The sequence below is a fragment of the Curtobacterium sp. BRB10 genome, assembly GCF_031844325.1.
GTDB classification, from domain to species: domain Bacteria; phylum Actinomycetota; class Actinomycetes; order Actinomycetales; family Microbacteriaceae; genus Curtobacterium; species Curtobacterium poinsettiae_A.
The window spans coordinates 55,471-111,712 of sequence record NZ_JAUZVA010000008.1; the positions used below are offsets into that span (position 1 = coordinate 55,471).

58 protein-coding genes and 1 tRNA gene (2 of these 59 running past the window's edge) are annotated in these 56,242 nt (G+C 69.6%); 30 read left to right on the forward strand and 29 right to left on the reverse strand.

Going from position 1 to position 56,242, the window contains the following annotated elements:
* The 12 genes from folP to Q9R26_RS16335 form a co-directional block, all read left to right on the forward strand.
* A protein-coding gene (gene folP, locus Q9R26_RS16280) for a dihydropteroate synthase (RefSeq protein WP_311227902.1) crosses the window boundary here: on the forward strand, window positions 1–13 show its 3' end. The gene continues 956 nt to the left of window position 1, outside the view; 13 of the gene's 969 nt are visible here — the last part of the coding sequence; its start codon lies beyond the left edge, outside the window; the stop codon is at window positions 11–13.
* Window positions 10–399, forward strand: coding sequence for a dihydroneopterin aldolase (gene folB, locus Q9R26_RS16285; protein WP_311227903.1), 390 nt, complete (start codon window positions 10–12; stop codon window positions 397–399). Before folP ends, folB begins: the two co-directional genes overlap by 4 nt.
* Complete coding sequence (gene folK / locus Q9R26_RS16290; RefSeq protein ID WP_311227904.1) at window positions 396–950, forward strand: 2-amino-4-hydroxy-6-hydroxymethyldihydropteridine diphosphokinase; 555 nt, start codon at window positions 396–398, stop codon at window positions 948–950. Before folB ends, folK begins: the two co-directional genes overlap by 4 nt.
* On the forward strand, window positions 947–1,438 hold the full coding sequence (locus Q9R26_RS16295; RefSeq protein WP_182064267.1) for a DUF3180 domain-containing protein: 492 nt from the start codon (window positions 947–949) through the stop codon (window positions 1,436–1,438). Before folK ends, Q9R26_RS16295 begins: the two co-directional genes overlap by 4 nt.
* 24 nt (window positions 1,439–1,462) lie before the next feature.
* On the forward strand, window positions 1,463–1,984 hold the full coding sequence (locus Q9R26_RS16300; protein WP_311227905.1) for a PH domain-containing protein: 522 nt from the start codon (window positions 1,463–1,465) through the stop codon (window positions 1,982–1,984).
* A gap of 9 nt (window positions 1,985–1,993) precedes the next feature.
* Complete coding sequence (locus tag Q9R26_RS16305; protein ID WP_311227906.1) at window positions 1,994–3,754, forward strand: PH domain-containing protein; 1,761 nt, start codon at window positions 1,994–1,996, stop codon at window positions 3,752–3,754.
* A complete protein-coding gene (locus Q9R26_RS16310) occupies window positions 3,751–4,443 on the forward strand; it encodes a Rossmann-like and DUF2520 domain-containing protein (protein ID WP_182064270.1) in 693 nt (230 codons plus the stop codon). The genes Q9R26_RS16305 and Q9R26_RS16310 overlap by 4 nt, the downstream gene beginning before the upstream one ends.
* Before the next feature lie 71 nt (window positions 4,444–4,514).
* A complete protein-coding gene (lysS, locus tag Q9R26_RS16315) occupies window positions 4,515–6,041 on the forward strand; it encodes a lysine--tRNA ligase (RefSeq protein WP_110863567.1) in 1,527 nt (508 codons plus the stop codon).
* Window positions 6,042–6,070: 29 nt separating this feature from the next.
* A complete protein-coding gene (locus Q9R26_RS16320; protein ID WP_071245264.1) occupies window positions 6,071–6,274 on the forward strand; it encodes a hypothetical protein in 204 nt (67 codons plus the stop codon).
* A gap of 88 nt (window positions 6,275–6,362) precedes the next feature.
* Entirely contained in the window at window positions 6,363–6,536 is a 174-nt protein-coding gene (locus Q9R26_RS16325) for a hypothetical protein (RefSeq protein WP_182064271.1), read from the forward strand.
* A 63-nt stretch (window positions 6,537–6,599) separates the two neighbouring features.
* A complete protein-coding gene (locus Q9R26_RS16330; RefSeq protein ID WP_258320880.1) occupies window positions 6,600–6,734 on the forward strand; it encodes a hypothetical protein in 135 nt (44 codons plus the stop codon).
* Between the two features lie 351 nt (window positions 6,735–7,085).
* A complete protein-coding gene (locus Q9R26_RS16335; protein ID WP_035809350.1) occupies window positions 7,086–8,144 on the forward strand; it encodes a sigma-70 family RNA polymerase sigma factor in 1,059 nt (352 codons plus the stop codon).
* Window positions 8,145–8,348: 204 nt separating this feature from the next.
* Here the strand turns inward: Q9R26_RS16335 and Q9R26_RS16340 are convergent, their stop codons facing one another.
* A complete protein-coding gene (locus tag Q9R26_RS16340; protein WP_027467066.1) occupies window positions 8,349–9,281 on the reverse strand; it encodes an NAD(+)/NADH kinase in 933 nt (310 codons plus the stop codon).
* A gap of 206 nt (window positions 9,282–9,487) precedes the next feature.
* Between Q9R26_RS16340 and Q9R26_RS16345 the strand changes: the two genes are divergently transcribed.
* Window positions 9,488–12,007 (forward strand): ATP-dependent Clp protease ATP-binding subunit, encoded by a 2,520-nt coding sequence (locus Q9R26_RS16345; protein ID WP_027467068.1) that lies wholly within the window; start codon window positions 9,488–9,490, stop codon window positions 12,005–12,007.
* A 302-nt stretch (window positions 12,008–12,309) separates the two neighbouring features.
* Here Q9R26_RS16345 and Q9R26_RS16350 read toward each other — a convergent pair whose 3' ends face one another.
* The 5 genes from Q9R26_RS16350 to Q9R26_RS16370 form a co-directional block, all read right to left on the reverse strand.
* Entirely contained in the window at window positions 12,310–13,332 is a 1,023-nt protein-coding gene (locus Q9R26_RS16350) for a hypothetical protein (RefSeq protein WP_311227907.1), read from the reverse strand.
* Window positions 13,329–14,279, reverse strand: coding sequence for a hypothetical protein (locus tag Q9R26_RS16355; protein ID WP_311227908.1), 951 nt, complete (start codon window positions 14,277–14,279; stop codon window positions 13,329–13,331). Before Q9R26_RS16355 ends, Q9R26_RS16350 begins: the two co-directional genes overlap by 4 nt.
* A 4-nt stretch (window positions 14,280–14,283) precedes the next feature.
* Window positions 14,284–14,739 (reverse strand): hypothetical protein, encoded by a 456-nt coding sequence (locus Q9R26_RS16360; protein ID WP_262139774.1) that lies wholly within the window; start codon window positions 14,737–14,739, stop codon window positions 14,284–14,286.
* Entirely contained in the window at window positions 14,736–15,179 is a 444-nt protein-coding gene (locus Q9R26_RS16365) for a hypothetical protein (RefSeq protein WP_182064275.1), read from the reverse strand. Before Q9R26_RS16365 ends, Q9R26_RS16360 begins: the two co-directional genes overlap by 4 nt.
* A gap of 193 nt (window positions 15,180–15,372) precedes the next feature.
* Window positions 15,373–15,825: an SRPBCC family protein gene (locus Q9R26_RS16370; protein ID WP_182064276.1), complete on the reverse strand. Its 453-nt coding sequence runs from the start codon at window positions 15,823–15,825 to the stop codon at window positions 15,373–15,375.
* Between the two features lie 120 nt (window positions 15,826–15,945).
* On the opposite strand from Q9R26_RS16370, the gene Q9R26_RS16375 reads away from it, so the two are divergent.
* Both Q9R26_RS16375 and Q9R26_RS16380 read left to right on the forward strand, forming a co-directional pair.
* Window positions 15,946–16,488, forward strand: coding sequence for an amino-acid N-acetyltransferase (locus Q9R26_RS16375; protein WP_311227909.1), 543 nt, complete (start codon window positions 15,946–15,948; stop codon window positions 16,486–16,488).
* 64 nt (window positions 16,489–16,552) lie between these two features.
* A complete protein-coding gene (locus Q9R26_RS16380; protein ID WP_311227910.1) occupies window positions 16,553–17,248 on the forward strand; it encodes a hypothetical protein in 696 nt (231 codons plus the stop codon).
* 106 nt (window positions 17,249–17,354) lie between these two features.
* Here the strand turns inward: Q9R26_RS16380 and Q9R26_RS16385 are convergent, their stop codons facing one another.
* On the reverse strand, window positions 17,355–17,564 hold the full coding sequence (locus Q9R26_RS16385) for a cold-shock protein (protein WP_017887662.1): 210 nt from the start codon (window positions 17,562–17,564) through the stop codon (window positions 17,355–17,357).
* A gap of 280 nt (window positions 17,565–17,844) precedes the next feature.
* Here Q9R26_RS16385 and Q9R26_RS16390 point away from each other — a divergent pair, with 280 nt between their 5' ends.
* Window positions 17,845–18,228: an SseB family protein gene (locus Q9R26_RS16390; RefSeq protein ID WP_182064278.1), complete on the forward strand. Its 384-nt coding sequence runs from the start codon at window positions 17,845–17,847 to the stop codon at window positions 18,226–18,228.
* 4 nt (window positions 18,229–18,232) lie between these two features.
* Here the strand turns inward: Q9R26_RS16390 and radA are convergent, their stop codons facing one another.
* Window positions 18,233–19,594: a DNA repair protein RadA gene (radA, locus tag Q9R26_RS16395; RefSeq protein ID WP_027467076.1), complete on the reverse strand. Its 1,362-nt coding sequence runs from the start codon at window positions 19,592–19,594 to the stop codon at window positions 18,233–18,235.
* Window positions 19,595–19,604: 10 nt separating this feature from the next.
* Window positions 19,605–20,612 (reverse strand): SGNH/GDSL hydrolase family protein, encoded by a 1,008-nt coding sequence (locus Q9R26_RS16400; RefSeq protein ID WP_182064280.1) that lies wholly within the window; start codon window positions 20,610–20,612, stop codon window positions 19,605–19,607.
* A gap of 143 nt (window positions 20,613–20,755) precedes the next feature.
* On the opposite strand from Q9R26_RS16400, the gene Q9R26_RS16405 reads away from it, so the two are divergent.
* A tRNA-Ser gene (locus Q9R26_RS16405) sits at window positions 20,756–20,845 on the forward strand.
* 1,022 nt (window positions 20,846–21,867) lie between these two features.
* Here Q9R26_RS16405 and Q9R26_RS16410 read toward each other — a convergent pair.
* The gene (locus Q9R26_RS16410) at window positions 21,868–23,013 is read right to left on the reverse strand and encodes a DUF4062 domain-containing protein (RefSeq protein WP_311227911.1); all 1,146 of its coding nucleotides are present in this window, start codon (window positions 23,011–23,013) and stop codon (window positions 21,868–21,870) included.
* Window positions 23,014–23,278: 265 nt separating this feature from the next.
* Between Q9R26_RS16410 and Q9R26_RS16415 the strand changes: the two genes are divergently transcribed.
* Complete coding sequence (locus Q9R26_RS16415) at window positions 23,279–24,115, forward strand: hypothetical protein (protein ID WP_311227912.1); 837 nt, start codon at window positions 23,279–23,281, stop codon at window positions 24,113–24,115.
* Window positions 24,116–24,155: 40 nt separating this feature from the next.
* On the opposite strand, the gene Q9R26_RS16420 is transcribed toward Q9R26_RS16415, so the two are convergent.
* Together Q9R26_RS16420 and Q9R26_RS18655 are read right to left on the reverse strand one after the other, a co-directional pair.
* Window positions 24,156–24,413, reverse strand: a complete 258-nt coding sequence (locus tag Q9R26_RS16420; RefSeq protein ID WP_311227913.1) for a hypothetical protein — start codon at window positions 24,411–24,413, stop codon at window positions 24,156–24,158.
* Entirely contained in the window at window positions 24,410–24,853 is a 444-nt protein-coding gene (locus tag Q9R26_RS18655) for a DUF3892 domain-containing protein (protein WP_396136839.1), read from the reverse strand. Before Q9R26_RS18655 ends, Q9R26_RS16420 begins: the two co-directional genes overlap by 4 nt.
* Window positions 24,854–24,923: 70 nt before the next feature.
* Between Q9R26_RS18655 and Q9R26_RS16425 the strand changes: the two genes are divergently transcribed.
* The 5 genes from Q9R26_RS16425 (at window position 24,924) to Q9R26_RS16445 (ending at window position 30,833) form a co-directional block, all read left to right on the forward strand.
* A complete protein-coding gene (locus Q9R26_RS16425; protein ID WP_311227914.1) occupies window positions 24,924–25,874 on the forward strand; it encodes a hypothetical protein in 951 nt (316 codons plus the stop codon).
* Window positions 25,867–26,538: a hypothetical protein gene (locus tag Q9R26_RS16430; protein WP_311227915.1), complete on the forward strand. Its 672-nt coding sequence runs from the start codon at window positions 25,867–25,869 to the stop codon at window positions 26,536–26,538. The genes Q9R26_RS16425 and Q9R26_RS16430 overlap by 8 nt, the downstream gene beginning before the upstream one ends.
* 135 nt (window positions 26,539–26,673) lie before the next feature.
* Window positions 26,674–28,455 carry a serine/threonine-protein kinase gene (locus tag Q9R26_RS16435; RefSeq protein ID WP_311227916.1) on the forward strand — a complete coding sequence of 594 codons (1,782 nt, stop codon included), beginning with the start codon at window positions 26,674–26,676 and terminating at the stop codon, window positions 28,453–28,455.
* 910 nt (window positions 28,456–29,365) lie between these two features.
* Entirely contained in the window at window positions 29,366–30,151 is a 786-nt protein-coding gene (locus Q9R26_RS16440; protein ID WP_214524432.1) for a hypothetical protein, read from the forward strand.
* On the forward strand, window positions 30,141–30,833 hold the full coding sequence (locus tag Q9R26_RS16445; RefSeq protein ID WP_311227917.1) for a hypothetical protein: 693 nt from the start codon (window positions 30,141–30,143) through the stop codon (window positions 30,831–30,833). Before Q9R26_RS16440 ends, Q9R26_RS16445 begins: the two co-directional genes overlap by 11 nt.
* 50 nt (window positions 30,834–30,883) lie before the next feature.
* Here Q9R26_RS16445 and Q9R26_RS16450 read toward each other — a convergent pair whose 3' ends face one another.
* From Q9R26_RS16450 to Q9R26_RS16525, 16 genes are all read right to left on the reverse strand, one after another.
* A complete protein-coding gene (locus Q9R26_RS16450; protein WP_311227918.1) occupies window positions 30,884–31,570 on the reverse strand; it encodes a hypothetical protein in 687 nt (228 codons plus the stop codon).
* Window positions 31,571–31,843: 273 nt separating this feature from the next.
* The gene (locus tag Q9R26_RS16455; RefSeq protein WP_311227919.1) at window positions 31,844–32,368 is read right to left on the reverse strand and encodes a hypothetical protein; all 525 of its coding nucleotides are present in this window, start codon (window positions 32,366–32,368) and stop codon (window positions 31,844–31,846) included.
* Between the two features lie 144 nt (window positions 32,369–32,512).
* A complete protein-coding gene (locus Q9R26_RS16460) occupies window positions 32,513–33,226 on the reverse strand; it encodes an NAD(P)-binding domain-containing protein (RefSeq protein ID WP_311227920.1) in 714 nt (237 codons plus the stop codon).
* A gap of 26 nt (window positions 33,227–33,252) precedes the next feature.
* Window positions 33,253–33,873: a TetR/AcrR family transcriptional regulator gene (locus Q9R26_RS16465; protein ID WP_259578444.1), complete on the reverse strand. Its 621-nt coding sequence runs from the start codon at window positions 33,871–33,873 to the stop codon at window positions 33,253–33,255.
* 103 nt (window positions 33,874–33,976) lie between these two features.
* On the reverse strand, window positions 33,977–34,318 hold the full coding sequence (locus Q9R26_RS16470) for a hypothetical protein (protein ID WP_182064291.1): 342 nt from the start codon (window positions 34,316–34,318) through the stop codon (window positions 33,977–33,979).
* Window positions 34,319–34,367: 49 nt separating this feature from the next.
* Window positions 34,368–34,898 (reverse strand): DUF6611 family protein, encoded by a 531-nt coding sequence (locus tag Q9R26_RS16475; RefSeq protein WP_182064292.1) that lies wholly within the window; start codon window positions 34,896–34,898, stop codon window positions 34,368–34,370.
* Window positions 34,895–35,455 carry a hypothetical protein gene (locus Q9R26_RS16480; protein ID WP_311227921.1) on the reverse strand — a complete coding sequence of 187 codons (561 nt, stop codon included), beginning with the start codon at window positions 35,453–35,455 and terminating at the stop codon, window positions 34,895–34,897. The genes Q9R26_RS16475 and Q9R26_RS16480 overlap by 4 nt, the downstream gene beginning before the upstream one ends.
* Window positions 35,456–35,540: 85 nt before the next feature.
* Window positions 35,541–36,134, reverse strand: a complete 594-nt coding sequence (locus tag Q9R26_RS16485; RefSeq protein ID WP_311227922.1) for a biotin transporter BioY — start codon at window positions 36,132–36,134, stop codon at window positions 35,541–35,543.
* Window positions 36,135–36,164: 30 nt separating this feature from the next.
* Entirely contained in the window at window positions 36,165–36,857 is a 693-nt protein-coding gene (locus Q9R26_RS16490; RefSeq protein ID WP_111233199.1) for a TetR/AcrR family transcriptional regulator, read from the reverse strand.
* A 26-nt stretch (window positions 36,858–36,883) separates the two neighbouring features.
* Window positions 36,884–38,638 carry an allophanate hydrolase gene (gene atzF, locus Q9R26_RS16495; protein WP_311227923.1) on the reverse strand — a complete coding sequence of 585 codons (1,755 nt, stop codon included), beginning with the start codon at window positions 38,636–38,638 and terminating at the stop codon, window positions 36,884–36,886.
* A 17-nt stretch (window positions 38,639–38,655) separates the two neighbouring features.
* Window positions 38,656–42,375, reverse strand: a complete 3,720-nt coding sequence (gene uca / locus Q9R26_RS16500; RefSeq protein ID WP_311227924.1) for an urea carboxylase — start codon at window positions 42,373–42,375, stop codon at window positions 38,656–38,658.
* Window positions 42,372–43,076, reverse strand: a complete 705-nt coding sequence (locus Q9R26_RS16505; RefSeq protein WP_311227925.1) for an urea amidolyase associated protein UAAP2 — start codon at window positions 43,074–43,076, stop codon at window positions 42,372–42,374. Before Q9R26_RS16505 ends, uca begins: the two co-directional genes overlap by 4 nt.
* Complete coding sequence (locus Q9R26_RS16510; protein WP_311227926.1) at window positions 43,076–43,915, reverse strand: urea amidolyase associated protein UAAP1; 840 nt, start codon at window positions 43,913–43,915, stop codon at window positions 43,076–43,078. The genes Q9R26_RS16505 and Q9R26_RS16510 overlap by 1 nt, the downstream gene beginning before the upstream one ends.
* Before the next feature lie 15 nt (window positions 43,916–43,930).
* Complete coding sequence (locus Q9R26_RS16515; protein WP_209132737.1) at window positions 43,931–45,523, reverse strand: APC family permease; 1,593 nt, start codon at window positions 45,521–45,523, stop codon at window positions 43,931–43,933.
* A 176-nt stretch (window positions 45,524–45,699) separates the two neighbouring features.
* Complete coding sequence (locus tag Q9R26_RS16520) at window positions 45,700–46,470, reverse strand: TetR/AcrR family transcriptional regulator (RefSeq protein ID WP_262139809.1); 771 nt, start codon at window positions 46,468–46,470, stop codon at window positions 45,700–45,702.
* Window positions 46,467–47,723, reverse strand: coding sequence for an amidohydrolase family protein (locus tag Q9R26_RS16525; RefSeq protein WP_311227927.1), 1,257 nt, complete (start codon window positions 47,721–47,723; stop codon window positions 46,467–46,469). The genes Q9R26_RS16520 and Q9R26_RS16525 overlap by 4 nt, the downstream gene beginning before the upstream one ends.
* 137 nt (window positions 47,724–47,860) lie before the next feature.
* On the opposite strand from Q9R26_RS16525, the gene Q9R26_RS16530 reads away from it, so the two are divergent.
* The 6 genes from Q9R26_RS16530 to Q9R26_RS16555 all read left to right on the forward strand — a co-directional run bounded on the left by Q9R26_RS16530 (window position 47,861) and on the right by Q9R26_RS16555 (window position 55,160).
* Entirely contained in the window at window positions 47,861–49,450 is a 1,590-nt protein-coding gene (locus Q9R26_RS16530) for an ABC transporter substrate-binding protein (RefSeq protein ID WP_311227928.1), read from the forward strand.
* Between the two features lie 68 nt (window positions 49,451–49,518).
* The gene (locus Q9R26_RS16535) at window positions 49,519–51,186 is read left to right on the forward strand and encodes an ABC transporter ATP-binding protein (protein ID WP_311227929.1); all 1,668 of its coding nucleotides are present in this window, start codon (window positions 49,519–49,521) and stop codon (window positions 51,184–51,186) included.
* Window positions 51,183–52,049, forward strand: a complete 867-nt coding sequence (locus Q9R26_RS16540) for an ABC transporter permease (protein ID WP_259578417.1) — start codon at window positions 51,183–51,185, stop codon at window positions 52,047–52,049. Before Q9R26_RS16535 ends, Q9R26_RS16540 begins: the two co-directional genes overlap by 4 nt.
* Before the next feature lie 79 nt (window positions 52,050–52,128).
* Window positions 52,129–53,127: an ABC transporter permease gene (locus tag Q9R26_RS16545; RefSeq protein ID WP_311227930.1), complete on the forward strand. Its 999-nt coding sequence runs from the start codon at window positions 52,129–52,131 to the stop codon at window positions 53,125–53,127.
* Window positions 53,128–53,162: 35 nt separating this feature from the next.
* A complete protein-coding gene (locus tag Q9R26_RS16550) occupies window positions 53,163–53,780 on the forward strand; it encodes an isochorismatase family cysteine hydrolase (RefSeq protein WP_311227931.1) in 618 nt (205 codons plus the stop codon).
* Window positions 53,781–53,846: 66 nt separating this feature from the next.
* A complete protein-coding gene (locus Q9R26_RS16555; protein ID WP_311227932.1) occupies window positions 53,847–55,160 on the forward strand; it encodes an MFS transporter in 1,314 nt (437 codons plus the stop codon).
* Here Q9R26_RS16555 and ppk2 read toward each other — a convergent pair.
* On the reverse strand, window positions 55,120–56,028 hold the full coding sequence (gene ppk2, locus Q9R26_RS16560) for a polyphosphate kinase 2 (protein ID WP_311227933.1): 909 nt from the start codon (window positions 56,026–56,028) through the stop codon (window positions 55,120–55,122). The genes Q9R26_RS16555 and ppk2 overlap by 41 nt on opposite strands.
* Before the next feature lie 177 nt (window positions 56,029–56,205).
* Between ppk2 and Q9R26_RS16565 the strand changes: the two genes are divergently transcribed.
* On the forward strand, window positions 56,206–56,242 hold the 5' portion of the coding sequence (locus Q9R26_RS16565; protein WP_311227934.1) for a UBP-type zinc finger domain-containing protein. Its footprint extends 323 nt past the window's final position; only the first 37 of its 360 coding nucleotides appear in the window; it begins with the start codon at window positions 56,206–56,208; its stop codon lies beyond the right edge, outside the window.

Below are 56,242 nucleotides of genomic sequence, written 5' to 3' on the forward strand. Positions count from 1 at the left end.
AGCTCGATCGTGAACGACACCATCCGCCTCACCGGGGTCCGCGCTCGCGGACACCACGGCGTCTTCGACCACGAGCGCGAGGACGGCCAGGACTTCGTCGTCGACGTCGCCGTGGAGCTCGACGCCCGCGCCGCCTCGAGCAGCGACGACCTCGACGCCACCGTGCACTACGGCGTCCTCGCCGAGCAGGTCGTCGCCGAGATCGAACGCGACCCGGTCGACCTGATCGAGACGCTCGCCGAGCGCATCGCCGCGGCCGTGCTCACCCACCGTGCCGCGTCGGCGACGGAGGTCACGGTGCACAAGCCGCAGGCCCCGATCACCGTGCCGTTCACCGACGTCTCGATCACCATCCGGCGCACGCGCGGCGCCACGGTGCCGGACGAGGAAGAAGCATGACGCACCGGGTCGTCGTCGCCCTCGGAGCGAACCTCGGCGACCGGGGGAGCACGCTCCGCGCCGCCGCCACCGCGATCGCCGCCCTGCCCGGAGTCGAGCCGGTGGCCTCGAGCCGCGAGGTCGAGTCCGTCGCCGTCACCCTCGACGGCCTCGACACGTCGAAGCCCCGCTACCGGAACGCCGTCGTGGTCGTCGACACCGACCTCGAGCCGCAGGCCTTCCTCGACGCCCTGCACGGCATCGAGGACGCGCACGGCCGCACGCGCGAGGTCCGGTGGGGTGACCGCACCCTGGACCTCGACATCGTCGCGGTGGACGACCTGCGGATCGCCACGGACACCCTGGTCGTGCCGCACCCCCGGGCAGCGGAGCGCGCGTTCGTGCTCGCCCCGTGGCTCGACGCCGACCCCGAGGCCGTCCTGCCCGGTGCCGGACCGGTGGCCGACCTGCTCACCGCCGTGGGCGACGACACCGAGCGCGTCGACGAGCCGCGCCTGTTCGCGGAGCCGGCACGGGCCTCCTGGCCGGCGGGGAGCGCGACCAGCGCATGAAGCCCACCCGTGCCTCCACGCTGATCAGCATCGCCGTCGTGACGGTGGTCGCCGGTTTCGCGCTCGACGCCGTCCTGGCGTCGCGCCAGCTGCCGACGTTCCTGTTCTCGGTCCCGCTCGGCATCACGCTCGCGTTCATCGGCGTCGCCGTCGTGCTCATGGCGCGCCCGGTGCGCCGACACGCACGCGACGGCGCCGGACGCCAGCGGCCGGTCGACCCGCTCTACGCGACGCGGGTCGTCGTACTCGCGAAGGCGTCCAGCATCTGCGGCACGCTGCTGGGCGGGTTCGCCCTCGGCCTCGTGCTGTACCTGCTGACCCGTTCCGCGACGCCTTCGCTAGGCTCGACCCTGCCGAACGTGATCGCCGTCGGGGGCGGGATCGTCCTGACGGTCTGCGCACTCGTGGCGGAGCGCATGTGCATCGCACCTCCGGGTGACGACGACGACCGTGACGATCCCCGCAACGGCTCGACGACGGTGAACTGACCGAGCAACCCCAGGAGGCCCGCGATGCCGCGTGAACGACTCGACGAGCCCGGCCTCGGCCTCGGTGGGATCGCCTGGCAGCGGGTGTCCGCGAAGCTCGTGTGGACCGAACTCATCACCACGCTCGTGATCGGCGTCGTGCTCACCGCGGGCTGTGTGCTCATCGGGATCGTCACCGGCGGCTTCGGTTCCGGAGCCGGCACCGTGTGGCTCACCATCGGCATCGTGGTCGCGGTCACCACGGCGATCACCGCCGCGCTGACGCCCCGACGGGTCCGTGCCATCGGCTACGCGCTCCGCGACGACGACCTGGTCGTGCGCCGTGGGCTCATGTGGCAGCGCTTCACGGCGGTCCCGTACGGCCGGATGCAGCTGGTCGACGTCGCCCGCGGCCCGCTCGACCGGGCGCTCGGCATGAGCGAGCTGAAGTTCGTGACCGCCGCGGCCGCGACGAACGTCCGGATCCCGGGTGTCCCGGCAGCGGACGCCGACGAGCTGCGCGACCGCCTCGTCGAGCTCGCCGAGTCCCGTCGCGCCGGACTGTAGGGGTCGTCCGTGACCTTCCGACCGGGCACCCCGCCACCCGCTCCGCCCGCCCCGCCCAGCCGGGGCAACGCCGCCGCGGCGGCGCCCCTGACCGACGGCGAGTGGCACCGCCTGCACCCGCTCACCCCGCTGCTCAAGGGCGGGATCTTCCTCATCGTCATCCTCGGCTACGTGCTGAACAGCCTGCGCGACCAGCTCGTCGAGTTCTTCATCCCGGGCGAGCAGCAGGAGGACGGTGACCCGGTCCGGTACGTGTACGAGCACGGTGCCGTCGGCTGGGTCCTGCTCGGCATCGTGGTGCTGCTCCTGGTGCTGATCGGGCTGTTCTACCTGTCCTGGCGCATGCACGAGTTCCGGGTCACCGGCGAGATCGTCGAGGTGCGCTCGGGCGTGCTCTTCCGGAACCACCGCAAGGCCCGGCTCGACCGGATCCAGGGCATCAACATCCAGCGGCCGCTCGTGCCCCGGGTGTTCGGCACCGCCAAGCTCGAGATCGCACAGGCCGGCAACGACGCCAACGTGCAGCTCGCCTACCTCGGGGCCCGCGCCGCCGACGACCTGCGGCAGCGGATCCTGGTGCTCGCGTCGGGCGCGAAGGACGACGACGGCCACGGCGGTCCGTCGCGGCAGTCGCACGGAGCACTGCAGGACCGCGTCGACGAGATGTTCTCGCCCGAGCTCGACCCGGCAGCCGTGCACGCGACCCGCATCGTCAAGGTGCGTCCCGGTCGCCTCATCGCGTCGATGCTGCTGTCCGGCACGACGCTGTTCCTGGTGCTCGTCATCGCGGCGATGATCGTCAGCGTCGCCGTCACCGGTGAGTACGGTCTGCTGTTCGGGCTGTTCCCCGCCGTGCTCGGTGCCGGCGGCTACTACGTCCGCAAGTTCTCCCGTTCGCTGCAGTACACGATCGCCGAGACGCGCGACGGCATCCGGATCGGCTTCGGGCTGGTCTCGACGTCGAACGAGACGCTGCCGCCCGGGCGCATCCACGCCGTCAGCGTCGCCCAGCCGCTGCTGTGGCGTCCGTTCGGCTGGTGGGACATCCGCATCAACCGTGCGACGAGCGCCGGCAACGGGGCGTCGAGCAACCAGCAGGTGTCCTCGATCGTGCTGCCCGTGGGCACCACCGCGGACGTCCGCGAGGTCCTCGACATCATCCTGCCCGGGCTCGTCGGCACCGTCGTCGCCGGCCCCGAGGCCTCGCAGGAAGCCCTGCGCGAAGGGGCTGCCGAAGCCGTGGACGTCGTCGACGACAGCCTGACCACCTCGGGCGACCGCGGCGGCTTCGTGCACTCCCCACGACGTGGCGCGTGGCTCCGTCCGTTCGCGTTCCGGCGCAACGGCTACCGGTTCGTGCAGGGTGCGGTGCTGCTGCGGCTCGGTGCCGTGTGGCGGTCGCTCGTCATCGTGCCGCTGCCCCGGGTGCAGAGCGTCAAGGTCGAGCAGGGCCCGCTCGAGCGTGCCCTGCGGCTCGCAGCCGTCCACGTCCACACCGTGGCCGGTCCGGTGGCGGCCCGGGTCGGCGCGCTCGACGCGTGGGACGCGCAGCGCCTGTGGTCGGAGACGACGCAGCGTGCCGTCGAAGCGGCCGCGGTCGACACGACCCACCGCTGGCGCGAACGGGAGGCCCGTCCCGCGGCCGCCACGCACGCTGCGGCCGACACCGTGCCCGGGTCCGGAGCCCCTGCCGGACCGACGGCGGACCACCGGTCCGCCACCGTCCCTCCCGGCTGGGGCGACGTCCCACCGACCGGAGCCGCACGATGAGGGCCGGGCGTCTCGGGGTCGGCATCGTCGGCGCCGGACGGGTCGGACCCGTCCTCGGAGCGGCCCTCGCGAACGCGGAGCACGCCGTCGTCGGGGTGACCGCCGTGTCCGAGGAGAGCCGTGACCGCGCCGAGGCGATGCTGCCCGGCGCCCCGGTGCTCGCGACGCCGGACCTGGTGGAGCGGAGCGAGCTCGTGCTGCTCGCGGTGCCGGACGACCAGCTCGCCTCGCTCGTGCAGGGTCTGGCGGACGCCGGGATCTGGCAGCCGGGGCAGCTCGTCGTGCACACCAGCCCGGACCACGGCGTCGGCATCCTCGCCCCGGCGATGGCAGCCGGTGCGATCCCGCTCGCGATCCACCCGGCGATGGCCTTCACGGGCACGAGCGTCGACCTGTCCCGGCTGCGCGACGCCTACTGCGCGGTGACCGCGCCGGCGCCCGTGCTGCCGATCGCCCAGGCGCTCGTGGTCGAGATGGGGGCCGAACCGTTCGTCGTGGCCGAGGGCGACCGGCCCGCCTACGCCGATGCGGTGCGGGCCGCCGTGAGCTTCTCGACCGCGATCGTCGACCAGTCCGCCGGCACCCTGTCCGGCATCGGCGTCGAACACCCGGGTCGTGTCCTCGGTGCGCTCGTCCGCTCCGCCGTCGACAACGCGCTGACCGCCGCCGACGGGCAGTCGGCGCTCTAGCGGTTCGGGGGCGGGACTGCGGCGCGGGTAGCATTTCCCCCGACCCCCACGACCATCGGAGCCGCACCCGCATGACCGACGAGACCGTCACCCCCGACACCGCGATCGCCGACGCCGCCGCACTGGCCGAGCAGGAGACCAGCGAGCAGCGACAGGTCCGGCTCGACAAGCGGGCGAAGCTGCTGGAGTCGGGCATCGAGGCGTACCCCGCCGAGCTCCCCATCACCACGACGATCCCGGCCGTGCGCGAGCAGTACGCGCACCTGGAGACCGGCGAGGAGACCCAGGACGTCGTGGGCATCGCGGGTCGTGTGGTGTTCTCGCGCAACACCGGCAAGCTCTGCTTCGCGTCCCTGCAGTCGGGCGACGGCTCGCGCATCCAGGCGATGGTCTCCCTGGCCGAGGTGGGGGACGAGTCCCTCGCCCGCTGGAAGGAGTTCGTCGACCTGGGCGACCACGTGTTCGTGCACGGCCGGGTGATCTCCTCGCGCCGCGGCGAGCTGTCGATCATGGTCGACGACTGGGCGATCGCGGCGAAGGCCATCCTGCCGCTGCCGAACCTGCACAACGAGCTCAACGAGGAGACGCGGGTCCGCCAGCGCTACCTCGACCTGATCGTCCGCGACGAGGCCCGCGCCACCGTGCGTGCCCGCGCTGCCGTGATGGCCTCGCTGCGCCAGACCTTCACGGCGCACGAGTACCTCGAGGTCGAGACGCCGATGCTGCAGACCCAGCACGGCGGCGCCTCGGCCCGACCGTTCGTGACGCACTCGAACGCCTTCGACACCGAGCTGTTCCTGCGCATCGCACCCGAGCTGTTCCTGAAGCGCGCCGTCGTCGGCGGCATCGACCGGGTGTTCGAGATCAACCGCAACTTCCGGAACGAGGGCGCCGACTCGTCGCACTCGCCCGAGTTCGCGATGGTCGAGGCGTACCAGGCGTACGGCAACTACGAGCAGATGGCCGACCTGACGCAGGAGCTCGTGCAGAACGCGACCCGCGCGGTCACCGGCGGTGCGCTCGAGGTCACCCTGCCCGACGGCAGCACCTACGACCTGGGTGGCGAGTGGCCCCGCATCGACATGTACGGCTCGCTGTCCGAGGCCGCCGGGCGCGAGATCAGCCCGGAGACCCCGCTGTCCGAGCTGCAGGCGCTCGCCGAGGCCGAGGGTGTCGAGGTCGCCCACGCCACGCACGGCAAGTACGTCGAGGAGCTCTGGGAGCACTTCGTCATCGACTCGCTCGACCGCCCGACCTTCGTGATGAACTTCCCGGTCGACACCTCGCCGCTCACCCGGCAGCACCGAACCCGTCCGGGCGTCGTCGAGAAGTGGGACCTGTACGTCCGCGGCTTCGAGCTCGGCACGGCGTACTCCGAGCTCGTCGACCCGGTCGTGCAGCGGGAGCGGTTCGTCGAGCAGGCGAAGCTCGCGGCCGGTGGAGACCTCGAGGCGATGCGCGTCGACGAGGACTTCCTGCGGGCCCTGGAGCACGCGATGCCCCCGTCGGGCGGCATGGGCATGGGGATCGACCGCCTGCTCATGGCCATCACGGGCCTGGGCATCCGCGAGACGATCCTGTTCCCGCTCGTGAAGTAGCTCCCGGTCCACCGGGGTACGATGCTCGGGTGCCTGAAGGAGTCGTAAGCGGGATCGTCTTCGCCCTGACGCCGACCATCGTCGTCGGCCTGATCTTCTGGTTCGTGATGCGCGCGATCATGCGTGCCGACCGGACCGAGCGAGCCGCGTACGCCAAGGTCGAGGCCGAGGAGCGCGCCCGCTTCGAGCGTGAGCACGGTCGCCCCGCGCCGGCTCCGACGTCGGCCGAGTAGTCGCAGCAGCACCCCGCGCGCTGCGCGGTGCGCACGGTGCTGCGCTGACTTCACCCGGCGTTCACCGCGCGGTGTGACGCTGTCGCACATGCCGACCTGCCCGGAACCCGTCGAGGACCTCGACGACCTCGACGTGGAGGACGCCTTCGGGCACCCGGTGTCCGGCACGTCCGGCCTGCCCGTGGGCGTCGACGGAACCGGCCGCGGGGCCGACGGCACAGCCCTCGACGACGAGGGCGACGTCGACGACCTCGACGTCTGAGCGCCGACGGACCGTCACGCACCGTTCACCTCGCCGACGCGTACCGGGGTGAGCATCGTCCGCATGGCAACCACCGCACATCCCTTCACGGGCCGCAGCCTCGTCGGTGACATCGAGAGCGAGTACGACGAGTTCGACCGAGACGCAGACCTCGAGGTCTCCAAGCGCCGGGACGGGTGGCTCGAACCCTCCTGGTGACCCCACCCGTTCGGTATTCGGGGTACGACGACCAGATCACACTGATCCGGTCGGACGTACCCCTTTTGCATGTCCGGAGTGCGCAGTTACCCGGGGTACAGGGTTGGAAACGCTGGTGAAACACGCCTGCAACGCCGGAAACACGGCGTTATCCGCTTGATCCAGGGCCGATTGGGGGACCAAACTGTCGGAGGGCTGTACCCCGCGGGGGACGCTTTCGATGACGAAGCACGGAGAACCCTGAGAATCGCTCCGAACGATTTGTGGGGTACACCTCCGGGCCGCTTTACTCATCAGCACCCCCGGCAACGCCCCACGAAGCCATCACCGTCGAACGCAGGGAGAAACACCATGACGATCGCAACGGCTGCACCCAGCACCACCCGCCGCACCGCCACCAAGAAGGCATCGGCGTCGAAGACCGCGACCGCCGAGTCCGCCACCACCTCCCTCGACACCGAGGTCGAGGCCGACGAGCAGCTCGCCGGCGTCCGCGGTGCCTCGGTCGACCAGGTCGGCGACTACCTCCGTCACATCGGCCGTCTCTCGCTCCTCACCGCCGAGGAAGAAGCGCAGATCGCACGCCGCATCGAGGTCGGGCTCTTCGCCGAAGAGAAGCTCGCCACCGAGAAGGGTCTCGCGAAGACCCTGCAGCGTGAACTCCGCTGGCTCGTCCGAGACGGTGAGCGCGCCAAGGAGCGCATGATCACCTCGAACCTCCGCCTCGTCGTGAGCATCGCCAAGCGGTACTCGCAGCGCGGCCTGCCGTTCATGGACGTCATCCAGGAAGGCAACCTCGGCCTGGTCCGTGCGGTCGAGAAGTTCGACTTCACGCAGGGCTACAAGTTCTCGACCTACGCCACCTGGTGGATCCGCCAGGCAATCTCGCGTGGTCTCGCCGACAAGGCGCGCACGATCCGCATCCCGGTGCACACCGTCGAGCTCATCAACAAGATCTCGCGCACCGAGCGTGACCTGACCGTCGACCTCGGCCGCGCGCCGATGCCGGAGGAAGTGGCCGCCGAGCTGAGCATGAGCGTCGAGGAACTCGTCGACCTCAAGGGCCGCTCGCACGAGCCCGTCTCGATCCACACCGTGGTCGGCGACTCCGACGACAGCGAACTCGGTGACTTCATCGAGGACGAGGACGCCGCGAGCCCGAACGAGCTCACCGAGACGACGCTGCTGCACCGCGACATCCGCTCCATCGTCGCCGAGCTGCCCAGCGACGAGGCGAACGTCATCCGCATGCGCTACGGCCTGGACGACGACAAGCCGATGACCCTCGACGAGATCTCGAAGATCGTGCACACGACCCGCCAGGCCGTCAGCCGGGTGGAGTCGCGCGCCAAGCTGCGGCTGTTCGCCAAGGCGGTCTCGCAGGACATGCAGCTGTACCTGACCGACTAGGTCAGTGGACTTCGGCCGGCGCGTTCACCGTGCCGGCGCGGGGAAACCGGGTCGTTCTGTGGGAAGACGATCCGGTGGGGTGATGGGACGGCCCGCTCGAGCACTGCTCGGGCGGGCCATTCACGTTCCCGGCGCCGGGACCGGGACCGGCGCCAGGACCGGGTCGGGGCCAGGACCGTAGCCCGGTCCACCGGCCCCGCGGCGTCAGTCGTCGATCTCGCGCCGGAGCTTCTGCCGCAGGTCACTCGGGATGAGCTCGACCAACTGGTCGGGACGCACCGGCAGGTCGAGCAGGCTGAGCTTCACGCGTCCGGTCCGCCCGTGCCGCTCGGCGTCGAGGCGCACCACACTGCCGGCGTCCTTGCGGAGCCGCATGTCGATCTGCGCCCCGGTGGCCACCTCGCCGACCACGAGCCCGTCGACCTCGAGCGCGGCGCTCCTGGTGCCCTCGGCGATGTCGAACCGGTAGCGCTCCCGTGCGGCGAGCACCACCGAGCGATCGATCCCGGCCATCGGCGCGACCGGCGTCACCACGGAGCCGGACAGTGCGGGGGAGAGCACCGGACCACCGGCGGCGTAGTTGTACGCGGTGGAGCCGGCGGGGGTGGCGGCCACGATGGCGTCGGCGCGGTAGTACCCGTACCCGAGGCCCCCGACGCTGAGGTCGGCCGACACCTGCCCGGCGCCCGGCCGCCGCACGATGGTCAGGTCGTTGAACGCCAGGTAGTCGGTGCGGGCACCACCCCAGGACAACCGGGCCTCGAGCGCGTGGTGCGGCTCGAGCTGGTACTCGCCGGCGGACAACCGCTCCAGAGCGCTCTCGAGCTCGGGCGGCTCGATCTCGACCAGGAACCCGACGTTGCCGTAGTTCACCCCGAGGACGGGCACCGGGCGCTTCGCCACGAGCCGCATCGCGCCGAGCATGGTGCCGTCGCCGCCGAGGGCCACGACCAGGTCGACGCGGTCGGTGAAGTCGTCGTCGTCGACCACGTCGACCCCGCCGCCGATGCGCTGGGCGTCCGCGCGGCGGGCGAGCAGTTCGCCCTGGCCGGACGCGTTCCAGCGCTGCAGGGTCGTCACGGACTCCTGCACGTTCTTGGTCGGGTGGACGACGAGGCCGACGACGGGCTGCTCCATGAGCGGATCGTACCGAGCGGACCTCCGACGCGACCTCCCGTCCGTCTCGTCGTTCGCTCGCTGCGCACAAGACGCACCCTGGTCACGCCCACGGCGAACAGGGGCAGCCCCCGGGCGGAGCGCTGGTTACTCTCGAAGTACTTGGCCGGACTCACACGAGACCGGCACAGCGTCGGCTCCGCTCATCAGGGGCCAAGGGAGAGCACATGTTCGAGAGATTCACCGACCGGGCCCGTCGTGTTGTCGTCCTCGCTCAAGAAGAAGCGAAGATGCTCAACCACAACTACATCGGCACCGAGCACATCCTCCTCGGTCTCATCCACGAGGGCGAGGGCGTCGCCGCCAAGGCGCTGGAGTCGCTGGGCATCTCGCTCGACGCCGTGCGCGAGCAGGTCCAGGACATCATCGGGCAGGGCCAGCAGCAGCCGACCGGGCACATCCCGTTCACGCCGCGCGCCAAGAAGGTGCTCGAGCTGTCCCTGCGCGAGGCGCTGCAGCTCGGCCACAACTACATCGGCACGGAGCACATCCTGCTCGGCCTGATCCGCGAGGGCGAGGGTGTCGCAGCCCAGGTGCTCGTGAAGCTCGGCGCCGACCTGAACCGGGTGCGCCAGCAGGTCATCCAGCTCCTGTCCGGCTACCAGGGCAAGGAAGCAGTCGCAGTCGGCGGCGAGCAGCAGCAGAACGCGCAGCAGGGTTCGCAGGTTCTCGACCAGTTCGGTCGGAACCTCACCCAGGCCGCGCGCGACGGCAAGCTCGACCCCGTCATCGGGCGCGAGAAGGAGATGGAGCGGGTCATGCAGATCCTCTCCCGCCGTTCCAAGAACAACCCTGTCCTGATCGGTGAGCCCGGCGTCGGCAAGACCGCCGTCGTCGAGGGCCTCGCGCAGGCGATCGTCAAGGGCGACGTGCCCGAGACGCTGAAGGACAAGCAGCTCTACTCGCTCGACCTCGGGTCGCTCATCGCCGGATCCCGCTACCGCGGTGACTTCGAGGAGCGCCTGAAGAAGGTCACGAAGGAGATCCGCACCCGCGGCGACATCATCGTCTTCATCGACGAGATCCACACGCTCGTCGGTGCAGGTGCAGCCGAGGGCGCGATCGACGCCGCGTCGATCCTCAAGCCGCTCCTGGCCCGCGGTGAGCTCCAGACCATCGGTGCCACCACGCTCGACGAGTACCGCAAGCACTTCGAGAAGGACGCCGCACTCGAGCGTCGCTTCCAGCCGGTGCAGGTCAACGAGCCGTCGCTGCCCCACGCGATCAACATCCTCAAGGGTCTGCGCGACAAGTACGAGGCGTTCCACAAGGTGTCCATCACCGACGGTGCGATCGTCGCCGCGGCGAACCTGGCGGACCGTTACGTGCAGGACCGCTTCCTGCCGGACAAGGCCATCGACCTGATCGACGAGGCCGGCGCTCGCCTGCGTCTGTCGATCCTGTCGGCACCGCCGGAGCTCCGCGAGTTCGACGAGAAGATCTCGACGGTCCGCGGTTCGAAGGAAGCCGCCATCGAGGAGCAGGACTTCGAGAAGGCCGCGAGCCTGCGCGACGAGGAGAAGAAGCTCCTCGGCGAGCGTCTCCGCCTCGAGAAGCAGTGGCGCGCGGGCGACGTCGCCGCGTCCGGCACCGTCGACGAGGGCATCATCGCCGAGGTCCTGGCCCAGGCCACGGGCATCCCGGTCTTCAAGCTCACCGAAGAGGAGACCTCGCGGCTCGTCTTCATGGAGAAGGCACTGCACGAGCGCGTCATCGGTCAGGAAGAGGCCATCTCGGCCCTGTCCAAGACCATCCGCCGTACCCGTGCCGGCCTGAAGGACCCGAACCGTCCCTCCGGCTCGTTCATCTTCGCCGGCCCCACGGGCGTCGGGAAGACCGAGCTCGCCAAGGCCCTCGCCGAGTTCCTGTTCGACGACGAGGGTGCGCTGATCTCCCTCGACATGTCGGAGTTCGGTGAGAAGCACACCGTGTCCCGCCTGTTCGGTGCCCCTCCCGGGTTCGTCGGGTTCGAGGAGGGTGGCCAGCTCACCGAGAAGGTGCGCCGCAAGCCGTTCTCCGTGGTCCTGTTCGACGAGATCGAGAAGGCCCACCCGGACATCTTCAACTCGCTGCTGCAGGTGCTCGAGGAAGGCCGTCTCACCGACGGTCAGGGCCGCGTGGTCGACTTCAAGAACACCGTCATCATCATGACCACGAACCTCGGTTCGCAGGGCATCGCCGGTGGCCCGGTGGGCTTCCAGGTCGAGGGTGACTCGGCAGTCGGCTACGACCGCATGCGCGGCAAGGTCAACGAGGAGCTCAAGAAGCACTTCAAGCCCGAGTTCCTGAACCGTGTCGACGACACGATCGTGTTCCCGCAGCTGTCGCAGCCCGAGCTGCTGCAGATCGTGGACCTGTTCGTGAAGCGTCTGGCCGATCGCCTGCTCGACCGCGACATGACCGTCGAGCTCACGCTGCCGGCCAAGGAGCAGCTCATCAAGGTCGGGTTCGACCCGTCCCTCGGTGCTCGGCCCCTGCGTCGCGCGATGCAGCACGAGGTCGAGGACCAGCTGTCCGAGCACATCCTGCAGGGTGAGCTCAACGCGGGCGACCACGTGAAGGTCGACTTCGTCGACGGTGCGTTCCACTTCGAGACCGGGCGTCAGCCGGGCCGCGAAGAGGTCCTCGCCGGCGCAGCCGCGGTCGAGGCCGCGACCGACACGCCCCAGGGCGAGATCGAGTCCTAGGACCTGACACCCCACGGACAGGAGGCTCGGTGCCAGCTGGCACCGGGCCTCCTGTCCGTTCCCGGGTCGCGTTCAGATCCCGCATCACCGATCTGCGCGTCCTTGCGGTCACGGACCCCCGTCCGGGGGTACTGTGATGACAACGCGCGAGACGTTCCCCCCAACTCCTCGCGCGTCGCGCTCGATCGGTTCCCCCCAACGGATCGAGACGCAGCCGGCCCCGGTCTGTTCGCAGACCGGGGCCGTTGCACGTCCGGGGGGATGCCTGCAGCGCCGTGGTCGATGCCGCAGGCGGCGCTGGGTCAGGCGGCCCCGGGCAGCTGTGCGGCGAAGTCGCGGACGGCGCGCTCCCAGCGCTCCGGGTCCTCGTTCCACTCGAGCGTGTGCGGTGCCGTGCGGAACGTGACCGCGGTGGCGCCCTGCCGCGCGGCGACGGCGGCGACGTCGTCCGCCGCGACCAGGGCGTCGGCCTCGGAGTGGATCAGCAGCGTCGGCGTCGACGAGTCCTGCCACGTGGTCGTCGTCACGGGGGTCGGGGCCCCGGCGAGCCGCGACAGCACGTTCGTGGTCGCGATGCGGGCGGCCACGGTGCCGACGAACGCGGGCAGGTGGGCGCCCCGGACGGCTCCGCGGAGTGCCGAGGCGACGTCGAGCAGGGGTGAGACCGCCACGAGGCCGTCGACACCGACCCGTGCGGCGGCGACGGAGCAGGCGAGCGCGCCGGCGGACCAGCCCTGCAGCACGACACGCTGTGCACCGCGTGCCCGGGCGGCTCGGACGGCGGCGACGATGCGGTCCGCCGCCGCGGGGTCGAGCGAGCGGAGCGGCAGGTCGGTGGTGTCGACGATCTCGGACGAGGCGCCGAGCGAACGCCAGACCCCGCCACCGCGCAGGACCTGGCGCGGGCCGAGGGACTGCCCGTGCACGTGGACCACGTGGGTCGTGGCGGCCTCGGGCTCGGTGCCGGGCACGTCGTCCGGTCCGTCGTACCGCAGGGCGTCCCAGGCCCACTCACCGGTCGCCACGGGGGCGGTGACGCTGCGTCGGACGGTGTCACCGTCGCTGCCGGCCCCGGTCTCCGTGCTCGCGGTGAGGATCGCGCTGACCTGCACGCGGGTGTCGTCGCGCTGCAGGTCGTAGGTGCCCGGCAGGCGGGTGTCGCGGGTGGCGATCAGCTCGACCTCGGAGTCCGTGGCGCTGCGGACCGTGGCCGTCGCCGTGTACGGCGTCGGGAACAGCAGCCGCCGTGCGACGAAGGCACCGAGTCCGAGCGTGCCGACCGCTCCTGCCGCGGTGCCGAGTGCCGTGATGCGTGCGCCGGTCATGTGATCTCCTTGAGTCGTTCCGTGGTGAGCGTCGCAGCGGCCGGCACTGCCTGCCCGGCCTCGCGCGCGCGGTCCTCGATCTCGACGGACAGCCGGTGCTGCCGACTCCGCCACTGGCGACGCTGCCACACGATCGTGAAGTAGAGCCCGGTGTTGCCCGATGCCGTCTCGAGACGGCGGAGCTCCGGCTCGAGCGCACGGAAGCGGCGTCGAGCGGCCCGCCAGTCGCGGAACTCCCGCACGGCGTCGGGCAGCACGCCGCCGGCGGCGCCGATGGCGAGCAGGACCATCGAGCCGAGGAACACCGGCGTGTAGAGCTTCGACAGGACGCCGACCGCGCCGTCCGCACCCGCGACGTGCACGGCGTCGAGGGCGATCGCGATGCCGGCGAGCAGCACGAGCCCCGCGGCACCGACGACGAAGAGCCAGTACAGGCGCCCGAGCCCGTCCCCGTTCCGGAACCCACGGAGCACGGCGACGGCGGACCGGGCGATGACGATGGCGATGTACGTCATCTCGACCGCGGAGTACAGCGCGGTCGGCAGTTGGTCCCCGTAGGCCACCATGAACTGCGCCGTCGGGGTCGGCGCGTCGATCAGGCCGAACAGCACGACGAGGGCGACGAGCACCAGGACGCAGCCGATGATCCGACCGGGGCGGAAGAGCTTGGCGGAGCGTGCAGCGGCCTCGACCGACTGCGCGAGGGCGAACATGCCGCACACCATCAGGCAGCGACCGATCAGGTCGGCGATGTTCGGCACGTGCGTCACACCGGCGAGGAACGTCGTCACGTCGGGCTGGTTGATCGTGAGTCCGACGGCGACGCAGCTGCAGCAGACCATCAGCCAGGTGACGCTGGCCGACTGCGTGCGCACCAGGAAGAGCCGGACCACCAGCACCGCCAGGATCAGCCAGACCGGGATCGATCCCCAGACGTGCAGCGTCACCGCGTCACCGGAAGATCCCGGGCTGGCCATCGGGGTCGAGCAGCCCGATCCGCAGCGCGAGCTGGTCGGCGACGAGCTCGACGGTCTGTTCGTGCGGGGTGTCCAGCGAGCGGGTGAACGCCGTCCGGCCGGAGAGCAGCCCCGTGTAGGCCTGGTGGTCGCAGCCGGTGTCGTCCATGAACACGTGGGCGAGTTCGTGCAGCACACAGGCCACACGGGAGCGCTCGGACAGTCCAGGGCGGGTCTCGAGCAGTGCGTGGTCGGCGCGCTGGATGAGCCGCGCGGACAGGTCACCCGGCAGCTCCGTCGTGCGCACGTGGATCGGCTTGCCGAGCGCCGCCTCTGCCCGTGCGGTCAGCTCCGGCAGGGACAGCCGACGGGGGAGTCCGAGGCGCTGCACGCGGCGGCGGGCCGCGGTCTGCCGGCGCAGGGCGTCGAAGCGGTCGCGGTACCCGCTCACGGTGTGCTCCCCGACTCGTCGAGGCGGCGCAGGTGGTCGGTGAAGTCGCGGATCTCGTCCGCCGAGGCGAACTCGCCCAGACGCCGGGTGGCGAACGCGACGACCTCGCGCTTGCGGAGTTCGAGCACGAGCTCCAGCTGCGCCTGCACCCGCTCCGGCACGTCCGTGCTGCCGGCCGCGTCGGTCAGGTACTCCGCCGGGACGCCGAAGTAGGTCGCCAGAGCGGCCAGGAGTCGCTGGTCGCGGACGGCCGGACCGTTGCCACCGAGCATGTAGCCCCAGCGCGGTCGACTCATCGACGCACCCTGCGCCTCGATCTCGGCGGCGATCTCCTTGTACGGGGGACGCTGGCCCGAGTTCGCCTCGACGACGTCCATCAGGAGCTGCAGTTTGCGCGACAGTTCCCGACGGTGCGCGTCGTCGTCGTTGTACTCGATCACGTGACCCCACTCTCACATCTGTCTCAGACATGGTAAAACTGAACCAGCGCGTCGGCCGGTGTCACCACTCTGCCAGGCTCGCGCTCGCTCGTCAGGTCGGCATTTCGATGGGGGGATGCCGAACGGGGGGACGAACGGACGGGAGGCGCGGTGCCAGCTGGCACCGCGCCTCCCGTCCGTCGTGTGGTGCGGACTACGCCTGCACGTCGCCGCGCCAGCCCGGCTGGGTCGGTGCGTTCTCGACGCGCTCCTTGTAGTTCTGCAGGTCCTTCTTCACGGCGTGCCCGCCGACGCCCACGGCGGAGCCGAGCTTCTCGAGGAAGCCGGAGGGCTCCCAGTCGATCTGCACGGTGACGCGGGTCTCGGCGTCGGAGAGCTTGTGGAAGGTGACGACGCCGGCGTGGTCGGTCTCGCCGTCCTTGACGGTCCAAGCGACGCGCTCGTCGGGGTGCTGCTCCGTGATGAGGGCTCGGAACTCGCGCTCCTGGCCGGCGATCTTCACGGTCCAGTCGGTGGTCTTGTCGTCCACCTGGACGATCTTCTCGACCTCGTCGAGGAAGTGCGGGAACTCCTCGAAACGGGTCCACTGGTCGTAGGCCTGGCGGACGGGGACGTTGACGTCGACGGTTTCGATGATCTGAGGCATGCACCGGACGGTAGGCCGATCGACCTGGGTGGCACTCAGCAGCGCTGTCCCCCTGCGGTACCGTCCGGGCGTCGTCGCAGACGGCGTGCGCGTCCGGCGTCGCGCAGTAGTGTGGGGCGGATGACAGAGCACGGGAAGCACGCGTTCCACGAACGCGACGACCACAGGATCCTCGTGCGCCCGGCGCTCGCCTCGGACGTCCCGCACATCCAGCGGCTCATCGCGCCCTACGTCGACCGGCGCATCCTGCTCGGCAAGGAGAACGTCGCGCTGTACGGCTCGATCCAGCAGTTCCGGATCGCCGAGGGGCCCGACGGCACCCCGATCGGGTGCGGCGCGCTCGCGGTGTTCTGGGACGACATCGCCGAGGTCCGCACCCTCGCCCTCGACGAGCAGTGGATCCACAAGCGCGTCGGGCACCGGATGCTCGAAGCGCTGGAGCACGACGCCCGTGAACTCGGCGTCGCCCGGATCTTCTGCCTGACCTTCGAGGTCGACTTCTTCGCGAAGCACGGGTACCTGGAGATCGGCGAGAGCGTGGTCTCACCGGACGTCTACGCCGAACTCGTCCGCTCGTCGGACGAAGGGGTCGCGGAGTTCCTCGACCTCGCGCGGGTCAAGCCGAACACCCTCGGCAACACCCGCATGCTGAAGAACCTCTGACGCTTTCTCGTGCCGCCCGGCGGGGTTGGCGTGCGTCTGCCGTGCCGTTGTCTACCCTGTGCGCATGTCGTCGTTGCGTCACCCCGTCGGGCCCGAGAAGCCGGTCGTCTACTGGCGTCGTCGGGCGCTCGTGCTCGGGGCGCTGCTGGTCGTCGTCCTGGTCGTGGTGCTCATCGTCGTCGGGCGGGGGAGCGGGGCGACTTCGGCGGCGCCGAGTGCGTCGGCCTCTGCCGGTGCCGGTTCCGGTGCGTCGTCTGCCGGGTCTGCCGGTTCCGGATCTGGGTCCTCGCGGTCTGCGGCGCCCAAGCCGGCGGCCTCCGCGTCGGCTTCTGCGTCGAAGCCCGCTGCTGCCGACGGCTCGACCTGCACGAAGGACCAGATCGTCCTGACCCCGGTGCTCGACAAGTCGGCCTACGGCCCCACTGAGGACCCGAAGATCGCGATGTCGATCAAGAACTCCGGCACGAACTCCTGCCACATGGACCTCGGGTCGGCGCAGCAGGTGCTGACGATCAGCTCGGGCCAGGAGCAGTACTGGTCGTCGAAGGACTGCCAGACCGGCGGCACGAACCAGGACGTCACGATCAAGTCCGGTCAGACGCTCACGACCCCGGCGATCGCCTGGGACCGCACCCGCTCGTCCACGTCGACGTGCGACTCGTCACGGCCGGCGGTCACCGCGGGAGGCGCGAGCTACCACCTGCAGGTCGCCGTCGGGAACCTCGAGTCGAAGACCTCGGCGCAGTTCATCCTGCAGTAGCCGGGTTCGCGGTTCCGATCCGTTCCGGCTGTGCCGATGAGGGGTGCCGGAAACAGCAACAGGCCCCGTCGTCCGAAGACGACGGGGCCTGTTCAAGCTGATGTGATCAGCCGAGGACGGTGATGTTCTCCGCCTGCGGGCCCTTGCGGCCCTCGGTGATGTCGAACTCCACCTTCTGGTTCTCCTCGAGCGACTTGTAGCCGTTGCCAGCAATCGCAGAGAAGTGCGCGAAGACGTCAGCGCTGCCGTCGTCCGGGGCGATGAAGCCGAAGCCCTTTTCGTTGTTGAACCACTTGACGGTACCGGTAGATGCCATGATGGCGTTTCCTTAGCTTTCTTGCTTCCGCCAAGGTGCAGATGCACCGACGGAGACCCCGACGTACGTCGACGGGGGTGATGCGCCACGCGGGCAGGTGCCGGCGGGACGGGTTCGGGGTCAGGCCTGTCGGCCAGTGACCCTGGGGCCCGGGTTGAGGGGCAAACCACCTCGCCCGGACGTTGAGCGCCGCCGAAGCGGTTCCATCAGGTTAGCGTGCTCTGGGCCGACTGGCTACCCGTGCGTCACGGAACGACGAAAATCTGGTGGAATTGAGCTGATGGCAGACAAGGAACAGCGCTTCCGGAGTGAACAGCTCGAGGAAGCCCTCGCGAAGCAGGACGTCGCTGCGGTGGCGTTCGCGCTCCGCCACGACATCGTGATCGTCCCCCGGCTCGTCACCGGCAAGAAGGACATGCAGGTGCGGGTGTTCGGCCGTGAGGGGTCGGACAAGCGCATCCTGCTGCTGTTCTCGTCGGCGGACGCCTACACGGCGATGGTGCCGGACGAGAAGATCCGGCAGGTCATGGTCTACGACGGCCCGCGGCTCGAGGAGTTCCTGGCCGCTCACCTCGACATGCTCGAGGGCGTGTTCTTCGACATCGCCGGCCCGCACACCATGCAGGCCGCACCCGAGGACCTGCTGGCCGCTTTGCGCGCGTAGCGCCTCAGAACGCGCGGTCGAGCTCGCGTTCGCGCGGGGACTGCGTCATCGAGAACGCCACGCGCAGGGCCTCGCGCAGGTGCCCGGAGTCCGAACCGAGCACGGTCGTGAACCCGAGGCGGGTGGCCTCGTTCACGCGCTGCTTCGTGCCCGTGGCCGGACGGATCTCGCCGGCGAGACTGATCTCGCCGACGGCCGCGAGCGTGTGCGGGTACGGACGGTCTCGTGCGGCGCTCGCGAGGGCCAGTGCGATCGCCAGGTCGGCACCGGGCTCCGTGAGCTTCATGCCGCCCACCGTGGACACGTAGACGTCGGCGTCGGACAGCTTGAGGCCGGCCCGGCGTTCGAGGACCGCGAGCAGCATCGCGACACGGGAGGCATCGACACCGTTCACGACCCGGCGTGGCTGCGGTGCCGAGCTCGGGACGATGAGCGCCTGCACCTCGACCGGCAGCGCCCGACGCCCCTCGAGCGCGACGGTGACGCAGGTGCCGGACACCGGGGTCGCGTTCTTCGACATGAAGAGGCCGCTCGGGTCGGGGACCTCGTGTATGCCGTCGCCGCCCATGTCGAAGCACCCGACCTCGTCCGTGGGGCCGAAGCGGTTCTTGAGCGCCCGGACGAAGCGCAGGGCGGTCTGCCGGTCGCCCTCGAAGTGGCAGACGACGTCGACCAGGTGCTCGAGCAGCCGCGGGCCGGCGATCGTGCCGTCCTTCGTGACGTGGCCGACGATGAGGACGGGCAGGGCGCGGTCCTTCGCGATGCGGATCAGGGTCGAGGCGACCTCGCGTACCTGGGACGTGCCACCCGCGATGCCGTCGATCGAGCTCGACGAGATGGTCTGCACGGAGTCGGCGATGAGCAGGTCGGGCTGGACCTGGTCGATCTGGCCGATGATGACGCCGAGGTCGACCTCGCTCGCCAGGTACAGGTCGTCGTGCATCGCCCCGGTGCGTTCGGCGCGGAGTCGGACCTGGTCGACGGACTCTTCGGCGCTGACGTAGAGGACGCGCTTGCCCGAGGCTGCGGCTCGGGAGGCGACCTCGAGCAACAGAGTCGACTTGCCGACACCCGGCTCACCGCTCAGCAGGACCGCCGCACCCGGCACCACGCCGCCGCCGAGGACGCGGTCGAACTCGCCGATGCCGGTCTGCCAGCGCTGCACCGAGGTGCCGCGGGCTTCGGTGATCGGGCGCGCGGCCCGGGCGCCGGTGACGGCGACCGCTGACGTGCCCCGGGTGCTCGCCGACGCCGCGGAGCTGTCCTCGACGGTGCCCCACGTCTGGCACTCACCGCACCGGCCGACCCACTTGATGCTGGTCCAGCCGCACTCGGTGCAACGGTAGAGGGACTGCGGGCGCGCCATGTCTTTGAGGCTAGGCCGTACGGCCGACATCACCGGCGTGGTCGCCCGGCTCGTCCGGTCCGCTTGGTTCGTCTGACTCGTCTCGTTCGTCGGGCACCGCGATCGACCCCGTCATGCGGTGGCGGAGGCGCTCGACCGGCCCCGGCCCCTGGCGCGAGGCGTGGTCGAGTGCCTCGGCGCCGTCGGTGTCCTGTTCGGCGCGGGCGTTCGCCACCGCCCCGGCTTCGCGACCGAGGTTCTCGGCCTCGCGCACGGACAGGTAGTGCCGGATCGCTGCCACGGTGTCGACCCGGGCGTCGACCGCCGGCTCGAACGCGCTCGCCCAGACCTCGTACCCGCGGTCGTTCGGGTGGAACAGGTCGCCGTAGCTGTTGAAGAAGGTCCGGCGGACCCCGACGCGCTTCGTGATGGTGTGCAGCGGCGCCACCGTCAGCCCGAACTCGTCGGCCACCCGGTGCACGATCTCGTTCGCCACCGCCACCTTGCGCTCACGGTCCGGCACGAACATGCACGGCAGCTCGGCCACCACGGCGTGCGAGGGGACCGCTCCGTAGATGGCCCGGATGTTCCGCTCGAACTTGTCCGGGTGGAAGTCGGCGATGTCGTTCGCCCCGATCGACACCGTGCAGACGTCGGGCGCGTAGTGCCGGAGCTTCGGCAGCTGATCACGTTTCGCGCCCCACGTGGTCGAACCGGAGACGCTGAGGTTCACCACCCGCACCGACATGTGGGAACGATGCCGGATGCGCCGTGCGAGCAGCCCCACGTAGCCGCGCCCGGGTGCGGTCGCGCCGACGCCCTGTGCTGCCGAGTCACCGATCGCCACGTAGAGCAGCTGCCCCTCGTGCTGCTGGCGTTCGCGCCACCAGTCGGCGTGGATCGGGAGCATGTCGACGACGCGTTGCGCCGCTGCCCGCTGGCCCTTCACGCCGGCGCGGGCACCGACGGCTGCGGCACCGACGACGCCGAGGCTGCCGATGACGGAGGTGAGGAGTGCGATGAGCGTGCGGGATCTCATGCCGTGGACGGTACGCCCGCCGGTCTTGCCGGAAGCGAGGAGGACCTGTGGGTGTGGGGAGAGCCCTGCAGGTGACCGCCTGTGGAGGGCGAGCCGACCCGGGGTGTCATCACGGACCTCCCGGATCGTGTAAACTCTTTCCCGGTACCGTGTCCGAGCGGCCGAAGGATCATGTCTCGAAAACATGTGTGGGGGCAACTCCACCGTGGGTTCAAATCCCACCGGTACCGCCAATGGGTTGATTGCAAGTCTGGTCTCCAGCGTTTGCAGGTCTGACCTAAAGGATGAGCCCCCGGCTTCGGCCGGGGGCTCTTCTAGTTCAGGGCGGCTGTCGCGCGCCTCGTTTCAGCGCTCGTCGACGGATCTGCGGACGTGTGCCTCATCTCTGCCGCCGCTACCGCCCGTTTCCGGGCGCTGCCCCGACCACCGCGGCCCCACGCTCATCGACGTTGTCGGTGTCGGCTCAGCCGCCCTCGCGATCGCCATGGCAGCACTCATCGTGCCCGCGAGCTGAGTCTCGTGCCGGTCCGCCGCATCTACGGGCAACGTGACGAATACCGTGACCGCGCACCCGCTGGATCTCGCTGGGCTGAAGGACCCCAGTATGCCCCTCGTCAGGCTCGTAACACTGAACCGAGCGCGCACAGTCGATGTCCTCAGCCTGCCGGCCGCCGCGCCGGACAGCTACTGGGACACCATCGCTGCGTACGTCAACGAAATGAACGCGACAGTCGTGGCAACAGCGCTCGAACCCACGACTGCACAGGAACCCTGGGCGCAAAAGCACTACAAGCGTGTGCGAACACGTCTCGAGGAACGCGGATGGCGAAGCCGCATCGACGTAATCTCAGAACTCAACATAGGACGAATCCTTGACGCCGATTAGTTCCTCAACGGTTGCAGCCTCTGGTCGCGTATCACCCTCCTAATCCGTCACGCATGGCTCCTCAGGTCTTGGTCCCGCAGTCAACAGCAGGAGTCAGCCGACAGCAACGCCAGGTCGGAGTGGTTTCGCACTCCGGAGCTGCACCACGCTCTTCTGCGCCACCACGCGGCGATACTCGCAAGTGACACCGAAACGCGGACCCACGCCGTCGCAGCAGTGCCATCGTCCCTCGCGGACCTACTTATCCGCGAACTTGAACACCGTGGATGGCACCCCGACTGGGTGTGACGGCACACCCGCGGCCCTTACCCGGGATCTCCTCGGAAACAGTCGTTTGACGTTCGCCCTCGAACCGCCGCGGCCGCCGGGCTAGATCGCCGGAACGGCTCCGCTAATCGTCCGTTCCGCCGGCGCCGGCACGTTGACGTATTGCTTCCGCGGGAACCAGGACACTTCGAGGAGTCGCCCCTCTGGCCGCTGCGGGCTGAGGACGAATCGGGAAGCACCGCCAGGGATCTTGTTCTCGCGAAGCGTTTCGCTGACAAGCACTTTCGCAAGTGATCGGACGACCGCATCGGGAAGGCCCGCATCGCGCAGGACGGCGAGCGGGTCGTCCAGGGTTGTCATGCCGAACGGCGTTGACTGTCCGGAGTGACACAAAGCATCCTGCAACGCGGTCGCGAATGCGTCCTCAGCGGAGACGCCGTTCATGGTGGCGAACATGAATGAGCTGTTCGCACCGGACTGGGATGCGGACAACGTCATCTCGACGACTCGGCTGTTCGTGGACGTGGTGTGCGTGTTGACTGCTGTGACGCGCATCAAACCGGAATCGTGGGGGCTCGCGAACGAGATCGTGTCGCGCCGGTCCGCGTAGCCGTCGAGCAGCTCTGCGACCCGACTGCTTCGCACAGTCGCACGGACCGTGATGTCGCTGCCGTTGCGCGCGATGGACGTCGCTCGGAACGCGGTCTCCCCGACGATCACCCACGGGGTGAGTTCCTCACGGGCGATCGTCTGAAGACGCTTTTCGATCCGCTCCTGCAGTTGGGATGAGCCAGCGTACGACGCGGTGGTGTAGCGGGTGCGCACACCGGCGACGAAGTCCCACTGCTGGCCGTCTGCGTGATCGAAGGGATCCGCGACGAACAAGGCCATGCGCAGGTTCGCGACGTCGGCATGCTGGAACTCTTCGTGCGTCGCCGAGTACCGGCTCGGCAAAGGGACGCCGTACCGGCGCCCGTAGATACCGAGATAGATACTCGACCGGGCGAGGCCGTCCAAGTACGCGGCGTCCGCCGGCACATCCTGCGCCCCAAGCTCGTCCTCGAACATCACTGGCTGCGCGCCGAACGACGTGATCGCTGCCCGAGCTGCGGCGCGTTCGTCGGGCATGTCGCGGATCAGGCTGGACACGAACACCGACTGCTCCGCCGCCCACTGCGCAACATCGCCGGAAGCAGGCGGAACTTCGGCGGCAAGCAGGTCGACGGTCAGAGCGTCTCGGGAAGCCATGGCACCAGTTGAACACGCCGTGCTGACAATCGCAGCGTTCCGGACCAGACGGGTAAATACGGAGCTGTCCCTCGCCTCGCCGGCTACGCGCATAGAGGAGTGGTGGGAACATGCGCGTGATAGGTGTTCAGCGTCCACCAGGACGTAAAATTCGAACTGCGATTCGAACAGGTCGGGCGGCTCGGACGTGGACCTCGTTGACGCTCAACGATGAACAGGAACTTCGGGCGCTGTTTGGCGCGATCGACTACGAGGAGGCAGGAGCGTGAACGAGACTGCTGATAACCTCCCGTTCCTCGATGTCTGTGTCTTCTCGACGCCTCGAGCGTCGGAGATGGACTGGTCCATGGAACAGGCAATATCGACGATGCCGACACATCGTGTCTACGGCGCCGGCATCCGGGTGCACGACGCTGTCGTCGAGGCGCTCCGCTCTACCGAGCCGTCCATCGAGACTGTGCAGTACTACGAAGCAGGCGGGACGGAAGTTCTGCAAGTTGTCCTCCCCGGATCGGACTCAGTTGATGACGTACCCCGCCCGTGGACACGAAACTGGGACGCGTACGGCCTGATCTTCGGCGTCCGCGCTGACGGCTCCGTAATCGCTGATGGCGGATTGACGTCCGACATCACTGTCGGAGACCTCCACCGTGCCGCCTACCGCTTCGGAAACGGGTCGAACACACGTCTCGTCGTCATCGCTCCCATGGGGCTAGGTGACGGCTCCCACGTTCTCGACTTCGGCGCGTTCCTGCTCGACCACGGGGTCGATATCGGCACAGTCGCCTATGGCGCTTGGACCTTCGGACGTAAGCGCTGGCGCAGGCAAGCCACGCTTGGGAAAGTGCGTGCGGCCGTCCAGCGGCTCGAGAGCGGCGGCCTAAGCCAGCCCTGGACAATCCGCCAGTTCGTCGACAGTGAGGACACGTGGCAAGCAGCTGACCTCGCCAAACTGCTCCGGATTCGGCCCGAAAGCGCTCGGCAGGTGCTGCTTGCACTCGGATACGAACGTCGACGCGACGGAGCCTGGGTGACGTCCGAGGCCCGATCGGCACGGAAGCGCCGCCGCAGGTGGGAAGACAGCGAACGTTGGCAGGGATGAGCCGGCCCGAGTCGCCCGTCCTGGCGCAAGGCTGCTGAACTTAGGACGCTTGACTGAGCCGAACCACCGGTACGACCCACGTCCCGTCCTCGTCCCGCCAGCCGCCGGGTTCCGGGCGGACATCCCAGGCAGCGAGCAGCATCGTGACCTTGAGTTCGTCGTCCGGGTGGTGAATGTTCCCGCTGAACCCGATGAGGTCGCCGACCTTATCGCCGGCGCCGGTCGCGTCGGGGTCGAGGCGGAGGCGCCAGACGCGGAGGTGGCGTTCGTAGGTGATGCGGGCGAGGCGGACGGTCATGATGTGGCTCCTAGTGTCGAGGCACCGGCTTCAGTGCTGTAACTCCTACTATCGGCACCGATCAACGGGCCTGAAGGTGGACCCGACCAACGGGATGCACGCGCGGCATCAGAACGGCGGGAGGTTGTCGAGGTTGTTCTTCGTGGTGGTGTCCGCCGTCGTCTCAGGGACGCGTGCCCGCCGGCCGTGCTCCGGACGACGACGTTCGCTCGTTGCGGGCACATCACGTAGAACGTGTTGGTTCCCGACTCGATCGACGTCACCACTTGGGCGACCGTCCACTTCCAGTCTCCGGAGACTCCCACGTGCGTGATGTCTCCATCACGGTCCTTCTCGACGTTCTTGATCTGCGCGTCCGACATGCTCTTCTCCTTTGAAGCTTGAGCGGCCATCGCTCGATGCAGTGGAGATGAGAGTACGTCACACCTCTGACATGCCATCGACGTTCGTTGACGTCCGCGTTATCCCCGGCCCCGCCAGCAGGCGCAGCATGGTGCCTAGGCTTGCAACATGACGGATCCACGAGCGTATTCGGCGGGCACACGAGCTGGACTCTTCGCGCTTGGCAGTGGAACGTGTTACTTTCCCAAGTGCGGCCGGCTGGCTGTGGAGATGGTCGGGGCGGAGCCCGAGATCGCGCTGCAGATCGCGCACATTCACGGAGCGTCCCCCGGATCGGCCCGCTACGACGCTGGCATGACCGACGCGGAACGAGCAAGCTTCTCGAACCTGATTCTGCTCTGCACCCCGCACCACAACGTCGTCGACCGCAGACATCCGGAGGACTACCCCGCCGAGGTTCTCGGAGCGTGGAAGACCGACCACGAGGGGGCGGCAGGGGTGCCGCCATTGCCGATCACCGAAAGCACACTTCTCGACGCCATCCGCGACGCAGTTGAGCACACCAAGCCCCAGCGCGAAGCAACGATCGAGCTCCAAGCGGCGCTACTCACCCCCGAAGGGCCAATCGGCGGACCCTTCCAGGCAATCGCGCAGATGCGCGTCTCGCCGGTCCTGGAACATGCGACACGTCTCCTCGTGACAACTATCCGCAACACCGGCGGTCTCCCCATCGCTGTCGAGGCAGTTGACCTGCACTTCGCGCTCACCGTGACAGCAGGTCAGACCGAACCGGGTGACATGGTCATGTTGGGCAGGAACGACATCGCCGTGATGAACCCCGTTCTCCCGCACCGACTACCTCTCGGTGACGCCATGCACTGGTATCTCAGCGAGAAGACGATCGCCACCCTTCCCGACGGGATCCAATACGCGGGCGCAGACGCGGTCATCCACCATGTGTTCGCCCGGGCTCGCCTCGCTACCGGCGAGACGGTCGACTCGGAGAACGTCTCTTGGACCGATGTCGCTGCGGCCGGGTTCCCCATCCACGGAACAGCAACCCGCCGAGGCCGCGCGGACGCCGCCACCGACGAACCCCCGAAAGACGCCCGTGGATGAGTCGCCGCACGCGCGCCGTGCCCGCGTCGCCGCCTGGTCGTATGAGACGGAGGCGGTCGCGTCCCTGCTGAGCGCCGCCCATGCAGCCCTTCGCGCGCCGACCGCCGACATGGTCATGCTCTGGCCGTTCCTCGTGTCCGCCTCCGCCGCTGTTGAGAAGCTCCTGAAGCTCGCTGCGCTTTCGATGGCGGAGGTCGAGCCAGTGGCTGTTAAGGGTCACGCTACCGGCGCTATCGACGACGCCATCTGGGCGCACGCGCATCGCACCCCGGTGCCCGGCATTGCGCGACACGCTGTCGCGCAGCAGCAACAGAACGAGCACTGGCAGACTCTCCGCGACATGCTCGAGGGCTATGCGCTGGGTCGCCGATTCACCTACCTCGACGAGATCCGAGGCGCACCACAGCACCGCCCGTCGCCCATGCACATGTGGAACGACTTTGAGAACACCATCGTCAACACTTCTCCCGAATTGGGGGCGGCACGTGGACATTTCGCCAACGGGGAAGACGATGGAACAATATTCAACGCCGCACGGCGATCTGCGGTCGCCGCGGTGCTCCACACCTGGACTCATGCGGTGCTCAGCCTCGGTGAAGGTGGGCTCCTCGGGGCCGATGCGGGTGTCTGGTTCGGCCAAGTACGCCTTGGGCTCGAACGCTGAGGACTCGTTCGAGCGCTTGCAGCCCTTGGCCAACAGAGAACCCTGGTCAGGCCGCCCCTGCCCGCTGCTTGAACGGGACGACGATCGCGCCCTCGCCGACGCCCGACATGTCGGACTTTCCGATAGCGTGAGCTTATGGCGACCCATTTTCCGTCCATCGATGGTGTGATCTACACCAGCGTCCGTCACCTTCAGAATGGCGGCAATTCGCACGTGTTCGAGGTGCGGTCCTCTGCGGATGGACGCTTGTACGCGATGAAGCAAATCAAAGCGCGCGATAAAAGCCGGAACATGCGCTTTGAACGAGAAATCGACTTCGGAAAGCGTGCTGCGCATCCGAACGTCGTTACGATTCACGCCTCGACGAAGGAGGGGGGCTACTACTACTGTGTGATGGACCTTTTCCCTGCTACCCTTCGTAACGTTATCGACTCCGAGCGCGACCCCGCGGTTCTCCTCAGCTACCTTATGCAGTTGTTCAACGCCGTCGAGTATATCCACGGCGAAGGTGTCGCGCACCGCGACATCAAACCGGAGAATGTTCTCGTCGACCCGAATGCGCGACACCTCGCACTTGCCGACTTTGGCATTGCCCACTTCAAAGACTCGACCCTGACAAAGCAGAACGATCTGCTCGCGAACCGCAACTACCTGGCCCCAGAGCAGATGCAAGGGCGCGACGCGCGGGAGGTCAACACTGCCGCTGACATTTTTGCGCTCGGGCTGCTTGTCAACGAGGCCTTCACCAAGCAGTACGCGCGAGGGGGTGGCTATCACCGTATCACCCAAGTTCAGCCGTCATTGACGGACCTGGACGAACTCGTCGACAAAATGATGCGGCAAGATCCTGACCGTCGCATCGGCATCCGAGCCGCGAAAGACTGGCTCGAACTCATACGGCTCGACAACGTAACCGAAGAAGTTGTCAGCAACCTCCAAGAGGCCAGCGACGACGAAGTCGAGTTACCCGCTGAGGCAGAGAAGGTTATCGAACAAGCGGCACGGGACATTGTTGCCGCGCAGCAAGTGTTCGAACGCTCGTCCGAGAGACGGCTCGCCCGCTATAACAGTAACTACCACTGCGAAATTGGTTACTCGGCGAGCGAAGAACTGTTCAATACCTGCTTACAGTTCGAGATCTTCAACTTATGCAAAGCCAAGTTCGATTACGAGACGCCCGCTGAATTTGACGCTACAGGCACGCCTGCCGGCTACGCGACCTCCACATCCGACCAGATCACCGCACTGCAGGAGGTTCTCCGCGCCTTCCCTATGCCGCCTGGGTCACGATGGTCGTGGCTGCCGCGACGCAGCGCCCACTACTTCCGATTCTGCAAGGATTACCACGCTGCTGAGCTACTGGAGCGCATTGCAACCCTCGTGCCGAACTCCGATGAGGGAAGCCGTGGGGCGTTGGCAGAGGACATCGTCGCTGTTCCGATTTTATGGCTGACGAAGAGGGTCCGCGACTACCTCAACCTTGATGGCGGCAGCCTGAGCGAGGGCGACCTCCGTCACATCCGGTTCGATTTGAACGTCGTGATCGACTGGGGCTCAAGTGATCTTGCCGATAGCGAGCGACGCAGCATCGGTGAACTACTATTCAACGAACAAGCAATCCCCGCACCCGTTGATGACGTGCTTGACCGACTGGCAATGGCCTGGAACGCGTCATACGCCGTGCTCGACGAGGGGCGATACGCCATTTTCTTCCGATCAGACGTGGACTACGAACGGTTCGCCACGCATTCTCGTGAGATTGCGGCCCCACACTACGTCTTCGAGGGGGACGTCCTCGAGCTGCTTCGCCCGGCCGTCGCTCGCGGAGGCATCACCGAACTACGCTGGGATGAAAGCTTTGATCTCGCAGTCACAGCGGCGAAGGTGGTGGGGCTTCGCCCAATCCTCGCGCCCTGACCGGTCGTTAACACATCGTGGCCGTTATGACATACGGGAGACTGGAAGTCGCAGGTCGAACCGGTATCCGCTGGATCATTCTTGAAGCGGTTAGATTCACCCGGTCGAGGAAGACCTGTGCAACTAGCGGCCCAAGGCCCGCGAGAGCTTGAACTGGAAGACACATCGGAAGAGGTCCAGGCTGACCGTGAAGATCGCGGAGTTCGCTGGCATGAGCTCCGTGCAAGGGCCAAGCAGGTCACTGGTCACCAACAAGATCGTCGCCGAGCGGAGCCCGTGCCTCGTCCTGCTCAACAGTGGACTCACGAGGCCGCCGGGATCACTCGGGTGCTCGGATATGCCCTCCAGAGTGCGGTCTCCGAGCGCGTCGCGACGATCCGAGCCGCCGCCGAACGGTCCTTCCGTGCTTAGGTGACAGCCTTGCTGACCAGGGCTTACTCCGAAAAGGGGAATCTAGGAGCAGGGTCAGGGGAAACTCAGTCAGCGACGCCGCGCACCGGGTCCTGCATCCGCTCAACAGCAGGGGTCATCCAGACTTGCAAATGACCCGCCACAGAAACCCCCCGTTTACGCGGGGGTTTCTTGTTTCTGGGAGTGACCGTGGTGCGCCTTTGGTGCACTCTCCGGAGCGCACGACTCCGCACGATGGCTGCTTCCTCCTCGGCAGCATGATCAGCCCGAGTTCGTCCGCATCGTCACGATCGCAGTCGGGCTTCCGGGCGCACGGCAGTGCACCTCGGGGTGGAGGTCCGGTGCTGCTGGCGGAGCCGAGGTCGGACGGGCACCGGCCTGGCACAAGTGAAGTGGTCGTCCGCATGGAGAGTGGCGGCGGGAGTGGGCCAGGGCGGCCTGCGCGAAGATGCCTGCAGCCTGCGGCTCGCAGAGACCTGAGTATTGCTAGTCTCTCGCTGTGGCTAAAGTGCTGAATCCAGACCGGGTGATCCAAGACTTCCAGAGCAGGCTTACCGACGCGCAGGACCGTTATGAGGAGGTCTACCGTGCGGTTGGGGAAAGCGGATCGGAGAAGAACCTCTCTCTTCGGAAGGGGTTGACGACCGACCTCGCCTTCCGTATAGGTACGGAATGGGAACTGTTTCAGCATCGCTGGCACATCGCCGCGATCTCAAAGCAACCGGCACGGTTTATAAAGCTGCAGCAGGATGCTCTTGACGCGGCTATGAAGAAGAACCCAGAGATTCAGCACATCATCAATGCGGTATCTCCCGGCGTGGCAGCGGTCCCTAGTCGCCTTAATGTTGAGCAGATCGACTCCCTCATTGATCCCGATGGGTACAACGTCACGTTCAGTGACCCGAACGCTTGGGCTGAAAAAGCGGCAAAACATCTATCTCAGGACTACGCTCGCAAAGTGCATGATGTTGTGGGGGATCCGGAAGCTCATTGTGTGCTGATCCTTGCTAAGTCGGTTCGCAACGTCATCGCTCATGGGAGCGCTCTCAGCCGGGAGGAGTTCAACCGAGCTGTGCGCGCGGCTGAAGACGACCGGTCGCCGGGGTTGAAGGGGGCGCGAAACGAACCATTGTCGAGGGGTGGAGAACGGGACGTCTCTAATCCGGCGGTCTACTTGCACGCGTGGATCAGTGATCACGGGATGCGCCGTGTCGGATACCTCGCCGCTCGGCTTCACACGATTGCGGACCAGTTGCGAGTCGAAGCAGTTGACGATGACGCCTGAGGCATGGTGGAGCGGGTTCGTCGAGAAGGTCCTTGATCCGGCGACCACGGTCGATGTCTTCGGACAGCTCCTTGCCACTGCAGTGTCCTTAATGGGCGCCGTATGGCTCTTTCGGACGCAGTTGCGACATGACCGCAAGGCTCGGCAACACACCCTTCGGGCAGAGGACGCGCGACGTCTAGCCGACCGGATCGCTTGTGTCGGGCCCACGCTTCACGGTAGTTCCGAAATGCTTGGGCAGTATCTGCTCAATCATCGACGGCCGCCGTTCGCTGAACTCACCGAGGAGATTCGGCGCCACGGATTGTCGCTTCGTATCGGTTTTGACGCTCATCCGATACGCCGCCGACTGACTGAACTGACGACTCTTTGGCGTGTGGCAAACGGTGCGAAAGCAGATTTGAAGCTTCTACCGGCGGAATCCGTCGGATACGCGGTGCGTGCGCTTCTCGCCGACACGGTTGATGCCTTGGAACAAGCTGCAGATGAACTTCGGTATTGGGACGGAGTCTCGTCGGTTGCGCCGTGCCCTCCGGCGGCTTTGGAAGGACTAATGCCGCCAGATAGCGATCTCGAGGCTCGTGAGAAGTGGCGAACCGAACGCCGGCGTGCCGTCGTGGAAATCGCGCATCGGCGAGCAGGTGTGGAAATGGCGCCGCCTGTTTGCGAGAGCGGTTCCTGAGAGTGGGGACACGCCTCGACGATCTGGTCTAGCGAACGCGTTGGTTCTCGCTACTGCTGACGAAGGTCTTGTCGTCGTGCCGTCGGTGAGACGTCGTCGAGAGTGTTGTGTCGTCGTCGAGCACGCCGGTTTCGCCACATCCCCGAACCAATTTCCCACACCTCGGCCAAGGAGCCGAAGTAGTGCTCCCGCCCAGGGGTGCCAGCGAGGCGACGCACGCGATTACGTTTTACCATCCGGTCGACGAGCAGTGCGGTCACTGCGACGAGACCAAGGGCAAGCAGCAGCGATGCGCCACCCATGATCCGGAGTGCAAACTTGTCCGGTTCATCATCCGCTTCGTGAGCACCGATCAGACCCATGGCACCGAAGGCTGTGAAGAGGACGAAGTATGCGGGAACGGTGACACGGGCGAAGTCGATGCCGACGGGAGCCGGGTTCTGTTGCACGTACGCCGCCGCGTTCTCGCGGACGATTCGACTCAGTTCACTGCGCAACTCGTCATCGTCATCGGCGGTGACGAAACGAGAGCCAGCGGAATGAGCTGATGGCAGTGCATCAATACTTGCCAGTAGGGTCGATGCTCCGTCCGCCCGTTCGACGTGGCGTCGCGCTCCGGAGGCTCGGACGGAGGTGACCGTGCTGACCAGTCCTCCGATCACGCCCAGCACGCCGATTGCGGTCGAGGTAAGGGTCGCTCCGTCAGGCATTGCGTTCAACTGGCTGCGTTCCGGCAAGGGGCAGATCTATTTGGGGGAAGGGTCGCATCTGGACATCCTGCCCGGCCCCTCCGACACACGCGGCGGACCGAGAGCGGTGCGCGCGTGAGAACCTCAGACGACAACGCGGAAGCGGTCGGAGGAAGGTATGACGCATTAGTGTCCCACCCATTTGCGCCAGTACGCGGCATTTTTGAGAACCGTGAAACGGCTTCCCAGCAACGCGACGAAGAGCCCCCGGTTCCGACCGGGGCTCTTCTCGTTCTTCAACGCCGTTCGTTCCCGAGTCGCTCAGCCGTAGATCGAGTCCGGGATCTCCGGGCAGGCGGTGACGAGCTCGTAGTACCGGGACTGCGGCAGATCGACCGACCGGTACGGCGACCACGCCCCGTCGCTGTCGACGAACTCCTGCTCGCTCGGGCCATGCTCCACCGGGATGCGGTGGTCCTGCAGGCACTTCGTGAGCTCGCCCGTGGAGTAGCGGTAGAGCCACTCCAGCTGTGACTCGTTGAAGGCTGTCTGGTACTTCGCGGCCATGGGGTACTCGGCCCCGCACGTGTACTCAGCGACCGCGAACGGCTCGGACTGCGCCTCCGGCACCTGTCCGGAGGAAAGGCTCGCGTCGGGCATCGCCTTCGCCTGCGGGAACCCCGCCGCGGTCATGCACCGTTCCTGCGTCGGGGCCCAGTCGGCGTGCGAGACGGTCCGGACGCGGCCGACTGCCGGCCGCTCGATCCCTGGATGGCGAGACTCGACCAGCTGCCATGCCTGGTCGGCGCTCGCGTCGAGGATGGTCTCCGCCCGCGCTGCGCTCATCGCATCGGGCTGCGGCCCAGAGGCACCCCCAGGCGCGGCACATGCGGACAACCCGGTGACCACGGCGAGGCAGACCACGCCCGCCGCTGCAGTGAGGAGCTGATGGTCTCGTCGTCGCAAGGGTCCCCCAAAGAGTTGCGATCGTCAGAACTGCCGGTTCGCCACATCCGCCCGGTGCGACACCGCCAGTATGTCCCGCAGCCGCTCCGCGGGCAACGGCGCTCCCGGATCCGCCAGGTAGTCCGCCGCGAACCCCTCGGCACTCGCCGCGTAGATCCCCGTGTACGCCCCGGACTCCGGCTCGAAGCGCCACGACTCGGCCAGGGTCCCGGCGTCCACGGTGTCGAACCCGAGCAGCTGCACGAGCTCGGCGACCACAGCCTTGGCCTGCTCGTCGTCGCCCGCGATCGGCAGCGCCGTGCGGGGCGTGGAGCCGGCGAGGTTCGGGATGTGGTGCGCGACGATGTTGTTGAACGCCTTGACGATCCGCGTGCCGGGCAGGAGCGTCTGCTCGTACTCCGCCGTGGTCGTCGCGAGGCTGTCGAGCTGCTCGATCCGGCTGTCGCGGCCGGGGTAGTAGTTGCCCGTCGACAGCACGGTCCGCCCGGCGAAGGCGTCGAGGTCGGGGGCGAGTGCCGGGTAGGCGGTGAGCGGGATCGCGAGGACGGGCACGTCGCCGAACTCGACGGCCTGGCGCACGGTGCCGGCCTGTGCCCGCGGGCCGAGCTCGGCGACGAGGTCCTGCAACGACTCGGGGCCGCGCGAGTTCGCGATGAGGACGTCGAGGTCGGCGGCGACGGCCAGGCGTGCGATCGCGGTGCCGATGGCGCCGCTGCCGATGATGCCGATGCGGTTCATGTGGTGCCCTTCCAGAGAGGTGGATGTCAAGGGAGGATCGGGGCTTCCCAGCCGCGCCGCGACAGGGCGGAGAGCGCGGCGTACGACGAGTCGTCGGCCAGCGCGGCACCCCGGACCCAGCTGGTCGCCAACGCGGCGAGGAACAGGTCCCGCGCGCGGACGTCGGCGCGCGCACGGCCGGAACGCTGGGCGGCGCGGAGGAACTCGTCCGTGGTGGTGATGAACCCCTGGCACGTCAGGGCGAGCGGCGACGAGTCGGACGAGGCGGCGGCGCGGAGTGGTTCGGGCAGCCCGTCGAATGTGCCGGCCCACTCGGTGACCGCGTCGAGCCAGCCGTGCAGGGCGTCGCCGGTGTCCGCGGAGCCAACGCGCAGCGCTTCGCGACGGGCCACCAGGTGTTCGTCGCGCGCGGCGAGGAGCTCGGCGAGCAGGGCCTCACGTGTGGGGAAGTGTCGGTACAGGGTGCCGGCGCCGACGCCGGCCTGCTTGGCGATCGCGTCGAGCGAGCCGGTCACGCCGTGTTCGGCGAACGCGCGCTCGGCGACCCGCAGGATGTGGTCCCGGTTCCGCAGCGCGTCGGCGCGCGCGGGACGCGGGGAGTGCAGTGAACGCGGCGCGCGCCCGGCGGGGGCGGTCTGCTCGGGCACGGCGGGCCTCCAGGCTGCGGCTCAGGAACCGGAGAAGCTCTCCGGGGTCACCACAGTACAGGAGACAGTCTCCGTTTCCACCCTGCAGCGCGACGCCCAGGCGTCAGTGCTCCTCGGCAGCCTCCGCCGCGTCCGCCAGGTCGTCCCGCGAGTTCGCGTGGATCGGCTCGCTGTGCCCGAAGGTCTTGGCAGCCGCCCGCAGCCGCGCGACGAAGTCCCCGTCGTCGAGCTCCAGCTCGTCCTCGTCCGCGTCCTCGATGACGATCTCGCTCGCGGGTCCGATCAGGATCTTCGTGGTGGTCATCGTCCCGTCGTCGGCGACGGCCGGCACCTCCACGGTGTCGGCCCGGTCACCCCCGGCGAGGGCCGCGGCGTACTCGATCACGGCGTCGGCGACGTCGTCACCGACCAGGATCGTGGTGGCGTCGTAGTGGATGTGCTTCATCGCGGACTCCTTCCCGGGCCCATCCAAACGCGCGGCGCGGGAACCGGCTTCAGGATGACCGCTGTGCGCGGTGGTCCGGTTCCGGGGACTCCAGGGCGTTCCACACGTCGCCCCAGATCAGCTCGAAGTCGACGGGCCGGATGCGGTCGGCTCGGAGCGCCTGCTCCAGGATCGACAGTGCGTCCAGGGAGCCGGTGAGCAGCCGCTCGTCGCCGTGGACCTCGCGGCGGCCGTCGCCCAGGAACGTCGTCACGGTGACGGACCGCACCCGTGGTCGCAGCGCGCGGGTGGCGCGGGCGAGGACCGCGAAGCCGCCGCCGTAGACGAGCAGCGCGGTGGTCGTGCCGACGGCGGGGACCGAGACGGCGAGCACCAGTGCGGCGAGGGCGACGACCGCCCCGACGGCCGGCCAGACGTGCCAGGCACGCAGCAGCAGGCGCTCGCCGGCGTTCGCGCCGGGCGGGAACACGACGAGGGTCCGCGAGCTCCACAGGGTCCGCCCGACGGGCCGGACCGTGTACCGGCCCCACAGGTGGGTGCCGTCGAGCAGCCGGGTGCGGACCGGCAGCGCCGTGGTCATCGATCGACCGGGGCGGGTTCCGCGCGCACCGGCGCGAGTTCCGCCCGGACCGGCTCGACGACGTCGCGGTGCCGGACGGTCGCCAGGCACGGGAAGCAGACCAGGTCGCCTTCGCGGACGTCGGCGGGCAACGGAGCCGGGAGGCGGTGGAACGGACCGTCGGCCCGACCGTCACAGCGGGTGACGACGTACATCGGGGAGAGGGGAGCGGTGCTCCGGCGTCCGATCAGGCGCACCTGGTCGAGCACGGCGCAGGTCGGCAGGACCGCGTCGAGTTCCAGGAGCACCACCCCGGTGCGCGGTCGCCGCACACGGGTGACCGCCGCGACGGCGACGCTCACGTCGCGAGGTGCCCAGCCGCGCGGGCGGTACCGGGGCGGGGACTGCTCGGCGGTGTGCACGGTCGGGGTGCCGGTGAGGTCGGCGAGCCGGACCATCGAGATCGCCGAGACCAGCAGGTCGTCGGTGGTCGCGACGGTGTGTGCCGGCCAGAGGAACGGGTCCATCGGATCGGGGAGCGACGCGCGGAGCGTCGGCATGATCGCAGTCAGTGTCACGACCACACGCTCTCGCGGGCTCGAACGGCGCGGAAGGCCTCCTGACGGAACCCCTACGGCCGACGGCGGAGTCCTGACGGAGCGCTCACCGGCGAGTGGCCGAGCGGAGTGCCGCGGTCCACCCGAGGGAGATCACGCCGGCACCGATCAGGGTCTTCACCACACCACCGAGGACGAACGGGTACAGCCCGTAGTGCAGGGTCTGCTGCAGGTCGAGGCCGAGTGCCACCGCGAGCCAGGCCATCCCGGCGACGAAGGTGACGACGGTGCCGAGGGCGAAGGACAGCAGCGCGTTCCGCAGCGGGCGGTCGCCGAAGCGTTCGGCGACCCAGCCGACCAGGGCCGCGGCGGCGACGAAGCCGACGATGTACCCGCCCGAGGGGCCGACGAGCACGCCGACCCCGGCCGAACCGTCCGCGAAGACCGGCAGCCCGACGACACCGAGCAGTGCGTAGACGAGCATCGACAGGGCACCGCGACGGGCACCGAGGGCGCTGCCGACGAGCAGCACGGCCAGGGTCTGCCCGGTGATCGGGACGGGCCAGATCGGCACGGACACCTGCGCGGCACCGGCGGTCAGCAGTGCGCCGCCGAGGACCAGGGCGGTGCTGACGACGGCGGTGCGGGGGAGCAGTGCGTCGGCGAGCGGACGGTGTGCGGCGGGGGTGATCGTGGTCATGGTGACTCCTTGCAGAGGGGAGAGGGAGGGTCAGACCGCGACGGCGGCCAGCAGGGACTCGGCGTCGCGTCGGGCCTCGGCCACGGCGGCGGTGTCGAGGCCGCAGGCGCGCAGGCAGGTCGCGACGAGGGCGTCGCGGTCGGCGTCCTGCACGGGGCCGGACCGTCGGAGCTGGATGACGGTCTCGGTGATCTGGATGAGCACGGCACCGAGGCGCGACGGCGAGACCCCGGCGGCGACGTCCGGGGTGGCAGCGCGCGAGCCGAGGCGCCCGTAGGCCTCCTGCAGTTCGACGCGCTCGGCCCGGAACCCGTCGTAGCGCTCGCCCTGCACCTCGGGCAGCAGGTACAACGTGCCGATGTTGTGCGGCGTGCGGGCGAGGGTGTCCACGTCGGCGACGACCAGCGCGGCGAGGGCACCGGCTGCCGAGGCCGACTCCGGCACGAGCTGCTCGAGGCCGCGGACCAGCTCGAGGCTCGGGCGCACCGAGGTCGTGAGCAGCTCGACGAGCATGTCGTCCTTGCCGGCGAAGTGGTAGTACAGCGAGGCCTGCCGGATCCCGACCCGTTCGGCGATCGCCCGGGTCGAGGTCGCGCTGATGCCGTTCTCGACGAACAGCGCGGCGGCGGCGTCGAGGATCTGGTCGCGCGGGCTCAGCGCGGAGTCGGCGTTCGGCACGACCCGCGGTCGGCCGGGGCGCACGGGCCGGTCGTCGGGGGACATGCCCCCATCCTGACAGCCGGTGTCCGTCACGACTGCTCCCGGTACGCGCGCCAACCGCCGTGGTGGGTGATGTCCTCGGCCCCCTGGACCGCGAACGGCTCGACCAGGAACCCGGTGACCTCGGTGCCGTCGTCGAGCGACACGGTGCCGATCGCCATCGGTGCCGGCAGAGCCGCGACGAAGGTGCCGAAGCCGGCGGCGGGCAGGCGCCAGACCTCCCCGACGATGCCCGAGCCCGAACCCGAGCCCGAACCCGAGTCCGACCCCGAACCCGGCGCAGCAGCGCCGGACGCGACCGGACCCACGCGGACCAACCCGGGCTTGGGCGGCACCGTGTCGAGGGCGTACAGCCGGTAGTCGGACGCGGTGCGGGCCTCCCGGACGAACGATCCGCCGGACGCGACCAGCTGCCCGTTCAGCGGCTGACCGCGCAGGTGCGCCCCGACGACCAGCAGGTCGACGGTCGGGGCGGCGAACGCCGCCGCCAACGCCGCCAGGCGCCGGTCGGTGAACGCCGGGCCGGTGAGCATCACGCCGAACGGCAGGCCGTCGACGAAGCCGGCGGGCACGGCGAGCGACGCCATGTCGAGCAGGTTGGCGAAGTTCGTGTACCGACCCATCCGGCTGTTCGCGCCGATCGGGTCGGCCGCGACCTGCTCGAGCGTCGGGTGCCACGTCGTCGTCGGCGTGAGCAGTGCCGTGGTGCCCTCGAGTGCTGCGCGACCCGCTGCCCCGAACGCGTCGAGCCGTTCCTGGTCGGCGAAGAGCTCCGCGGCGGTCGGTCGTGCGCCACCGAGCACGATCGCGGCGACCGACGGGTCGAGGTCGGCACCGACCTCGTCGTGGTGGGCCTCGATGTGGGCGCCCACTGCTGCGTACCGCTCCGCGACGAACGCGCCGTCGTAGAGCAGCGACGCGGCGTCGAGCAGGGGTGCGATGTCGACCTCGACCACCTGGTGTCCGAGCGCACGGAACCGGTCGACGGCAGCGGCGAACGCCTCGGCCCAGCCGGGCGCGAGCCCCTCGAGCTGCGACGGCAGCGGCACCGCGATGCGCGGGACGGCGGGCAGGTCGGCGAGGGCGAGGTCGGGCCGCGCGAGCGGGTCGACGCCGTCCGGACCGGCCATCAGCTCCGCCGCCGTGCGCGCCAGATCGAGCGACCGGGCGAACACCGTGACGCAGTCCTGCGAGCGACAGGCGGGGACGACCCCGGTGTTCGGCACGAGCCCCTTCGTCGGCTTCACCCCGACCAGGTTGCCGAGCGCGGCGGGCACCCGGCCGGAACCGGCGGTGTCGGTGCCGAGTGCGAAGTCGACGATGCCCAGGGCGACCGCCGTGGCGGAACCGCTCGACGAGCCGCCGGAGATCCGCGTCGGGTCCCAGGCGTTCCGGACCGCCCCGAAGGGCGAGCGGGTGCCGACCAGGCCGGTGGCGAACTGGTCGAGGTTCGTCTTGCCGACGACGACGGCGCCGGCGGCGCGGAGCCGGGCGACGGCGGTGGCGTCGGTGGCGGGGTCGTGGGCGTAGGAGCGGGCGGCTGCGGTGGTGGGCAGGCCGGCGACGTCGATGTTGTCCTTCACGGCGAACAGCAGGCCGGCCAGGGGCAGCGTCGGGTCGACGGCTTCGGCCTCGGCCAGCACGTCGGCACGGTCGCGCAGGGTGATCCAGACCTCCGGGCGGTCGACGGCGTCGATGCGGGCGAAGGCGTCGCGGACGCGGGTCGCGGCGGACGTCGTGGCGGCCGCGGTGGCGGCGGCGGCGCTCGCCACGGTGCTCGCCACGCCGCTCACGCTCCCGCTCACGCCGCCGCTCCGATCGCGGCGAGGACCTGGCCCGGCGCGACCTGGTCGCCCGGCTTGATGTACACCTCGAGCACGTGGCCCGGCACCGGTGCGTGCACCATCGACTCCATCTTCATCGCCTCCACGGCCAGCAGCTTCTGTCCTTCGTCCACCCGGTCGCCCGGTCGGACGTCCACCTGCCACACGGTCGAGGTGAAGGGGGCGTACACGGCGGTCGACCCCTCCGGCACGGTCACGGCGTCGGCCACCACGGCGGCCGGCTCGTCACGGACGTCGAACTCGCCCGATGCCCGCCACCGCTCCTTCTCCTCGCCGAACGCCTGCGCCTGCTGCGTCCGGAAGTCCGCGATGGACCCGGCGTTGTCGGCGAGGAACCGGTTGTACGACGCGATCGAGAACTCGCCCTCGACGGTCTCGAACGAGCCCCGTCCGGCGTCCGTCTCGGCGCGCAGCTCGAGCAGCTCGTCGGCACCGACCGGGTACCACTCGATCCGGTCGAAGAACCGCAGCGCCCACGGGTTCTCCTGGAACAGCCCGCCGCGGCGGAACCGGTTCCAGATCTGCACGGTGCGGCCGACGAACTGGTAGCCGCCCGGACCCTCCATCCCGTAGATGCACAGGTACGCGCCGCCGATGCCGACGGAGTTCTCGGCGGTCCAGGTGCGGGCCGGGTTGTACTTCGTCGTGACCAGCCGGTGCCGGGGGTCGAGTGGGGTCGCGACCGGGGCGCCGAGGTACACGTCGCCGAGGCCGAGCACCAGGTAGCTCGCGTCGAACACGGTGCGGAAGACGTCGTCGACGCTCTCGAGCCCGTTGATGCGACGGATGAACTCGATGTTCCACGGCGTCCACGGGGCGTCGTTCCGCACGCCGTTCATGTACCGCTCGATCGCCAGCCGGGTGGCCGGGTCGTCCCACGACAGCGGCAGCTTGACGGTGCGCGACGGCACGACGAGCTGGTCGGTCGGCGGGATCTCGTCCTCGAGCTCGCGGAGCAGCCCTGCCACGTCGCGCGCCTTGAGCACGGACGCGTCGGTGTGGACCTGCAGGGAGCGGATGCCCGGCGTGATGTCGAGGATCCCCTTGGGCGTGTGCTCCTGCAGCTCCGTCATGAGCGCGTGCACGCGCATCCGCAGGGCGATGTCGAGGGTCATGTCGCCGTACTCGACGAGCACGTTGTCGTCGCCGTCGCGTCGGTACGCGACGCTCGGCCGCACGTCGGTCGCGTCCAGGCGGGCGATCACGCCGTCATCGCCGTCGCCTCCGGTGCTGCCGTCACTCCCGGTGCGTGGCACCGTCCTGGAGGCCCGGTGTGCGTCGAGCGCGGCGGCGTCGGCTTCGCGGACGGGGACGAACCGGACCGTGTCACCCGGTCGGAGCTGGCCCAGCTTCCACAGGTCGCCGCTGGCGACCACGGCGGGGCAGACGAACCCGCCGAGCGACGGCCCGTCCGGTCCGAGGATGATCGGGGTGTCCCCGGTGAAGTCGATCGCACCGACCGCGTACGGGGTGTCGTGGATGTTCGACGGGTGCAGACCGGCCTCGCCGCCGTCGGTCCGCGCCCACTCCGGCCGCGGCCCGATGAGCCGGATGCCGGTGCGCGCCGAGTTGTGGTGCACGGCGTAGTCGGTGGCGTAGAAGACGTCGAGGTCGGCGCGGGTGAAGAAGTCCGGCGCCGCGTGCGGCCCCTCGGTGACGGCGATCTCCCACGCGTCGGTCAGCGCGGTGCGGCGGCCGGCCGGGGTCGGACCGCCCACCAGGCCCAGGCGGGTGCCGGACGGGAACGCCGGGTGCGGGGCGTCCGAGTCCGGGGAGCCGGGGCGCAGGACGTCGCCGGCGAGCAGGGCCCGGCCGGCGTGGCCGCCGAAGCCACCGAGTGTGAAGGTCGCGGTCGAGCCGAGGTAGGTCGGCACGTCGAAACCACCCCGGACCGTCAGGTAGGTGCGGAGGCCCGGACCGGGGGCCGTGCCGATCGCCAGGGTCTGGCCGGCGCCGACCTCGACCGGCTCCCACAGCGGCACGGGTTCGCCGTCGAGGGTGACCGGCGCCGGCGCGCCCGTGATCGCGACCACCGCGGCGGCCGAGAACCGGAGCGTCGGGCCCGTGGCGGTGACCTCGAGTGCGGGGGCGCCGTCCGGGTTGCCCACGGCGCGGTTCGCCTCGGCGAAGGACGCCGCGTCGAACGGGCCGCTCGGCGGGACGCCCACCTGCCAGTACCCGACCCGGCCGGGCAGGTCCTGGATCATCGTCATGGTGCCCGGCGCGACGACGTCGATGCGCGGGTCCGGGTCCTCGGTCGCGTCGAGCGTCGAGGTGGAGTGCGTGGCGGTACGGAGCTCGAGGTCGTCGGTCAGCGCACGGAGCAGCCCGGCGTTCGTGACGATGCCGTCGATGCGGGTGGCCGCGAGCCCGTCGCGCAGCAGGTCGAGGGCGTCGTCGCGGGTCTCCCCGGTGGCGATCACCTTGGCGAGCATCGGGTCGTAGAAGGCGGACACCTCGGAGCCCGTCTCGACCCAGCCGTCGACGCGGATGCCGGTGCGCTCGCCGGATGCCGTGGTCGCGCTCGGGAACACGGCCTGGGTGACGAGGCCGCTGGAGGGCAGCGAGCCCTTCGCCGGGTCCTCGGCGTAGACGCGGGCCTCGACGGCGTAGCCGTTCGGGGTCCAGGTGCGGTCGAACACGTCGGGGTCGATGCCGACCGCGCCGTCGCGGGCCAGGCGGAGCATGAGTTCGACGAGGTCGACGCCGAACACTTCCTCGGTGACCGGGTGCTCGACCTGCAGGCGGGTGTTCACCTCGAGGAACGACGCCTCTTCGCGCACCGGGTCGTAGACGAACTCGACGGTGCCGGCGCTGCGGTACCCGACGCTCTCGGCGAGGCGGCGGGCCGACGCGTGCAGCTCGGCGCGGACGTGCTCGGGGAGCGCCGGTGCCGGGGCTTCCTCGATGACCTTCTGGTTGCGGCGCTGCAGGGAGCAGTCGCGGTCGCCGATCACCGCGACGCGGCCCTCGCCGTCGCCGAAGAGCTGGACCTCGACGTGCCGTGCCGGCCGCACGAGCCGCTCGAGGAAGATGCCGGCCGACCCGAAGGCCGCGGTGGCCGTGCGGGTGACGCTCGTGTACGCCTCGCGGACCTCGTCGAGGGTGGAACACGCCTGCATGCCGATCCCGCCGCCACCCCCGGTGGCCTTGAGCATGACGGGCAGCCCGATGCGCTCGGCCTCGGCCACGGCGTCGTCGACGCTGGCGAGCAGCCCGGTGCCGGCGAGCATCGGGACCCCGGCGGCGGCGGCCAGCTCGCGGGCGGTGTGCTTTGCGCCGAACCGGACGATCTGGTCGGCGGTGGGCCCGACGAACCGGATGCCGGCGTCCTCGCAGGCCCGGGCGAAGTCGGTGTTCTCGGACAGGAACCCGTAGCCGGGGTGCACGAGTCCGGCGCCGGTGTCCTTCGCGGCCTGCACCACCGCGTCGATGCGCAGGTACGAGTCGCGCGCGGGTGCGGGACCGAGCCGGACGGCGACGTCGGCCTCGCGGACGTGGGGTGCCGCGCGGTCGGCGTCCGAGTACACGGCGACGGTGCGCATGCCGAGCGCCTTCGCGGAGCGGATGATGCGACGGGCGATCTCACCGCGGTTCGCGACGAGGACGGTGTCGGTGCGGAGGGCAGGGGTCTGGTTCACGGTGGCGGTCCCGGTGGGGTCGGGCGCGGCGGTCACGGCTGGACCACGATCATGCGCAGCGGTGTGCAGGAGAAGTCGTTGCAGGGGTTGTTCATCTGCGGGCAGTTCGAGACGATGACGAGCACGTCCCGCTCGGCCCGGATCGCGACCCGCTTGCCGGGGGCGCTCATGCCGTCGACGATGCCGAGCGCGCCGTCGGCCTCGACCGGGACGTTCATGAACCAGTTGAGGTTCGAGACGATGTCGCGGGCACCGAGTCCGTGGCGGCCGGCCTCGGCGAGGAAGTTCTCGCGGCAGCCGTGCTGGTACTGGGTGTGGTGCCCGTACCGCAGGGTGTTCGACTCCTTCGAGCACGCGCCGCCGATGGTGTCCTGCCGGTCGATCTCGTTCGCGACGACGGTCATCAGCGGGTGGCCCTCGTTCGACATCAGGACGGTGCCGGTCCGGACGTACGCGTTGCCCTGTGCGGCGAGGGTGTCCGGCACGCTGTACCGCTCGTCGGGGTCGTGGGCGTCGTAGAGCAGGCAGTCGGCGCTCTGGTTGCCGCCGACGTCGACGATGGTGAGCACCTCGCCGGCGCGGACCACGGCGGACCACGGTGCGAGCGGGGCCACCCGGTCGTCGCGGACCACGGTGCCCGGCACCAGGGACTCGCTCCAGTCGAGGGCGACGTCCGGGTCGTGGACGGCTCCGACCGGGACGGTGGAGGTGGTGGAGTGGGTCGTCGTGTCGGTCATCACAGGCCTCGGGCTTCCGCGTGGTCGATCGAGTTCAGGTAGGCGCGCGTGAGCTCCGGCGTTGCGGTGAACCGCTCGTCGGCCGCGGTCGTCGGGGCCCCGCGCCAGGCGTGCACCCGCAGCGGTCCGACCAGGTAGTCCGGGCGCGGGTCGATCGGGTGCGCGACGTTGGCGACCAGCACGAGCAGCGGCAGCTCGGCGACGAGCGTGACGTGGGTGCCCGCGCCGGCCGAACCGGTGAAGGTCATCGCCCCGTCGGCGTCGATCCGCACGCCCTGGAAGAACGAGATGCTCGGCGGCAGGTCCCGCTTGGTGAGCCCGTGCTTCGCGGCGGCCTTCGCGAACAGCGACCGACCGCTCGGGGTGCGCCCCTCGGGTGCTGCGTCGCCGTACTTCCGCTCGTTCCAGGCGTCGGTCGAGGTGCCGCAGAACGCGTCGTGGTGCCGTGAGGTGTCCTCGAGGACGGTCGCGAGTGCCCTGCCGTCCCCGCTCAGCAGCGGCGAACCCTGGCCCAGGTACGCCTGCCACGGGATCTTCTGGGTGTCGGCGACGTTGAGCCGCTCCCACGGTTCGAGCGCGTTGAACACCAGGACGTTGGCGCAGGCCTGACCCGTCGGGTCGTCGAACCGCAGCCGTGACCCGCGGGCCAGCACCTTGTGCGTGTACCCGCCCGGCGCCACCGTCTCGGCCCAGACGAGCTGCGCGGGGTCGACGCCCTCGGGGGCGAACGGTGACGACGACGCCGGCAGGTACGGCATGTACTCGGACTGCGAGCCGGCCTGGGCGCGTGCGTCGGACCGGGAGGCGAGCACGCTGTCGGTCTGGTGGAGGTCGCGCATGGGGTTCCTTCCGGATCAGGCTTCTGCGGGCACGGGGGTGGCGGCCGTGGTCGGCACCTCGGCCAGGGTGATCGGCCCGTGCGTGCGGTGACGCCAGCTCGACCACGCCCAGCCGACGAGCAGTACGCCGCCGATGAACAGCAGGGCGCTGTACTGCAGCCACCACGAGGTGCCGGTCAGGTCGTAGATCTCCGGCCGGGGCCAGATGAGGTTGATCGCCATGCCGACCTGGAACGCCACGGCCAGGGCGTTGAGCGGGATGCCCCAGCGACCGAGGGTGAACAGCGGCTTGCCGTCCTCGTCCACCCCAGTCGGCAGCCCCGTGCGCCGGAGCTTGATCCGCTGGACCAGCAGCGGCCCGGTGACCCCGAGGTAGGCCAGGTAGAGCATCGCGATGCACAGGCTCGACAGCGCGGTGAAGATCGCGGACTGCCCGATGTTGACGGCGAGGGCCAGCCCGGCGCCGACCCCGACGACGATCGACGCGGCGATCGGGGTGCCGGTACGGGGCGAGACGCGGGCCAGGGTGCGGTGGAAGGGCAGCGCCTTCTCGCGGGCCATCGAGTAGACCATCCGGGCTCCGGCGGTCTGCACGGCGAGGGTGCAGGCGAAGACCGCGACGGCGACGGTGCAGAGCAGGAGCCGGCCGAAGACGTCGCCGAGGGTCGAGGTGATCACCCAGGCGAGCCCCTGCGTGGCGAGCTTGCCGTCGGTCAGGCTCGGGGCGGCGACGAGGGCGCCGATGATGAGCAGCCCACCACCGAGGCCGGAGACCGTGAGCGCCCGGACGATCGTCTTCGGGGTGGTCCGGCGCGGGTTGTGGGTCTCCTCGGCGAGCTCACCGGCCGAGTCGAATCCGACCATCACGTACGCGGCCATCAGCGAGGATGCCAGGAACGCCCACACGTACGGCTCGGTGCTCGTCGAGCCGGCGGTCGTGAACACCACGGAGGCGCTGCGGTGCGGCAGCAGGAACAGGGCGCCGATGAGCACGACGACGCCGACGATCTCGATGAGCACGCCGAAGCTCGTCACGCGGGCCATCAGCCGGACGCTCGTGATGTTCACGATCGTCGTCACGGCGAGCATCACCAGACCGAGGACCACCGCGTTCGCGGCACCGGTCGGCGACGCGACGGACGGGTCCGCACCCGGACCGCCGACGACCTGGAACCCGTCCCAGATCGCGGGGAGCACGGCCTGCACGGCGATGGCCGCCACCGCGACGGTGAGGATCTGGCCGATGATCATCGTCCAGCCGGTGAACCACCCGAACCGGGCTCCGGCCAGACGGCTCGACCACTGGAAGATCGCGCCGGAGATGGGCCAGCGGGCCGCGAGCTGCGCGAAGTTCAGCGCGACGAGCAGCTGGCCACCGAAGACGAGCGGCCACGCCCAGAAGAACGCAGCACCGCCCAGCCCGAAGCCGAGTCCGAACAGCTGGAAGACCGTGGTGAGGATCGAGACGAAGGAGAAGCCCGCCGCGAAGGAGGAGAACGAGCCGACCCCGCGGTGGAGTTCCTGCTCGTAGCCGAGGCGGGCGAGCCCCTGGGTGTCGACGTCGGACGTGGCGCGCGGTGCGTGGAGCGGTGCTTGCGGAGAACGCATGACTGCAGACCTTTCGCGGAGTACCTGTCGGGTGACAGGTAGTGCGACAAGTGTCGTGCGGCCCTGTGTCGGCGCCGTTGCCCGTCTGTTTCGAGTGCGTGACGGCAGGCCCCGGCGTGTAAACGTTCCGAGTCGGCGGCCGGCTGTGGCGGCCTGCCGAGGACCACCTGCGGGCCTCAGGCGGTGGCGGGGGCGTGCTGTCCCGCCACCGGGAAGGGGCCCGGCGCGGTGTCGCCGCCGTACCGAGCCACGATCTCCGCGGCTGCCGACACGCTGCGCCCGATCGCGTCCTCGGGCACCCGCAGGAGTCGGAGGCAACCGCGGGTGACCGCCGTCGCGTACGCCTCGCGTTCCTCGGGACGCCCCCAGTACCGCTGCGAGACGACGGACTCGACGAGCCCGAACACGAGGTCGACGTCGTCCTGCTCGGACGGCGTCCTCGTCGAGCCGAGGTGGGCCAGCACCTCGGCTGCGAGGCGCTGGTAGCGATCCCGCAGCGAGGCGGCTCCGGCATCGTCGTCGCGGAGCGCCCGTGCGACCCCCGGCATCCGGAAGACGGCGACGATGTCGTCCGGCGTCGACAGCACCACCGACGTGTCGAACGACGAGAGGGCGGCGAGCCGGGTGACCGGGTCGATCTCCTGGTGGTCGAGCCAGTCCGCGAAGGCGACCGCGGGCGAGGTCGAGCGCGCGAGGAGCTCGAGCACGATGTCGTGCTTCTCGGCGAAGTGGTAGTACAGCGAGGCCTGCTTGATGCCCACCCGATCAGCGATCTGGCGGGTCGTCGTCTCCAGGTACCCCTGCGTGGCGAAGAGCTCCGCAGCGGCGTCCAGGATCTCCGCACGGGTCGTCCTGCCTGCTCGCCGCTCGCCGGTGGCCCGGGGGCGGCCGCGGGGTGCGCGTGGGCGGTCGGGCGCCTGGGTCGGTCCGTCGGATCGATCGGTCATGCGTCGTCGGCCCCTCCCACGATCGCCCCGGCCTGGACGACGAGCGAGATGCTACCGGGTGTCGTCAGGACGGTGAGGTCCGTGAGCGGGTCGCCGTCGACGAGCACGAGGTCGGCGCGTTTGCCGGCGGTCACGGTGCCGACGTCGTCGCCGACACCGCAGAGGTCCGCGGCGACCGACGTCCCGGCGGCGATGGCCAGCTCCGGCGAGAGTCCGACGTCGACGAGTCGCGCCAGCTCGGCGAGGTTCGTCCCGTGCGAGACGATGCCCGCGTCGGTGCCCATCGCGACCGGCACCCCGGCGGCGACCGCTGCGGCGATCCGTTCGGCCCCCTCGGCAGCGAGTCTGGCGCGTTTCCGGGCGGCCCACGGCGGCGCGTCGGCCGAGAGCGTCCGGAGGAGGGTCGACAGTGTCGGGACGAGAACGGTCCCGTGCTCGAGCATCGCCTCGATCGCCCGATCGTCACTGAGGTAGCCGTGCTCGACGCTCCGGACGCCGGCGCGCGCCGCGGCCTCGACGCCGCGCGCCCCGATGGCGTGTGCGGCCACGCCGGCGAGCCCGTGCCGATCGACCTCCTGCACGACGGTCCGCATCTCTGCTTCGCTCAGGCCGCCGCCCTCCGGGTGGCTCCTCGGGCTGCCCACACCGCCGGTGGCGGCCACCTTGACCCAGTCGGCACCTTCTCGCACGACCTCTCGCGTCAGCCGCAGGAACGCATCCGGTCCGTCGCCGACGGCTCCGGCCCCGGGGCCGTCGTCCAGCGGGAGGCCGCCGATGGTGCGGGAGTCACCGTGGCCGCCGGTGACGCTCAGGATGCGGATCGCCACGAGGAGGCGCGGTCCGCTGACGACGCCGTGCTCGACCGCGTCGCGGAAGCCGGCGTCCGCGCCGGCGAGGTCGCGCACCGTCGTGACGCCTGCACGGAGCGTGGCGGCGAGGTGGGGGACCGCTCGGAGCGTCTTCGCACTCTCCGGCTCCGTGATGGCGTCGAGCGTCGTCGTCGTCGGGCTGGTCGTCAGGTGGACGTGGCAGTCGACGAAACCGGGCAGCAGTGTGCGTCCGCGTCCGTCGACGATCCGGAGTCGGTCGGCTCCCGCAGTGGCCGCGATGCTCGTCGAACCGGTGGGGGTCACCCCGACGATCCGGTCGCCGGCGACCTCGACGTCGACGTGGTCGCGAGCCGGGCCGCCGGTCCCGTCCACGAGCCGGACGTCACGGACGAGCAGGGGCGGGTGGATCGAGGGCGGCGTCATGCTCCCATCCTGCACCAATACCTGTCGCTGACAGAATTCATCTCGCGGAAACACGGCGACACGTGTCGGAAACGGTCGGGACCTATTTTCGATCACTGACAGGTTCCGCCCCGCACCCGACCCGAGAGGTCTGTCCGATGGCCCTTTGCACCCCGCGCACCGTCACCCGTCCACTCACCGTCGCCGCGCTCCTGGCGAGCATCGCGCTCACGGTCAGCGCCTGCTCGACGACCGGTTCCGCTGCAGGGTCCTTCGACTCGACGGACACCTTCACCGCCGTCTACCTCGGGTCGTACTCGACGCCGCCGGACCCGGACACCAACTACGACGGCCCGGGTCTCAACATCATCGAGAACACCTACGAGGGCCTCGTGGCCTACCGCGACGGCGCCGACACCGCGGAGATCGTGCCGGAGCTCGCGACGAAGTGGTCGGTGTCCGACGACGGGCTGACCTACGACTTCACCCTGCGTCCCGACGTCACCTTCCACGACGGCACGCCGTTCACCGCGGAAGCGGTCGTCGACTCGTTCGAGCGCCGCACCGCCGTCGACGGTGGCCCCGCGTACATGGTCGCTGACGTCGCATCGGTGGAACCCGACGGTGACCACCGCGTCGCGGTGCACCTCAAGGCGAAGAACACGGCGTTCCTCGACTACCTCGCCTCGCCGTTCGGCGTGAAGATGATCAGCCCGACGGTCCTCGACGAACACGGCGGGAAGGACCACGCACAGGAGTACCTGACCACCCACGACGCCGGTACCGGGCCGTACGAGCTCTCGGAGGTCGACACCGGGTCGTCCTACGGGATGCGCGCCTACGACGACTACTGGGGAGACGCGCCGGCGATCCCGGACGTGACGTACCGGATCGCGGAGAACGCTTCGTCGGTGCAACTCGAACTCGAGCGCGGCGAGGTCGACGCGGTGCTCAACGTCACCTCGAAGACCGCCTACCAGCGCATGTCGGAGACCGAGGGCCTCGCCGCGTCCACGTTCCCGAACTTCACGACCCAGACCCTGTTCGTGAACCCGGCGTCGAAGGCGTTCCCCACCGTGGACGACCGTCACCGGCTCTTCAGCGCGATCGACACGGAATCGGTGATCGACGCCTCGATGGGGGACCTCGAGGAACCGACCTCCGAGCTGTTCCCCGCGGGCATGACCGACGCGTCGATCAGCGAGCAGGGCGTCACGCACGATCCGTCCGCGCTCGCAGCCCTGGCCGACAGCGGTACGACCGAGGGCCGGACCATCCGGGTCGGGTACGCGGGCTCGAGCGGCGACGGCAAGGCGTTCGCGGACGAGCTCGTCGCCGAGTTCGGTGACGTCGGCCTCACGGCCGAGTCGGTCTCGTACGCCTCCGGGTCCGCCTACACGATGACGGACGACCTCGAGGCCGCTCCCGACCTCTTCGTGATGTCGGTCTTCCCCGACGCCGGGCACGTCGACGCGTGGGCTCGGATCCTCTACACCCCGAAGGGCGGCCTCGACCTCTTCGGCGCCGAGGTCCCCGGACTGACGGATGCCCTCGACGATGCGGTGGCCTCGGGTGACGACGACGCCTACGCGGCGATCGCTGCTGCGGTCAACGACTCCGGGTACTGGCTCTCGACCGGCTCGCTGAACAGCACCACGGTCGTCCGCGACGACGTCCGTGGGGTCGACGACGCGCAGAACGTCCTGGAGTACAACGTCCTGCACTTCGCCGCGCTGGACCGGGACTGACGGACGAGGGGCCTCGATCCGGCCCCTCGTCACAACACCGACCAGCAGCCGATCCGGAAGGGGTCATCGTGACCAGCACAGCAGCGTCCGCGCAGAGCACGACACCAGCCGATCCACCCGACCCGGTCGTCCGCGTCGCCGACCTCCGCGTCGTCCTGCACCGTGACGGAGCGCCCGTCGAAGCGCTCCGGGGTGTCGACCTCGAGGTCGCGCCGGGCGAGGTACTCGGGCTCGTCGGCGAGTCCGGTTCGGGGAAGACCGTCCTCGGCCTCACCCTGATGGCGTTGCTCCCTGCGGCTGCTCGCCCGGTGGTGAGCGGCACGGTCCGGATCGCCGGCGAGGACATCGTCGGAACCACCGCCGAGCACGACCGTGTGGTCCGCAAGGAGCACATCGGTGCCGTGTTCCAGGACCCGATGACCTCGCTCGACCCCACCATGACGATCGGCGCCGCGCTCGCCGAGGTCGCCCGCAATCGTGCCCACGTGCTGGAGCTGCTCACCGACGTGGGCATCCCCGACCCGGCCGAGCGGCTCGGGGCGTACCCGCACAACCTGTCCGGCGGTCTCCGCCAACGGGTCATGATCGCGCTGGCGCTCGCGAGGAACCCCTCACTCATCATCGCCGACGAACCGACCACCGCACTCGACGTCACCGTGCAGGCCCAGATCCTCGCGCTCCTGCGCCGTCTCCGTGCCGAACGCGGGTGCTCGGTCGTCTTCGTCACCCACGATCTCGGCGTCGCGGCCGAACTCTGCGACCGCGTTGCGGTGATGTACCGAGGCGAGATCGTGGAGAGCGGGCCTACGGCGATGGTCCTCGAGAAGCCTCAGCACCCCTACACCCGGGGGCTGCTGGCCTCCCGCATCGACCTGGGCACCCCTCGGGACCGACCGGTGCCGTCCGCGCACGACGCGGACCGGGTGGACGACCTGCCCGCGATCTGGCCGCAGGTCGTGCTGGGCGACACCGCCGTGGAACTCCGCGGTGTGGAACGGACCTTCCGCAGCGGACCGGTGTGGCGCCGGCGGTCGGTCGAAGCCGTCCGCGGCGTCGACCTCACCGTTCGGGCTGGTGAGTCCCTGGCGCTGGTCGGGGAGAGCGGCTGCGGCAAGTCCACGACCATGCGGATCATCGCGGGGCTGGACACCGCCAGCGCTGGGACGGTGTCCGTGTTCGGTTCCGGGCGTCCGCAGATGGTCTTCCAGGACGCCGGGGCCTCGCTCACGCCGTGGTTGTCGGTCGGCGAGATGCTCGCCGAACGCGTCCGCGCGGCGCGGCGCGGGGTCGCCGCTGGTGCGGTCGCGGAGGCGGTACACGAGGTGCTCGACCGGGTGGGGCTCCCGCAGGACATCGCCCGGGTCCGCGCCACTGCGCTCTCCGGCGGGCAACGGCAACGGGTCGCGATCGCCCGAGCCGTCATCGTGCCGCCGTCGGTGCTCCTGTGCGACGAGCCGACGAGCGCCCTCGACGCTTCGCTCGCCTCCACCGTGCTGAACCTGCTCGGGCGGATCCGACGCGAGCTCGGGATGACCATGCTCTTCGTCACCCACGACCTCGCCGCCGCGCGGATCGTCTCGGACCGCATCGCTGTGATGCGACAGGGGCGGATCGTCGAGACCGGCGACGCTGATGACCTGTGCGCCGCCCCACGGCACGCCTACACCGCTGCACTCCTCGCGGCGATCCCCGGCGATCGACTCTCGCTCGCCCGGACCGGGAAGGACCGCCCGTGACCGTCACCACCACCGCGTCGTTGCGACCGACCGACCGACGCTGGCAGCGCGTCACCGCCATCCGACGGCGCGGACGCACCGTCGACCTCGTGGCCATCAGCGCGCTGGGCGTCGTCGTGGTCGTCGCGCTCCTCGCTCCCGTGATCGCCCCCTACAGCCCGGTGCTGCGGTCCGGGACAGCGTTCCTCCCCCCGGGCTCGGCGGGGCACCTGCTCGGCACCGACGCGCTCGGCTACGACATGCTCTCGCGGGTGCTCCACGGCCTGCGCGCGAGCCTCGTCGCCGCGTTCATCGTGATCGCCAGCGGGGTCGTGTTCGGCACCGTGGTCGGGCTGCTCGCCGGTTCACTCGGGCGATGGGCCGACAACCTGCTCATGCGCTTCACCGACCTGTTCCTCGCGATGCCCGGACTCGTCATCGCCCTCGCCGTCGCGGCCGCGCTCGGCCGGGGGTACTGGAGCGCACTGCTCGGCATCGCGGTCGTCTGGTGGCCGATGTACGCGCGGCTCGTGCGAGGAGAGATCCGCGCGTGGGCTGCCCGCCCGCACCTCGAAGCCGCCGTCATCGGTGGGATCGGATGGTGGCGCAGGACCACACGGCATCTCCTGCCCGGCGTGACCTCGACCATCGTGGTCACCGCGAGCCTCGACATCGGCGGGCTCATCGTCGCGCTCTCCGCACTCTCCTTCCTGGGTCTCAGTTCGCCCGCTCCCGCACCGGAACTCGGTGCCATGGCGGCGCAGGGCGCCCAGTACCTGCTGGAGTACTGGTGGATCCCGGTGGTGCCGGGGCTCGCCGTGGCGGTCGTCTCGTTCCTGGCGAACCTCGCCGGGGACGGTGTCCGAGACCTGGTGAGCCGATGACCCGGAGCACCACGCGCCTCCCGGCCTGCATCCCGACCACCGTCGTCCGCTGCAGCGGACCCGAGCAAGGAACATCCGCATGACCGCCTTCGTGCTCCGCCGTACCGGCTCCATGCTGGGCGTCCTGGTCGCCCTCACCATCGTGTTGTTCTCCTTGCAGGAGCTCAGCGGCGTCGACCCCGCGCGTGCGTACGTCGGCGCGAACGCCTCCGCCGGAGCGGTCGACCGTGCCAGGGCGTCGCTCGGGCTCGACCAGCCTGCTCCGATCCGGTACCTCGCCTACCTCGGGGGGCTCCTCCACGGCGACCTGCAGAACTCCCTCCGCACACGGACACCGGTCGCGGAGGGGATCGCGACCGCCTTCCCCGCGACGCTCGAACTCGCGATGTGGACCCTCGCCCTCGCCCTCCTGCTCGGTGCAGCGTTCGCGTTCCTGACGGTCATCCGTTGGCGCGGTGCCGGTGTCGTCAGGATCGTCCTGCTGTCGGGTGCGGCGGCCCCGACCTTCCTGCTCGCATCCGTCGGCCTCCTGTTCCTCTACGGGAAGCTCGGACTCGTCCCCGCCAACGGCCGCTCCTCGTTCACGGAGTCCTCTCCCGGACCCACGGGGTTGCTCGTCGTCGACGCGGTCCTCGCCGGGCGGGTCGACGTCGCCGGTGACGCCGTCTGGCACCTCCTCCTCCCCGCAGCCTGCGCTGCGGTGTCGCCCGCGGTCGCGATCGGTCGGGTGCTGGTGGACGGCCTGCGGACGAACCTCGTCGCCGACCACGCGCGCACCGCTCGTTCCGCGGGGATGCGCGAGAGCGCCGTCCTCCTCCGGCACGCGCTCCGGAACGCCCTCGGTCCGACGCTGTCGATGATCGGACTGCAGGCCGGGATGCTCCTCGGTGGACTGGTCGTCGTCGAGAAGATCGTCGGTTGGCCCGGACTCGGGAGCTACCTGGACCGTTCGGTCCAGTCGAGCGACTTCCCGGGCATCGCGGGCGTCGCGCTGCTGCTCGGCGTCTCGTTCGTCGTCCTGAACACCGTCGTCGACCTGCTGCAGGTCGTCGTCGACCGCCGCCTGGCGCTCGCCTGAGCCCGTCGGCTGAAACCACCACGAGAGGAACCACCGTGAACGTCACCGGCAACACCGTGCTCATCGTCGTCGACATCCAGGGAGGGAACGTGCCGAAGGATGCCAACCGGACCGAGATCCCTTCCATGGAGGGCCGAGCGGACCGAGTGCCGCGCGTGACCGAGATCATCCGACGCTTCCGCGAGAACGACCTGCCCGTGGTCTTCATCCAGGAGGTGCACAAGCCCTCGCTCGTCGACATCGGCCGCGAGCTGGACGGGACGGAGGGGCCGCACTGTGTCGAGGGGTGGCCGGAGACGGAGCTCGCCGAGCACATCGATCCGCGGCCGGAGGAGTTCCTGATCAAGAAGCGCCGGTACTCGGCCTTCTTCGGGACCGAGCTCGAGATCGTGCTGAAGGCGTACAAGGCCGAGACCGTGGTGCTGGTCGGCGGTCTCACCGACGTCTGTGTGCACTACACGGCCGTCGATGCCCACCAGCACGACTACCGGTTCCGCGTCGTGACCGACGGCGTCGGCGGATCGACACAGCAAGCGCACGACAACGCGCTGGCGGCCATGCAGTACCTCCAGCGCGACGCGCTCGTCACGACGGCCGATGTGACCGCCTGGCTGGACGACGTCGAGGCCGACACGCTCGAGCCGGTTCGGTGACCGACGGTACGGACCGGATCGCACACGGCACGGCACCCCGTGCGGGCTGATCCGGAGCATGCCCCCGTGCGGCCGGAGTCGGCGGGTACGCCGCTCTGGCCGCTCGCGATCGGGACGTTCGCGATCGGGTCGGGCGGCGGTGTCGTCGCCGGCCTCCTGCCCTCGATGGCCGTGGACCTCGACGTGGGCCTCGCGGAGGTCGGGCTGCTCGTCGCGGTCTACAGCGTCGTGTACGCGGTCGCCGCGCCGGCGGTGGCGTTGTTCGGGCACCGCATCCCGCGTCGGCGGCTCATGCTGTGCTCGCTCACCGCCTTCGGTCTCGCGAGCGTCGCGATGGCGCTCGTCGACTCGTACAGCGCAGCGGTCGTGGCGCGGGGGCTCGCGGCAGTGGCCGCTGGAGGGTTCACACCGACGGCGACGGTGCTCGCGTCGCAGGCAGTCTCGCCGGAGCGGCGTGGCCGGGCGGTCGCCACGGTCTTCGGTGGACTCACGACCGCCTCCGTCGTCGCAGCACCCATCGGCGCGCTGCTCGGACCTGCGGTCGGGTTCCGTGCCGTGTACGTCGGGATCGGGGTCACCGCCGTCCTGGCGGCTGTGGCGATCGCACTCCTGGTCGCCCGGCCGAGCGGTCTTCCGATGGTGCAACGCGACGCGCCGACCGGTGGACTCCTGACGGGTGTCGCTGTGTCGGGTGCCACGACGCCCGTTCTCGGACCGGACGAACGCCGGACGGACGCGCTCCGGAGGCCCGGGGGCGGCACGGCTGCGTTCGGGTGGGTCGCGGTGGTCCTGGCGGTCTCGATGACCGAGACCCTGGCCGCCTTCATCGTCCAGACCTACGCGGCTCCGCTCCTCGACGTCCTCGCCGGAGCGGCCGGGCCGACGCTGAGTGGCATCCTCGTCAGCTACGGGCTCGCCGGGGTGGTCGGCAACGTCGTCGGCGGTCGCCTCTCCGATCGGTTCGGGGCCGCGATCGTCCTGTGCGCGGCGCTCCTGGGAGCCGGGCTGTCGCTCGCTGTGCTGACCTGGGCAGGTGGGAACGCCGTCGGTGCCGGTGCGGTCTTCGCGGTGTGGGGCTTCTGCGCATGGGCGGCCAACTCGCCCCTGCAGACGCTGCTCCTCACGATGTCCGGGCGCTTCGCCCAGGTGGTCGTCGCCCTCAACTCGGCGGTCATCGCCCTCGGTACGGCTGCCGGCTCGGGGATCGGCGGGCTGCTCGTCGACGGCGGCCGGACCGCGGAGCTCGGCGCCTGGTCAGGGGCGGCGATGACGGTGAGCGTCGCACTCACCGTCGTCGTCATCGTGGGGCAGCGACGAGCAACTCTCCGCGGTCGGGGGATCACTCGACGTCCACGTCCCGCTTGCCGCGGCGGACGATGAGCGGGTCCGGCTTCCCGATGACGTCGGCGGCCTTGTCCGGGTAGTCGAACTGCGTCAGGAAGTACCGCATCGCGTTGAGCCGCGCGCGCTTCTTGTCGTTCGACCGCACGATCGTCCACGGCGCGTAGCGCTTGCTCGTCCGGGTGAACATCGCCGTCTTCGCCTCGGTGTAGTCCTCCCACCGGTCGAGTGACAGCAGGTCGATGTCGGACAGCTTCCACCGCCGCACGGGGTCGAGCTGGCGCATGGCGAACCGGGTCCGCTGCTCGCGACGGGTCACCGAGAACCAGAACTTCGTCAGGTGGATGCCGGAGTCGACGAGCATCCGCTCGAACTGCGGCACCTGGGTCATGAACGACTCGTACTCGTCGTCGTTGCAGAAGCCCATCACCCGTTCGACGCCGGCCCGGTTGTACCAGGAGCGGTCGAACAGGACCATCTCACCCGCGGCCGGCAGGTGCTGCACGTACCGCTGGAAGTACCACTCACCGCGCTCGCGCTCGGTGGGCTTGCTCAGCGCGACGACCCGCGAGGTCCGGGGGTTGAGGTGCTCCGTGAACCGCTTGATCGTGCCGCCCTTGCCCGCGGCGTCACGCCCCTCGAAGAGCACGACGACCTTCTGTCCGGTGTCCTCGAGCCAGTACTGGCACTTCAGCAGCTCGATCTGCAGCAGGTACTTCTCGTACTCGTACTCGTCCCGCGGCAGGCGCTCCGAGTACGGGTAGTCGTCCTGCCAGGTGAGCACCGGGTTGCCGTGCGGGTCGATCAGCTCCGGGTCGGCCGTCTGACCGTCCGCGACGCTGTACCCCTCGGTCCGCAGCTGTTCGATGTACTCCCGCAACGGCTGCGAGTACGGCGCTGTGTCCACGGTGTCCTCCCTCGGCGAGCCGATCGGCTGTCGGCCCCAGGGCCATCCTGGCCCGGCCACCCGCACGACCGCCCCACGCCTCGCCCTGGACGCGACCCGACGACGGCCTGGAGGCGCGGTGCGGGCCCGCCTCGTGCCTCCCGACCGCATGTGGCCCTGCACAGGCATGATGGCTCCATGACGGACCAGGCCGAGATGATCCACCCCGAGATCG

Bases quoted from the DNA above. Each gene is read 5' to 3' on its own strand.
- Q9R26_RS16460 (WP_311227920.1), bottom strand. From the start codon at position 33,226: ATGAACCGCATCGGCATCATCGGCAGCGGCGCCATCGGCACCGCGATC.
- Q9R26_RS16390 (WP_182064278.1), top strand. From the start codon at position 17,845: ATGGCAGACAAGGAACAGCGCTTCCGGAGTGAACAGCTCGAGGAAGCC.
- Q9R26_RS16470 (WP_182064291.1), bottom strand. From the start codon at position 34,318: ATGAAGCACATCCACTACGACGCCACCACGATCCTGGTCGGTGACGAC.
- Q9R26_RS16510 (WP_311227926.1), bottom strand. From the start codon at position 43,915: ATGCGCGACCTCCACCAGACCGACAGCGTGCTCGCCTCCCGGTCCGAC.
- Q9R26_RS16520 (WP_262139809.1), bottom strand. From the start codon at position 46,470: ATGACCGATCGATCCGACGGACCGACCCAGGCGCCCGACCGCCCACGC.
- Q9R26_RS16515 (WP_209132737.1), bottom strand. From the start codon at position 45,523: ATGCGTTCTCCGCAAGCACCGCTCCACGCACCGCGCGCCACGTCCGAC.
- Q9R26_RS16475 (WP_182064292.1), bottom strand. From the start codon at position 34,898: ATGACCACGGCGCTGCCGGTCCGCACCCGGCTGCTCGACGGCACCCAC.
- Q9R26_RS16295 (WP_182064267.1), top strand. From the start codon at position 947: ATGAAGCCCACCCGTGCCTCCACGCTGATCAGCATCGCCGTCGTGACG.
- Q9R26_RS16310 (WP_182064270.1), top strand. From the start codon at position 3,751: ATGAGGGCCGGGCGTCTCGGGGTCGGCATCGTCGGCGCCGGACGGGTC.
- folK (WP_311227904.1), top strand. From the start codon at position 396: ATGACGCACCGGGTCGTCGTCGCCCTCGGAGCGAACCTCGGCGACCGG.
- Q9R26_RS16455 (WP_311227919.1), bottom strand. From the start codon at position 32,368: ATGAGCGCAGCGCGGGCGGAGACCATCCTCGACGCGAGCGCCGACCAG.
- Q9R26_RS16525 (WP_311227927.1), bottom strand. From the start codon at position 47,723: ATGACGCCGCCCTCGATCCACCCGCCCCTGCTCGTCCGTGACGTCCGG.
- Q9R26_RS16325 (WP_182064271.1), top strand. From the start codon at position 6,363: ATGCCGACCTGCCCGGAACCCGTCGAGGACCTCGACGACCTCGACGTG.
- Q9R26_RS16385 (WP_017887662.1), bottom strand. From the start codon at position 17,564: ATGGCATCTACCGGTACCGTCAAGTGGTTCAACAACGAAAAGGGCTTC.
- Q9R26_RS16400 (WP_182064280.1), bottom strand. From the start codon at position 20,612: ATGAGATCCCGCACGCTCATCGCACTCCTCACCTCCGTCATCGGCAGC.
- Q9R26_RS16370 (WP_182064276.1), bottom strand. From the start codon at position 15,825: ATGCCTCAGATCATCGAAACCGTCGACGTCAACGTCCCCGTCCGCCAG.
- Q9R26_RS16420 (WP_311227913.1), bottom strand. From the start codon at position 24,413: ATGACCGTCCGCCTCGCCCGCATCACCTACGAACGCCACCTCCGCGTC.
- Q9R26_RS16505 (WP_311227925.1), bottom strand. From the start codon at position 43,076: ATGACCGACACGACGACCCACTCCACCACCTCCACCGTCCCGGTCGGA.
- Q9R26_RS16350 (WP_311227907.1), bottom strand. From the start codon at position 13,332: ATGACCGGCGCACGCATCACGGCACTCGGCACCGCGGCAGGAGCGGTC.
- Q9R26_RS16545 (WP_311227930.1), top strand. From the start codon at position 52,129: ATGACCGCCTTCGTGCTCCGCCGTACCGGCTCCATGCTGGGCGTCCTG.
- Q9R26_RS16345 (WP_027467068.1), top strand. From the start codon at position 9,488: ATGTTCGAGAGATTCACCGACCGGGCCCGTCGTGTTGTCGTCCTCGCT.
- Q9R26_RS16375 (WP_311227909.1), top strand. From the start codon at position 15,946: ATGACAGAGCACGGGAAGCACGCGTTCCACGAACGCGACGACCACAGG.
- Q9R26_RS16435 (WP_311227916.1), top strand. From the start codon at position 26,674: ATGGCGACCCATTTTCCGTCCATCGATGGTGTGATCTACACCAGCGTC.
- Q9R26_RS16530 (WP_311227928.1), top strand. From the start codon at position 47,861: ATGGCCCTTTGCACCCCGCGCACCGTCACCCGTCCACTCACCGTCGCC.
- Q9R26_RS16490 (WP_111233199.1), bottom strand. From the start codon at position 36,857: ATGTCCCCCGACGACCGGCCCGTGCGCCCCGGCCGACCGCGGGTCGTG.
- Q9R26_RS16485 (WP_311227922.1), bottom strand. From the start codon at position 36,134: ATGACCACGATCACCCCCGCCGCACACCGTCCGCTCGCCGACGCACTG.
- lysS (WP_110863567.1), top strand. From the start codon at position 4,515: ATGACCGACGAGACCGTCACCCCCGACACCGCGATCGCCGACGCCGCC.
- Q9R26_RS16330 (WP_258320880.1), top strand. From the start codon at position 6,600: ATGGCAACCACCGCACATCCCTTCACGGGCCGCAGCCTCGTCGGTGAC.
- Q9R26_RS16340 (WP_027467066.1), bottom strand. From the start codon at position 9,281: ATGGAGCAGCCCGTCGTCGGCCTCGTCGTCCACCCGACCAAGAACGTG.
- Q9R26_RS16410 (WP_311227911.1), bottom strand. From the start codon at position 23,013: ATGGCTTCCCGAGACGCTCTGACCGTCGACCTGCTTGCCGCCGAAGTT.
- Q9R26_RS16380 (WP_311227910.1), top strand. From the start codon at position 16,553: ATGTCGTCGTTGCGTCACCCCGTCGGGCCCGAGAAGCCGGTCGTCTAC.
- Q9R26_RS18655 (WP_396136839.1), bottom strand. From the start codon at position 24,853: ATGGCATGTCAGAGGTGTGACGTACTCTCATCTCCACTGCATCGAGCG.
- Q9R26_RS16425 (WP_311227914.1), top strand. From the start codon at position 24,924: ATGACGGATCCACGAGCGTATTCGGCGGGCACACGAGCTGGACTCTTC.
- Q9R26_RS16300 (WP_311227905.1), top strand. From the start codon at position 1,463: ATGCCGCGTGAACGACTCGACGAGCCCGGCCTCGGCCTCGGTGGGATC.
- Q9R26_RS16335 (WP_035809350.1), top strand. From the start codon at position 7,086: ATGACGATCGCAACGGCTGCACCCAGCACCACCCGCCGCACCGCCACC.
- radA (WP_027467076.1), bottom strand. From the start codon at position 19,594: ATGGCGCGCCCGCAGTCCCTCTACCGTTGCACCGAGTGCGGCTGGACC.
- Q9R26_RS16445 (WP_311227917.1), top strand. From the start codon at position 30,141: ATGACGCCTGAGGCATGGTGGAGCGGGTTCGTCGAGAAGGTCCTTGAT.